This window comes from Candidatus Clostridium eludens, from assembly GCF_045310515.1.
Taxonomy (GTDB): domain Bacteria; phylum Bacillota; class Clostridia; order Clostridiales; family Clostridiaceae; genus Clostridium_B; species Clostridium_B eludens.
The window spans coordinates 1-57,671 of the sequence record NZ_JBJHZX010000006.1; the positions used below are offsets into that span (position 1 = coordinate 1).

Annotated in this window: 58 protein-coding genes (1 of these 58 running past the window's edge); 25 read left to right on the forward strand and 33 right to left on the reverse strand. The window is 30.6% G+C overall.

Annotated features, from left to right (window positions below):
- Nucleotides 1–27 precede the first annotated feature (27 nt).
- The 4 genes from ACJDU8_RS05275 to ACJDU8_RS05290 all read right to left on the reverse strand — a co-directional run bounded on the left by ACJDU8_RS05275 (nucleotide 28) and on the right by ACJDU8_RS05290 (nucleotide 4,249).
- A complete protein-coding gene (locus tag ACJDU8_RS05275) occupies nucleotides 28–711 on the reverse strand; it encodes a cell wall-binding repeat-containing protein (RefSeq protein ID WP_406791113.1) in 684 nt (227 codons plus the stop codon).
- A 1,032-nt stretch (nucleotides 712–1,743) separates the two neighbouring features.
- Entirely contained in the window at nucleotides 1,744–2,109 is a 366-nt protein-coding gene (locus ACJDU8_RS05280; RefSeq protein ID WP_406791114.1) for a DUF3307 domain-containing protein, read from the reverse strand.
- Between the two features lie 282 nt (nucleotides 2,110–2,391).
- Complete coding sequence (locus ACJDU8_RS05285; RefSeq protein WP_406791115.1) at nucleotides 2,392–2,976, reverse strand: transposase; 585 nt, start codon at nucleotides 2,974–2,976, stop codon at nucleotides 2,392–2,394.
- 385 nt (nucleotides 2,977–3,361) lie between these two features.
- On the reverse strand, nucleotides 3,362–4,249 hold the full coding sequence (locus tag ACJDU8_RS05290) for a LysR family transcriptional regulator (protein WP_406791116.1): 888 nt from the start codon (nucleotides 4,247–4,249) through the stop codon (nucleotides 3,362–3,364).
- A 127-nt stretch (nucleotides 4,250–4,376) separates the two neighbouring features.
- On the opposite strand from ACJDU8_RS05290, the gene ACJDU8_RS05295 reads away from it, so the two are divergent.
- The 4 genes from ACJDU8_RS05295 to ACJDU8_RS05310 all read left to right on the forward strand — a co-directional run bounded on the left by ACJDU8_RS05295 (nucleotide 4,377) and on the right by ACJDU8_RS05310 (nucleotide 7,862).
- Nucleotides 4,377–5,291 (forward strand): NAD(P)-dependent oxidoreductase, encoded by a 915-nt coding sequence (locus ACJDU8_RS05295; RefSeq protein WP_406791117.1) that lies wholly within the window; start codon nucleotides 4,377–4,379, stop codon nucleotides 5,289–5,291.
- Nucleotides 5,292–5,302: 11 nt separating this feature from the next.
- Nucleotides 5,303–6,244, forward strand: coding sequence for an AEC family transporter (locus tag ACJDU8_RS05300; RefSeq protein ID WP_406791118.1), 942 nt, complete (start codon nucleotides 5,303–5,305; stop codon nucleotides 6,242–6,244).
- A 94-nt stretch (nucleotides 6,245–6,338) separates the two neighbouring features.
- Nucleotides 6,339–6,983: a lactate utilization protein gene (locus ACJDU8_RS05305; RefSeq protein ID WP_406791119.1), complete on the forward strand. Its 645-nt coding sequence runs from the start codon at nucleotides 6,339–6,341 to the stop codon at nucleotides 6,981–6,983.
- A gap of 72 nt (nucleotides 6,984–7,055) precedes the next feature.
- On the forward strand, nucleotides 7,056–7,862 hold the full coding sequence (locus ACJDU8_RS05310) for a carbon-nitrogen hydrolase family protein (protein ID WP_406791120.1): 807 nt from the start codon (nucleotides 7,056–7,058) through the stop codon (nucleotides 7,860–7,862).
- Nucleotides 7,863–9,039: 1,177 nt separating this feature from the next.
- On the opposite strand, the gene ACJDU8_RS05315 is transcribed toward ACJDU8_RS05310, so the two are convergent.
- The 9 genes from ACJDU8_RS05315 to ACJDU8_RS05355 form a co-directional block, all read right to left on the reverse strand.
- A complete protein-coding gene (locus ACJDU8_RS05315) occupies nucleotides 9,040–10,293 on the reverse strand; it encodes an efflux RND transporter periplasmic adaptor subunit (RefSeq protein ID WP_406791121.1) in 1,254 nt (417 codons plus the stop codon).
- Between the two features lies 1 nt (nucleotide 10,294).
- Complete coding sequence (locus tag ACJDU8_RS05320; RefSeq protein WP_406791122.1) at nucleotides 10,295–13,408, reverse strand: efflux RND transporter permease subunit; 3,114 nt, start codon at nucleotides 13,406–13,408, stop codon at nucleotides 10,295–10,297.
- Nucleotides 13,409–13,428: 20 nt separating this feature from the next.
- Nucleotides 13,429–13,794, reverse strand: coding sequence for an adenine nucleotide alpha hydrolase family protein (locus ACJDU8_RS05325; RefSeq protein WP_406791123.1), 366 nt, complete (start codon nucleotides 13,792–13,794; stop codon nucleotides 13,429–13,431).
- 145 nt (nucleotides 13,795–13,939) lie between these two features.
- Nucleotides 13,940–15,709, reverse strand: a complete 1,770-nt coding sequence (locus ACJDU8_RS05330) for an ATP-binding protein (RefSeq protein WP_406791124.1) — start codon at nucleotides 15,707–15,709, stop codon at nucleotides 13,940–13,942.
- 57 nt (nucleotides 15,710–15,766) lie between these two features.
- Nucleotides 15,767–16,462, reverse strand: coding sequence for a response regulator transcription factor (locus ACJDU8_RS05335; RefSeq protein ID WP_406791281.1), 696 nt, complete (start codon nucleotides 16,460–16,462; stop codon nucleotides 15,767–15,769).
- 494 nt (nucleotides 16,463–16,956) lie between these two features.
- Entirely contained in the window at nucleotides 16,957–17,319 is a 363-nt protein-coding gene (locus ACJDU8_RS05340) for a FlxA-like family protein (RefSeq protein WP_406791125.1), read from the reverse strand.
- 562 nt (nucleotides 17,320–17,881) lie between these two features.
- On the reverse strand, nucleotides 17,882–18,340 hold the full coding sequence (locus tag ACJDU8_RS05345; RefSeq protein WP_406791126.1) for a tyrosine-type recombinase/integrase: 459 nt from the start codon (nucleotides 18,338–18,340) through the stop codon (nucleotides 17,882–17,884).
- Nucleotides 18,341–18,400: 60 nt separating this feature from the next.
- On the reverse strand, nucleotides 18,401–18,901 hold the full coding sequence (locus ACJDU8_RS05350; RefSeq protein ID WP_406791127.1) for a hypothetical protein: 501 nt from the start codon (nucleotides 18,899–18,901) through the stop codon (nucleotides 18,401–18,403).
- Between the two features lie 18 nt (nucleotides 18,902–18,919).
- Nucleotides 18,920–19,477, reverse strand: a complete 558-nt coding sequence (locus ACJDU8_RS05355) for a Uma2 family endonuclease (protein WP_406791128.1) — start codon at nucleotides 19,475–19,477, stop codon at nucleotides 18,920–18,922.
- A 729-nt stretch (nucleotides 19,478–20,206) separates the two neighbouring features.
- Between ACJDU8_RS05355 and ACJDU8_RS05360 the strand changes: the two genes are divergently transcribed.
- The 5 genes from ACJDU8_RS05360 to ACJDU8_RS05380 are packed head-to-tail and all read left to right on the forward strand — an operon-like array spanning nucleotide 20,207 to nucleotide 22,663.
- Nucleotides 20,207–20,530, forward strand: a complete 324-nt coding sequence (locus ACJDU8_RS05360; protein WP_406791129.1) for a PadR family transcriptional regulator — start codon at nucleotides 20,207–20,209, stop codon at nucleotides 20,528–20,530.
- Between the two features lie 2 nt (nucleotides 20,531–20,532).
- Entirely contained in the window at nucleotides 20,533–20,886 is a 354-nt protein-coding gene (locus ACJDU8_RS05365) for a DUF1048 domain-containing protein (RefSeq protein ID WP_406791130.1), read from the forward strand.
- Nucleotides 20,883–21,644, forward strand: a complete 762-nt coding sequence (locus ACJDU8_RS05370) for an ABC transporter ATP-binding protein (protein ID WP_406791131.1) — start codon at nucleotides 20,883–20,885, stop codon at nucleotides 21,642–21,644. The genes ACJDU8_RS05365 and ACJDU8_RS05370 overlap by 4 nt, the downstream gene beginning before the upstream one ends.
- Complete coding sequence (locus ACJDU8_RS05375; protein ID WP_406791132.1) at nucleotides 21,645–22,415, forward strand: ABC transporter permease; 771 nt, start codon at nucleotides 21,645–21,647, stop codon at nucleotides 22,413–22,415.
- A 20-nt stretch (nucleotides 22,416–22,435) separates the two neighbouring features.
- Nucleotides 22,436–22,663 (forward strand): cysteine-rich KTR domain-containing protein, encoded by a 228-nt coding sequence (locus ACJDU8_RS05380; RefSeq protein WP_406791282.1) that lies wholly within the window; start codon nucleotides 22,436–22,438, stop codon nucleotides 22,661–22,663.
- Nucleotides 22,664–23,031: 368 nt separating this feature from the next.
- Here the strand turns inward: ACJDU8_RS05380 and ACJDU8_RS05385 are convergent, their stop codons facing one another.
- Nucleotides 23,032–24,132, reverse strand: a complete 1,101-nt coding sequence (locus tag ACJDU8_RS05385) for a DUF5667 domain-containing protein (protein WP_406791133.1) — start codon at nucleotides 24,130–24,132, stop codon at nucleotides 23,032–23,034.
- 216 nt (nucleotides 24,133–24,348) lie between these two features.
- On the opposite strand from ACJDU8_RS05385, the gene ACJDU8_RS05390 reads away from it, so the two are divergent.
- Together ACJDU8_RS05390 and ACJDU8_RS05395 are read left to right on the forward strand one after the other, a co-directional pair.
- The gene (locus ACJDU8_RS05390) at nucleotides 24,349–25,026 is read left to right on the forward strand and encodes a manganese catalase family protein (RefSeq protein WP_406791134.1); all 678 of its coding nucleotides are present in this window, start codon (nucleotides 24,349–24,351) and stop codon (nucleotides 25,024–25,026) included.
- A gap of 198 nt (nucleotides 25,027–25,224) precedes the next feature.
- Nucleotides 25,225–25,686 (forward strand): DUF3189 family protein, encoded by a 462-nt coding sequence (locus tag ACJDU8_RS05395; RefSeq protein WP_406791135.1) that lies wholly within the window; start codon nucleotides 25,225–25,227, stop codon nucleotides 25,684–25,686.
- Nucleotides 25,687–25,763: 77 nt separating this feature from the next.
- On the opposite strand, the gene ACJDU8_RS05400 is transcribed toward ACJDU8_RS05395, so the two are convergent.
- Entirely contained in the window at nucleotides 25,764–26,303 is a 540-nt protein-coding gene (locus tag ACJDU8_RS05400) for a superoxide dismutase family protein (protein ID WP_406791136.1), read from the reverse strand.
- A 348-nt stretch (nucleotides 26,304–26,651) separates the two neighbouring features.
- Here ACJDU8_RS05400 and ACJDU8_RS05405 point away from each other — a divergent pair, with 348 nt between their 5' ends.
- Nucleotides 26,652–27,689, forward strand: a complete 1,038-nt coding sequence (locus tag ACJDU8_RS05405) for an alpha/beta hydrolase (RefSeq protein WP_406791137.1) — start codon at nucleotides 26,652–26,654, stop codon at nucleotides 27,687–27,689.
- Nucleotides 27,690–28,103: 414 nt separating this feature from the next.
- Here ACJDU8_RS05405 and ACJDU8_RS05410 read toward each other — a convergent pair whose 3' ends face one another.
- Nucleotides 28,104–28,550 (reverse strand): hypothetical protein, encoded by a 447-nt coding sequence (locus ACJDU8_RS05410; protein WP_406791138.1) that lies wholly within the window; start codon nucleotides 28,548–28,550, stop codon nucleotides 28,104–28,106.
- Between the two features lie 237 nt (nucleotides 28,551–28,787).
- Between ACJDU8_RS05410 and hcp the strand changes: the two genes are divergently transcribed.
- Nucleotides 28,788–30,491, forward strand: a complete 1,704-nt coding sequence (gene hcp, locus ACJDU8_RS05415; RefSeq protein WP_406791139.1) for a hydroxylamine reductase — start codon at nucleotides 28,788–28,790, stop codon at nucleotides 30,489–30,491.
- 173 nt (nucleotides 30,492–30,664) lie between these two features.
- On the opposite strand, the gene ACJDU8_RS05420 is transcribed toward hcp, so the two are convergent.
- Both ACJDU8_RS05420 and ACJDU8_RS05425 read right to left on the reverse strand, forming a co-directional pair.
- Nucleotides 30,665–32,071: a hypothetical protein gene (locus ACJDU8_RS05420; RefSeq protein ID WP_406791140.1), complete on the reverse strand. Its 1,407-nt coding sequence runs from the start codon at nucleotides 32,069–32,071 to the stop codon at nucleotides 30,665–30,667.
- Nucleotides 32,068–32,631, reverse strand: coding sequence for a sigma-70 family RNA polymerase sigma factor (locus tag ACJDU8_RS05425; RefSeq protein WP_406791141.1), 564 nt, complete (start codon nucleotides 32,629–32,631; stop codon nucleotides 32,068–32,070). The genes ACJDU8_RS05420 and ACJDU8_RS05425 overlap by 4 nt, the downstream gene beginning before the upstream one ends.
- A 289-nt stretch (nucleotides 32,632–32,920) precedes the next feature.
- Between ACJDU8_RS05425 and ACJDU8_RS05430 the strand changes: the two genes are divergently transcribed.
- The 6 genes from ACJDU8_RS05430 (at nucleotide 32,921) to def (ending at nucleotide 38,131) form a co-directional block, all read left to right on the forward strand.
- Complete coding sequence (locus tag ACJDU8_RS05430; protein WP_406791142.1) at nucleotides 32,921–34,261, forward strand: Na+/H+ antiporter NhaC family protein; 1,341 nt, start codon at nucleotides 32,921–32,923, stop codon at nucleotides 34,259–34,261.
- Between the two features lie 160 nt (nucleotides 34,262–34,421).
- Nucleotides 34,422–35,369 carry a LysR family transcriptional regulator gene (locus tag ACJDU8_RS05435; protein WP_406791143.1) on the forward strand — a complete coding sequence of 316 codons (948 nt, stop codon included), beginning with the start codon at nucleotides 34,422–34,424 and terminating at the stop codon, nucleotides 35,367–35,369.
- Nucleotides 35,370–35,634: 265 nt separating this feature from the next.
- Nucleotides 35,635–36,213, forward strand: coding sequence for a zinc dependent phospholipase C family protein (locus ACJDU8_RS05440; protein WP_406791144.1), 579 nt, complete (start codon nucleotides 35,635–35,637; stop codon nucleotides 36,211–36,213).
- 246 nt (nucleotides 36,214–36,459) lie between these two features.
- Nucleotides 36,460–37,176 (forward strand): phosphatase, encoded by a 717-nt coding sequence (locus tag ACJDU8_RS05445; RefSeq protein WP_406791145.1) that lies wholly within the window; start codon nucleotides 36,460–36,462, stop codon nucleotides 37,174–37,176.
- A 265-nt stretch (nucleotides 37,177–37,441) separates the two neighbouring features.
- On the forward strand, nucleotides 37,442–37,678 hold the full coding sequence (locus ACJDU8_RS05450; protein WP_406791283.1) for a helix-turn-helix transcriptional regulator: 237 nt from the start codon (nucleotides 37,442–37,444) through the stop codon (nucleotides 37,676–37,678).
- Complete coding sequence (def, locus tag ACJDU8_RS05455; protein WP_406791146.1) at nucleotides 37,679–38,131, forward strand: peptide deformylase; 453 nt, start codon at nucleotides 37,679–37,681, stop codon at nucleotides 38,129–38,131. It begins immediately after the preceding gene.
- Nucleotides 38,132–38,197: 66 nt separating this feature from the next.
- Here def and ACJDU8_RS05460 read toward each other — a convergent pair whose 3' ends face one another.
- Nucleotides 38,198–39,103 (reverse strand): LysR family transcriptional regulator, encoded by a 906-nt coding sequence (locus ACJDU8_RS05460; RefSeq protein WP_406791147.1) that lies wholly within the window; start codon nucleotides 39,101–39,103, stop codon nucleotides 38,198–38,200.
- A gap of 879 nt (nucleotides 39,104–39,982) precedes the next feature.
- Between ACJDU8_RS05460 and ACJDU8_RS05465 the strand changes: the two genes are divergently transcribed.
- Entirely contained in the window at nucleotides 39,983–40,366 is a 384-nt protein-coding gene (locus tag ACJDU8_RS05465) for a GtrA family protein (protein WP_406791148.1), read from the forward strand.
- Between the two features lie 38 nt (nucleotides 40,367–40,404).
- Nucleotides 40,405–41,286 (forward strand): FRG domain-containing protein, encoded by an 882-nt coding sequence (locus ACJDU8_RS05470; RefSeq protein ID WP_406791149.1) that lies wholly within the window; start codon nucleotides 40,405–40,407, stop codon nucleotides 41,284–41,286.
- Here the strand turns inward: ACJDU8_RS05470 and ACJDU8_RS05475 are convergent.
- The gene (locus tag ACJDU8_RS05475) at nucleotides 41,279–42,442 is read right to left on the reverse strand and encodes a metallophosphoesterase (protein ID WP_406791150.1); all 1,164 of its coding nucleotides are present in this window, start codon (nucleotides 42,440–42,442) and stop codon (nucleotides 41,279–41,281) included. The two genes, ACJDU8_RS05470 and ACJDU8_RS05475, sit on opposite strands and share 8 nt — an antisense overlap.
- 16 nt (nucleotides 42,443–42,458) lie before the next feature.
- A complete protein-coding gene (locus ACJDU8_RS05480; RefSeq protein WP_406791151.1) occupies nucleotides 42,459–43,172 on the reverse strand; it encodes an MBL fold metallo-hydrolase in 714 nt (237 codons plus the stop codon).
- A gap of 155 nt (nucleotides 43,173–43,327) precedes the next feature.
- On the opposite strand from ACJDU8_RS05480, the gene ACJDU8_RS05485 reads away from it, so the two are divergent.
- The gene (locus ACJDU8_RS05485) at nucleotides 43,328–43,942 is read left to right on the forward strand and encodes a helix-turn-helix domain-containing protein (protein ID WP_406791152.1); all 615 of its coding nucleotides are present in this window, start codon (nucleotides 43,328–43,330) and stop codon (nucleotides 43,940–43,942) included.
- 104 nt (nucleotides 43,943–44,046) lie between these two features.
- Here the strand turns inward: ACJDU8_RS05485 and ACJDU8_RS05490 are convergent, their stop codons facing one another.
- The 5 genes from ACJDU8_RS05490 to ACJDU8_RS05510 form a co-directional block, all read right to left on the reverse strand.
- A complete protein-coding gene (locus tag ACJDU8_RS05490; RefSeq protein ID WP_406791153.1) occupies nucleotides 44,047–44,736 on the reverse strand; it encodes a response regulator transcription factor in 690 nt (229 codons plus the stop codon).
- A 76-nt stretch (nucleotides 44,737–44,812) separates the two neighbouring features.
- Nucleotides 44,813–46,249, reverse strand: a complete 1,437-nt coding sequence (locus ACJDU8_RS05495) for a sensor histidine kinase (RefSeq protein ID WP_406791154.1) — start codon at nucleotides 46,247–46,249, stop codon at nucleotides 44,813–44,815.
- A 13-nt stretch (nucleotides 46,250–46,262) separates the two neighbouring features.
- Entirely contained in the window at nucleotides 46,263–47,015 is a 753-nt protein-coding gene (locus ACJDU8_RS05500) for an ABC transporter permease (RefSeq protein WP_406791155.1), read from the reverse strand.
- Entirely contained in the window at nucleotides 47,002–47,727 is a 726-nt protein-coding gene (locus ACJDU8_RS05505; RefSeq protein ID WP_406791156.1) for an ABC transporter ATP-binding protein, read from the reverse strand. The genes ACJDU8_RS05500 and ACJDU8_RS05505 overlap by 14 nt, the downstream gene beginning before the upstream one ends.
- 96 nt (nucleotides 47,728–47,823) lie before the next feature.
- A complete protein-coding gene (locus ACJDU8_RS05510; RefSeq protein WP_406791157.1) occupies nucleotides 47,824–49,080 on the reverse strand; it encodes a hypothetical protein in 1,257 nt (418 codons plus the stop codon).
- Between the two features lie 346 nt (nucleotides 49,081–49,426).
- Between ACJDU8_RS05510 and ACJDU8_RS05515 the strand changes: the two genes are divergently transcribed.
- Nucleotides 49,427–49,624 carry a cold-shock protein gene (locus tag ACJDU8_RS05515; protein WP_406791158.1) on the forward strand — a complete coding sequence of 66 codons (198 nt, stop codon included), beginning with the start codon at nucleotides 49,427–49,429 and terminating at the stop codon, nucleotides 49,622–49,624.
- 83 nt (nucleotides 49,625–49,707) lie between these two features.
- Nucleotides 49,708–49,869, forward strand: a complete 162-nt coding sequence (locus tag ACJDU8_RS05520) for a hypothetical protein (protein WP_406791159.1) — start codon at nucleotides 49,708–49,710, stop codon at nucleotides 49,867–49,869.
- A 1-nt stretch (nucleotide 49,870) separates the two neighbouring features.
- Here the strand turns inward: ACJDU8_RS05520 and ACJDU8_RS05525 are convergent, their stop codons facing one another.
- The 5 genes from ACJDU8_RS05525 to ACJDU8_RS05545 form a co-directional block, all read right to left on the reverse strand.
- The gene (locus tag ACJDU8_RS05525) at nucleotides 49,871–50,959 is read right to left on the reverse strand and encodes a GerAB/ArcD/ProY family transporter (RefSeq protein WP_406791160.1); all 1,089 of its coding nucleotides are present in this window, start codon (nucleotides 50,957–50,959) and stop codon (nucleotides 49,871–49,873) included.
- Nucleotides 50,960–50,980: 21 nt separating this feature from the next.
- A complete protein-coding gene (locus ACJDU8_RS05530; protein WP_406791284.1) occupies nucleotides 50,981–51,196 on the reverse strand; it encodes a hypothetical protein in 216 nt (71 codons plus the stop codon).
- A 53-nt stretch (nucleotides 51,197–51,249) separates the two neighbouring features.
- Nucleotides 51,250–52,434, reverse strand: coding sequence for a Ger(x)C family spore germination protein (locus tag ACJDU8_RS05535; RefSeq protein ID WP_406791161.1), 1,185 nt, complete (start codon nucleotides 52,432–52,434; stop codon nucleotides 51,250–51,252).
- Nucleotides 52,435–52,436: 2 nt separating this feature from the next.
- The gene (locus ACJDU8_RS05540) at nucleotides 52,437–54,035 is read right to left on the reverse strand and encodes a spore germination protein (protein ID WP_406791162.1); all 1,599 of its coding nucleotides are present in this window, start codon (nucleotides 54,033–54,035) and stop codon (nucleotides 52,437–52,439) included.
- 129 nt (nucleotides 54,036–54,164) lie between these two features.
- On the reverse strand, nucleotides 54,165–55,052 hold the full coding sequence (locus tag ACJDU8_RS05545) for a phosphatidylserine decarboxylase (RefSeq protein WP_406791163.1): 888 nt from the start codon (nucleotides 55,050–55,052) through the stop codon (nucleotides 54,165–54,167).
- A gap of 209 nt (nucleotides 55,053–55,261) precedes the next feature.
- Here ACJDU8_RS05545 and ACJDU8_RS05550 point away from each other — a divergent pair, with 209 nt between their 5' ends.
- Nucleotides 55,262–55,834, forward strand: a complete 573-nt coding sequence (locus ACJDU8_RS05550; protein ID WP_406791164.1) for a TetR/AcrR family transcriptional regulator — start codon at nucleotides 55,262–55,264, stop codon at nucleotides 55,832–55,834.
- Nucleotides 55,835–55,846: 12 nt separating this feature from the next.
- On the opposite strand, the gene ACJDU8_RS05555 is transcribed toward ACJDU8_RS05550, so the two are convergent.
- Nucleotides 55,847–57,448: an ABC1 kinase family protein gene (locus ACJDU8_RS05555; RefSeq protein WP_406791165.1), complete on the reverse strand. Its 1,602-nt coding sequence runs from the start codon at nucleotides 57,446–57,448 to the stop codon at nucleotides 55,847–55,849.
- Between the two features lie 30 nt (nucleotides 57,449–57,478).
- Nucleotides 57,479–57,671, reverse strand: partial view of a phasin family protein gene (locus ACJDU8_RS05560; protein WP_406791166.1) — the 3' portion only. 110 nt of this gene lie beyond the right edge of the window; only the last 193 of its 303 coding nucleotides appear in the window; its start codon lies beyond the right edge, outside the window — the gene reads right to left on this strand; its stop codon occupies nucleotides 57,479–57,481.

The following is a 57,671-nucleotide window of genomic DNA, read 5'->3' on the forward strand; positions in this document are numbered from 1 at the left end:
ATAGTTTACCTCCAATCACTTTCTACATTATAATAAATACAGATGTAATTGTCCAAACCTATTTAGGGGCTTAAGAGCTACAACGTCTACTTCTCCACCATTGTTTTTTATGTCATTTATGTACTCTTTAACTGTATTTGTCACACTATCTTGACTAATCAATATGATAGGATATTGTAATTTATCAGCAATTGGAGCTACTGATAATGCGTCCTGATAATGTTCACCTGAAACAACAAACACTCCCTTAGAAATACCTAATTCTTTTGCTACATCTACTGAAGTTTCATATCTGTCTTGTCCACATATTCTCTTTACTGAAATCCCCATACCTTGAAGAGTATTTTCGATATCTCCAGATATAACCCCTGTACCACCAATAATAAATACATTTTTAACACCTAAATTTTGTAATTTCTGCTTAGTGGAATCGGTTAAAGTATTAGAAGCAGTTAGCAATATAGGTGCATTATATTTTTTAGCTAAGGGACTTGATACTATAGCATCAGGAAAATTTTCACCATTTACTAAAACTGCATAATTAGATTGAGTCCATCCTTCAGTTACAATTGCTGATGAAGTACCATATCTATCTTGTCCAGCCAACCTATGAATATTAATAGAATTCTTAGCAAGTACATTAGACGTAGCTATTAAACTTGCCCCAAATATTAAGGTCAGAGCTAATAGATATTTTCTTGATTTTAACATAAAATTCCCCCTTATTATTTAAAACTTACTTTGTAGTGACACTTTTTATAGTAATATCAATATAATAATTATTCTGTAACAATTTGTTTAATCCTGCTAAAATATGATATTATATTAAAATTTTATATGAGTATTGAAAATAAAGTAACAAATACAAGGCCTAATAACAGCATCCGTGTTATGTACTGAAAAGCAAATGGGATATAATGTAATAACGGTAACTGCCTCCTGGATGAACAATCCCTTAGTTACAACATTTAGCACGATTATATAATTTTATTCCATCAAGTTACCGGTTTTTGCACGACTCATTGCTCCAAACTACACTTTATTTGTTATGTATAAAGGATTGTAAAAATTATATAAAAACCACTTATGCATTTAATTAATCAGTCGATATATAACTAAGTACACAAAATTTACTATCTAACATTTTATAAAAATAATGTATATCTCCATAAAACCATTATCAAATATCAAAATAAAAAGGCATAACCTTTCCATGCCTTTTTATTTATGTTCGGAAAAAATAAGTATTAAGAAAATAAAACTAGAGTGTTTTTTACTCTAGTTGCTGAACAGAATGAAGACAATATGTCTTGAAAAATTATAACTTGATAAAATAATAACTATGTAATAATTATATATTGTCACACTGTATGTACCACCCATTAGATGTAGAGATATCTACCATTATTTTCATGTTGGGTTTTAGGTATATATTATGAGTATCAACCTAAATAATTTGTTGCATTTTTAACCTAATCATTATGTTCTCCTGAAGGAAGTTTGATTTGCGCTTCCTGAGTGCTGAAATATATGTTTTTAGATTGCTTAAACGGCCTTAATGAATTGCTTTTTACAGATAATACAATACTTAAGCTTTTTCATACTTTATATAGAACTTTCCATCTAGCCTATTATGTGCTATAGGTTAGTTTACATAAGTTTTACATAAACAAGGCAGATAAAAGACATAACTATCCTTAAAATATATAGTAGCATGATCTGGTCTTTGACTTCGGGGTTTATCTATAAACTTACAATTATAAATAAAATACCTACATGCAACGATTGGTCAGTAAAATTAACTATATAATATTTCATAGAATAATCTTGGTAGACAATCTTATAACACTTTATATAATCTATAAGGAAATGGCTTGCGAAAATTATTAAAAGCCTATATACACTGAATAGCTTCAAATACAAAAATGCTACTGTAATTGATAGAGTGTATAATATCACATGTAAAACTATAAATTTTTTATTTTGCCTTTTTAGCTTTCCTAAATCATTGCATTTAAAAATCTTTTCTATAAGAAAATTTCTTTGCAGAATTATATCACCAACTAGGTGAAAAAATAGCAGTATCACGTATATTTCTATTTTGAACATTTCGAAACCCAACCCACACTTAATTAATTTTTATAATATATAATAGCAATCTAATATTAAAATAAACCTAATCAGAAGAGCTCCTGTATTCACGATTTTTTGAAGACACGAACTTTAAATTATAATATAATAAAAGTGTTTTATGCGGCGGTTTCACACCTTCTTTCTTGATGGTTGTAGGAGACTCCAAGAATATCAAAGAAGGTATTTTTGTCCTTACGGTGCGATTTCCGTCCATTTTTACATATACAGTTATATATTCTTGCTAAAACTTTGAGATTACTAAGGTGTCATAAAGCTGAAATACAGCTCTTGAACATATTCATGCACTATTTGTGCTGTTTTAATTTCACTTGTTTCAAACTTCTTCTTTTTTAAGAGTTCAGATCTCATTTTAAACATCACTATGGAGCTTAAAACTAGTAAAATAAGTTTACCATATAATTGGCATTTGAAACGTTCAATTTTTACTGGTTTTACACTAGATATGTGAAATATTGGCTTCCATATCTTGAATATTAGTTCAACCTGCCATCTTAATGAATAAATATCATGTATTTGTTTTGCAATCAATATGTCATTTGATATGTTGGTTGGGACTTGAAATGCCGTAGAATCAACTATTCTTATTCTGCTAAAATGTTCATCCCATATGGTAGGTATATTTGAATTTGTGAGTGTTACACTATTTAAAAGCCTTGTAAATATTTCTTTTAAGAACTTTACTGCCTTTTCATTTAAATGCTGGTCTAATGCTTGGCTGCTTACTGTTGTTTTTGTCTTTGAGCTTAGATTAGCACCATTGTTACAAGTGTATCTTTTGATACGTCCAATTGTGAAAATGCACATAAATAAAGGAATTCCCATGCTTTTAATTTACCTTCTCTTTGTACAAATCCAACCTTTCTTGCTATCTTTTCAACTTCTTCTTTTGAAAAGTATTTTAGTATATGGTTTGATAATTCCTTGATTCCATTCTGTGTTATTAATTTTTCTTTTGCTATTTTTTAGCCCTCTTTATAAAAAACAGATTTCTATTATTTATTGTACCATTTTTTATAAATAGGGACTATTTTTCCCTTAGCTTGATGGCCATGTGACTACACCCCATATAGTATAATTGCATTAATAACCTAAAAAGTGTATATATTAATATAAATGAAGTTTATGTAAATTAGTATAGGTATACTTGTCCTTTAATTTATCATATAATTATGCTTGCTTTGATAAATGTCTTTAGGTATTGCCATAGTTATAGGTAAGAAACAACACCCTCTATATTTTTTACTTCTTCATTAAGCAATTGCAATAAAAACTTTATTGATTTTTTTAATTGTTTTCTCAAAATATAATATATAATTCTATCTGGTGGTCCATCTTCTATTTTGTAAACCTCAATATCAGCTGATTTAGCAATTTTTATTGCTACTGATACAGGTACTATTGCCCAGTTTTCCTGACTGTCTAAAAAATATTCCATCATAAACATCTGATCAAGTATTACTCTTGGTTTTGCAAAAGCATTAAACCAATAATCATGCCACACATCGAATTGGGGGCTCCAAGGTATCTTAATTTCGTTGGCTACATCCAGTCTGGAGGGATGTATTTTAGTTGGAATTAGCACATTCTTGCCCGCAACGAAAACCATAGGTTCACGAAATGCAGGGATTGTCTCAACATTCTTAGAATACATGGCGTCTGAAATAAAAGCAACGTCTGTCAGCCCGCTCTCAATGAAGCTATATGCTTCATAAGAATGTTGACTTTGAATGGATAAACTTAAATCTTGATTACTATTTAAAAATTTCTGAAATACACCAGGAAAAATGTAAGTAAGTAGACTTCCTATGGCAGATATGTTCAGATTTAGGTTACCATCTAGCTTTGAAATTCTGTTTGTTTCACTCCATAACATTTTCCATTTATGTGCAATGACAACGAAAGCTTTTCCTTTCTCAGTAAGTTTTATTGTTCGGATTCCCCTGCCACGTTCTATAAGACTGTATCCAAGTTCCTTTTCAAGTGCTGCAATTCGTCTGCTTAATGCAGGCTGTGTCACATATAACTGTTTAGCTGCAGCAATAATACTACCAGTTTTTACAACCATAAGAAAAGCATCTATTTCTAAAGCTGTCATATCTTTATCCTCCATAAATATGCATTATAGTTTATATTTTAGATGGATTAAAAGCATTTTACAAGTATTTTTACTTAAGATAAAATAACATTGTATTAAAAATATAATTTAATAGGGGAAGATTTTAATGAAAATATACTTAAGTGAAAATATTGCAAGGTCAGCCTATAGCAGATTAGTTGCGAGGGCAGAAATTGTTAAGAATTTTGATCATCCTGAAGAATTGGATGCGATAATGGTAAGACGTGTCTACGTCACAAAAGAAATCATTGAGAAGGCAGTGAGACTAAAGGTGATTTCTATGCATGGTATTGGTCGCGATACCATCGACGTTGAAGCTGCAAAAAAACATGGAATTCCAGTTCCAAATGTACCAAATCAAAGCATGGAATCTGTTGCAGAACTAGCTATCGCACAGATAATGATTTTAAGCCGTAACATAAAAAAAGCAAATATAGGAATATGCAAAAATCGTTATAATTCTCATGCTCCAATGGAACTCATTGGGAATGATGTGTATGGTAAGACACTGGGGATGATTGGTATCGGGAAAATATCCTTGCGTATCGCTGAGATAATGAGCAAAGCATTCCATATAAAATTGATGGGCTATGATCCATTTGTATCAAAAGAGAAAGCACTTTCTCTTGGTATTAAAAAAATTAATACTATTCAAGAATTATTTGCAAATGTAGATTATGTAAATATCAGCGTCCCACTTACAGATTCCACTAAAAATTTAATCAGTAAAAGTGCTTTTGATACAGCAAACCCGAACCTTATCTTGGTTAATACTTCAAGAGGTGGCATCGTTGATGAAGAAGCTTTATACCATGCTTTAATTAAAGGTAAAATCAAGGCTGCAGCTTCAGATGTGTTCTTATCTGAACCACCAAGAAAAGACAACCCTCTCGTATCACTTGAAAATTTCGTTGCTACACCACATATCGGAGGTAATACTAAAGAGTGCCTAGAACGAGTTGGCAATGCCGCTGTAGATAATCTTTTTGCTGAAATTGATGCACAGCAAAACAAATCATAAGGAGCTTTATAATGAAATTATTTCTGAAGATGTTGAATCTACAATTTGCCATGTTGATTTTAATTCTTATTGGTATTATTTCGAGAAGGTGTAAAATTGTAAATATAAATGCACAAAAAGGATTATCTGATTTATTAATTTATTTCATACTGCCATGCAATATTGTTGCATCATTTCAGGGGAAAATTGCACCTAATCTAATCAAAAATTCATTTACAGCGTTTTGTATTTCCCTTGTCATTCAGGTTCTTTCTATCTTTTTAGGTAAATTATTATTTGGATATTTTTCAGATAAGATGAAACCTATTATGAATTATGGACTTATATGTTCAAATTCCAGCTTCATCGGATTACCCGTTGTTAATAATATTTATAATTCTATTGGTGTACTTTATGCTTCAATTTTCCAAATACCCATCCGAATTACAATGTGGACTTCTGGATTAGCTCAATTTACTGGTAAAAAGATAGATGAAAACGGAGAAAGTCAACCCGTCTTTACAAAGGAAACAATTAAAAGCCTAATTCTTCACCCATGTATTATTGCCGTATTCTTGGGACTTTTTATTATGGCTTTTTATGTTCCACTACCTGACTGTGTAAACCGAAGTATTACTTTCATGAGCCAGTGTACAATTCCAATATCTATGATAGTAATAGGGTGTATCCTGTCGGAGTGTAAAGTAAGTCAGCTTTTTGATAAAGCAGTCTTTTACTTTACTTTTATCCGTCTATTGGTTTTTCCTTTGTTTATTTTTACTTTATTAAGGTTGTTGAAAGTGGATCCCCTTATCACAGGAGTATCCACGCTATTAACTGGAATGCCCGCAGGAACTACAACTGCAATACTTGCTGATAAATATGAATGTGATGCTGCTTTTGCTTCAGCAGTTATATTTATATCAACCATATTTTCCATTGTCACTGTACCAATTTTATGTACATTATTTTAACCATTAAACTACTTCAAAAAATTAATATATAGTATTATAAATCCAATACACTTATATTTTTTATAATAAATTATTATAGAAAGAGGTATATAATATGACAAACAAAAAAGAATATTATAATAGACTTGCAAATACAATCATTAATAATCTTTCAAATAGAGGAATAGAAAGTTTTTGGACTAGTACAAAAGAAGAAGCTTTAGAAAAAGCTATGTCATTTTTATCTCACGAAGATAAAATATCTTGGGGAGATTCTCAAACTTTAAAAGAAATTGGTTTTTTTGATGCAGTAAAGTCAGGTAAATATTCCTATACTGATGTAGAAGATTTATTTGATGAGAATTTATTAGATAAACGGAATGAAACCTACAGCAAAATAGTAACAAGTGATTACTATTTTTTAAGTACCAATGCCATTACACTAAACGGTGAGCTTGTGAATATTGATGGCAGTGGCAATCGGTTAGCCGCAATGATGTACGGCCCAAAACATGTTGTTATAGTTGCAGGAATGAACAAAGTATGTTCTGATATAGAGAGTGCTTATAAGAGAATTAAGTTAATAGCATGTCCACAAAATACTATCAGATTTAATTACAAGACTCCGTGCGCTATTACTGGAAAATGTAATAATTGTGTAGGAACTAACTCTATATGTACCTATACAGTTATTACACGTATTGGAAGGTTTCCAGGTAGAATTAAGGTAATTCTTGTTGGAGAAGAATTGGGATATTAAAATTTTAAATAAAAGTCATTTTTGGAACAACATTAAAAATCTCAATTAATTGCTAGAAAAAGGAGAATTGGAATGATTAAAGTTGCAGCAGCACAAATTGAAATCAGCGAAAACATTGAAGAAAACTATCATAAGTCACTCCACTATATTAGAGAAGCTGCAAAACATGAGGCAGAGTTTATTTGTTTCCCGGAAGGACAGTTATCTAAGTACATTCCCCAATACAAGGGATTAAAAGTAGAAAACTATGCAATCGTTCTGGATCATCCATACATAAAAGGATTCTGCGAAGTATGCAGACAGACACATATTATAGCTAGTATTGCATTATGTCTGAAAATTGACGAAAAAGTATTTGCTTCAAATATGATTATCTCCGAAAATGGAAATATTTTAGGAATTGGAAAAAAGAATCATATTGTGCAAGCAGAACATTTTTATGAACAGGACTACTTTACACCTGGAAACGAAGGATTTAAGGTAGTTGATACAAGTATAGGTAAAATTGGAATTGTTATGTGCTTTGACCGGCACTATCCCGAGAGTTACCGAACTTGTGTATTAAAAGGAGCAGATTTCATTGTTGTTCCAGTAGCTAACGAAAAAATTGAGCCATCAGATATTTTTCAATGGGAAATTCGCATTGCAGCATTTCAAAATAGTGTCAATTTGATCATGTGTAATCGTGTGGGACTTGAGGGAAATATGGACTTCAGTGGAGAAAGCTTATTTGTGAATTCAAATGGAAGTATCGCTAGTCTGGCCGGAGATCAGGAACAGCTTCTTTTTGCTGAACTTGATATTGAAAATACCACTAAATTTCGCAAAAAAAAGCAATACCTTTCGCTGCGACGTTCAGAAATATTCGAGCTTGACTGAACTATGGTAGCCAATATGTTCTTTTATTCCAACTGCTTCACAGGCTCTTTTTATTATTTTTATATCCACATAATGCGTAATTGGGGTAGTGGGAGCATCCTTGTTACTTACTGCAACTTGTTATGTTATATATATTAATAATATAGTTTATTTGTTATATATTTCTGCTGCAACTTTGGAATAAAGGTTGAACAAAATATATAAGTAGTAATCCCAACCTTCTTGCTAAAAACCACTAATACTAGCAGCAGAACCAGAAACTCACAGCAACGCTGATAAGCGAGGGTAGTAATATTACATAACAAATAGGGTGCCAGGACAAATGTATGAAGAAAATAAATTCCACTTTAGGCATTGTTCTGGAACACTATTGAATGACTTTACAGGGAGCTCATTTATAAATGAGCAAATTAAACATAAGATCCCTGGTATTTACTGTACATATTTTGAATTGAAGATATATAATTGAAAAATCTTCATTAATTTTAAAGTTAAATTTTTATCATTCGTTTGTTCTGATAGGATGTGAGACGGTGTATACTACTCTGTCTTTAGTTTCGGTTATTTATTTATGTATTTTCCAATGAGGTACGTTTATAAGTTCAACAGATACATTGTAAAATTGCTCTTCCCCCGAGGTCCTAGGATACAATTGGAAATTGACCCCTTGTTACTAACATAATATAAACATTGAAGTGATAAATACAAGGATAAATAACCCGTGAAAAATTATTATTGTCCTTTCGATTACTATGATGATTATGGTGACTATTTTAGAAAATCAAACGTTAATCCTGAAGCAGTACAAGCGCATACTGGCCAAGCTGTACTTATCAGCATTAAATGGCATCGTACAATCACAGCTTGTATAGATAGTCACGACAGACATTCAGACATAGTACCTTAACTGTATACACACACTTTGGTCATGCACAACTTCGCATTCACTACAATGTAATATTACGCATTACTCCAATTCACGTAAGCCCTCATCATGGATTTTAAACTTTTCTTCATTAACATAATTTCTTGAAATTTCTTTAGAAATATTCCATATGAAAAAGCACCCCTTCTTGCAAATGATTGTAAATTCATCGTCTAAAATTATTGCCTAGAAAGAGTGTTTTTTATTCAGTCTATACAAAAATTTTTGCAGGCTCCACTAATTTATAAAAGTCTAATTAATTACATTGACCTTGTCACCATCACTTAAAAGACTTTGTCCTTCTGTAATAATTTCAGTTCCGGCTTTCACGCTTTCTGTTGTTATCTCAGTAATCTTATCATTAGCTATGCCTGTTTCTACAGCAATTCTTTTAATCCTCTTATCTTTTACAGTATATATATATTTAACTCCATTTTCTACTTTTAATGCCTCATTTGGAACAGTTACAGCATTATCTTTCTTTTGCTCTGTTATTGATACTTTTGCAAACATACCAGGTTTTAACTTTCCATTAGAATTATCTATTTTTACCTTCACTATATATGAGTTGTTCTTAGAGTCTACATCAGGACTTATGTTATATATATCTCCTGTTATAGCTTTATCGCTTAATGCGTCAACTACCACCGGTACGATCTGACCAACTTGCAATTCTCCTATAATCTTATCAGGAACAGTTATTTCTGCAATTAGGGAAGAGGTATCTATTACAGTAACAGTTCCTGATGTTCCTGAAGCAATTGATCCTAAATCAACATTTTTAGCTGAAACCACTCCTGATATAGGTGATGTAACTGTTGAGTTATTTATTTGAGTTTTTACATAATCAACGGCTGCTTTGGATTGATCAACCTGAGCAGTTGCTACCTGAACAGACTTAGGTCCAGTTTGTTGTTTTTGTAGATTTAAGTTATCTTGATCATCTTTTAATGTAACCGATGCAGTATCAAGTGTTGATTTAGCAGTATCTAAATCTTGCTGTGCTATGGCGCCAGCTTCATATAGTTTCTGATCTTTATTATAAGTATCTAATGCATTATTATAAGTAATTTGATCTTTTGAAAGTTGCTGTTCAGCACTTTTTACCGACTGAACTGAAGTGGATTCACTAGCCAGTGATAAACTAGCATTAGATGCCTCAAGAGCTGCTTCCTGCTGTTTAAGTTGAGAATTAAGCTCACTTGTATCAAGTGTAAATAGTGTCTGACCAGCAGCTACTTTATCTCCAACATTAACATTTACTGATGCAACTTTTCCTGAATTCTTAGAACTTACAGTAACGGATTGCATACCTTCTAATTTACTTGCATATAGAACTTCTGAAGATATATTCTGCGTTGTTATCTTCTGTACCTTAACATTTTGGATTTCCTTAGTTACTTGAGCAACCGACTTTTTACCAAGTTTAATAGCTACAGTGACCCCTACAATGACAACAATAATAATTAAAGGAATCCACTTCTTATTTATCATTTTAACCTTCATATTAATTTCCCTCCGTAACATATGATTTCCTATTACGATTTCTAAAAATCCAATGTTTAAAATCATCCATCAATGTATACACTACAGGAAGAATAATAGGTGAAAGTATGGTAGATGCTATCATACCTCCTATTATAACCCATGCCATACCAGCTCTTGTTTCACTTCCTTCACCTATAGCTAATGCAGATGGCAACATTCCAACAACCATTGTTAAAGAAGTCATAATTATTGGTCTTAATCTAGTAGTCCCCGCAACAATAAGGGCTTCTTTTAAACCCATACCTTGTTTTTTAAGCGTATTGGTATAGTCAATTAGTAATGTACCATTTTTAGATGCTAATCCATCTAGCATTATAAATCCTATCAAAGACATCATATTTATGGTGTTACGAGTTAAAGCTAAAATAACTAAAGCTCCTATTATAGCACAAGGTAATGCTAACATTCTTACAAGTGGAGTTAGGAATGATTCATATAGCACTACAAGTATCATATAAACAAGAACTATAGATGCAATGATAGCTTTTATTAAAGTACTAAAGGTATCCCCCATTTGTTTTTGACTTCCCCCATAAGATACTGAATATCCTACTGGGATAGACATTGCTGATATTCTATTTTTAATATCTATGTTAACACTTCCCAAATCTCTTCCCTCAATATTTGCGGATACTGTAACTACATCTTGCCTATCCTCTCTGCTTATAGATTTAGCACTATCAGCTTCTACTATAGATGCAACTTGATCTAATGAAATTTGTTGGGAAGAAGAGTTCTGTATTTTTATAGATCCTATATCTGCAGCACTTTTAACCTGTCCATCTGCAAACTTTAACGTTATATCATATTCACTATCAGGATCACCTCTATATGTACCTGCAGAAGATCCTTGTAAACATGTTCTGAGAGTAGATTCAATATCTGAAGTAGAAACTCCATATTGTGCTGCTGCAAGCTTATCAATCTTTACTCTTATTTCACTATCATCAGCATCTAATGAACTACTTATATCTGTGGTGCCAGAAACAAGCTTTATTTCTTCTTGGACCTTCTTAGACAGATCTTTTAGGGTATCTTCATTATCTCCAGATATCTTAACACTTATGGCAGAACTACTATTTAATCCTTCCCCTCCTCCCATTTGGGATTCAGATACGGAGAAATCTACACCAGTAAGTTTGGTCTTTCCCCAATTACGTACTTGTGATGCTAGCTGAGTTTGAGTTTTTTTACGTTGGCTTTTAGGAACTAATGTAACATCAACTTTTATTGAAGCATCACTTACTTGTGTATAATAGTACTTAACCTCTTTAATAGTTTTTAAATAATTTTCAAGCTGTACTGCTTTATCATCTGTTTCCTTTAAACTTGAGCCTGGAGTAAGTGAGGCCGAAATCGAAAAACTACTTTGGTCAGAATTGGACATAAATTCAGTTCCTACAAATCCTAATGGAATTAATGCCACACTTGCTATAATACATGCAACTAAACCAACTAACACTTTACCTCTGTTATCCAAGGACCAAAGAAGTATCTTTTTATAGGATTCAGTAACTTTCTCCATAAATTTGTTAAATTTACCAGATAGTTTCTGAATTACACCATTTTTATACTTTTTCAAAGATCCTTCTGCACCTTCAGCTTTCGGCTTAAAAAAACGAGATGCAAGCATAGGGGTAGCAGTAAAGGATATAAATAACGAGAATAAAGTTGCACAAACTATAGTTAAGCCAAACTGTCTAAAGTATTCTCCTACTATACCAGACATAAATGCAATTGGAGCAAATACAACTACATCACAAAGAGTAATTGCCACTGCTGCCATTCCAATTTCTTTTCTTCCCTCAATAGCCGCCCGTATAGGATTCTTTCCTTGAGCCAAGTGTCTTTGTATATTTTCTAATACAACTATAGAATCATCTACCAAAATACCTATGCATAAAGACAAGGCCATTAAACTCATCATATTTAAGGTAAATTTTAATTTATACATCATAAAGAATGTGGCAATAAGCGACGTAGGTATTGCAACTAAAACTACTAATGAAGAACGCCAACTTTTTAGAAAGAACAAAAGAACTATGGCAGTTGTTATAATTCCTTCTATAAGGCTATGTTTTATTTCACTTAAAGAGTCTTTTATAAATACAGTAGTATCACTAGCAGTGATTATACTCATATTTTTTGGCATAGTCTTTTGCAGTGTATTTATTTCCTCTTTTATGTTATTTACCACCTCAACCACATTTGCATCACTTTGTTTTTTGACGTCAAGAGATATGGTCTTTTTTCCATTTAATTTAGTTTCCGATGTTACATCTGGGGTTTCTAGTTTAACATCAGCAATGTCTCCTAAACGTACTGTACCCCCATTGTTAGTTGATACAAGCAGGTTCTTTACCTCATCTATACTTTGAAATTCCCCAATAGCTCTAACTGATTTGTCCACTTTATCTTGTTTAATTTGTCCAGCAGGCGTGCTGGCATTTTCACTTTTTAATTTACTTAATATAGAACTAACATTTACTCCATAGTATTCAACTGCAGGTTTATCAAGTTTTATCATTACTTGTTTTTTATCTGCTCCACCAAGGGATACTTGTCCTACTCCTGTAACTTTTTCTAACTGTGTTTTTATCTTATCTGCTTCATTATATAGTTCATCGGGGGAAGCAGTTCCTGAAATAGCAAGAGTCATTACAGGCATATCATCAGAATTCATTTTGCTAATCACCGGCGTAGATGCCTCACTGGGCAGTTTTCCTTGAGCATTTGATACTGCCTTTTGAACATCTAAAAATGCGCTATTTATATCGGTACCATCTTTAAACTCAATCATAACATTTCCGGTACCTTCTTGAGATGTGGAGTCAATGGTATTAACACCACTTATTCCTGAAACAGCATCTTCTATAGGTTTTATAATATCTTCTTTTATATCCTCTGCACTTGCACCACCGTATGTATCGGATATAGTTATAACAGGAATACTCATAGATGGGAACAATGAAGCTCCTAGGTTTGTGTATCCTAGTACCCCAAAACCAATCAATAATAAAACTACCATAGTTATAGCTGCTGGTCTTTTTACTGATATTTCGGTTATACTCATTTTGTGCCTCCTAAATTTAATTATTCTATAATAAACACCAAGATATCAGGGAAGGCCTCTTGCACTTCTGAAATAAGGTTAGTCTGTTCTGATTTTGTAATTTTCCCCAAAACCAGCTGGTTTATTTTATTTCTTTGAATATAATTAATTAATATATCACTAAAATTGTTTCCCCAGTAGACCTGCATGTCTATTTTGAGAAATTTACATATGTTAAACAAATATTCTAAACTTGTTCCTTTGAGATTTTTTGATTGGTTATTATTTTGTATGTTTAGAACCTTTATCTTGAAATTTTCCTTCTCTGCTATTCGCCATCCTTCTTTTATAAGTTTCTCGCCATCTACTTGATCACTTACACAGACTAAAACTATGTTCTCTTGCAATGTTATTCTCCCTCCCTTACTATTTATTAATGAATAATACAATATAATTGTGGCTGAAATATGGCATAAAAAAGAAAGTTTATGTCAAAAAAACTGGCTATATCCCTTAATAGGTTATAGCCAGTCCATAAGCCATAATTCATATTTATTTATTACTTGCTATTGAGAGTGTAAATGTAAATATGCTTCCTTTTCCAGGTGTACTATCTACAAAAATTTTTTCATTTAACTGTTGAATAATTTCATAAGCTATTGCAAGACCTAGTCCTGTTCCCCGGGATGTTCGTGCTTTATCTGATTTATAAAATCTTTCAAATATGTGTGGCAAATCTTCAGGATATATTCCCATGCCTGTATCAGCTACAGATACTTTTACTGAATTACCTTCTAAATGAGCATAAAGTGAAACATTACCTTTTTCTTGAGTATATTTTATTGCATTATCAAGAAGTATAATAAGCACCTGCTCAATTAAATCTATATTACTCATTACAACTAAATTTTCAGGAGGAAGTACAAAAGAAAACTTTATTTTTTTCTCTTCAGCAAGTACAGAATATCGTTCTGCTACATTTTCCATAATTTCACCTATAGCAAACTCTTCATTATCCATAAAAATTGAATCTGTTTGCAACCTTGATAGAGTAAGCAGATCATCTATTAGTCTTGAAAGTCTCATAGTCTCATGAAACATGTAAGTATAATATCTCTTTTTTACTTCTTCATCTGTAATCATGCCATCAATGATAGTTTCAAGGAATGCTCTTAAAGCAGCCACTGGTGTTCTCAATTCATGAGAAACATTTGCGACATATTCTCTTCTAGTCTGCTCCAATCTTTCCGATGCCGTTATATCCTGAAATAGACCCACTGCACCAACAATTTCATTTGTTTCGTTCTCCAGTGGACATATAGTAATTCTAAGAACAACTTGATTCCATGGGATATTTCGTGCTATTGCATATCCTTTTGAAAAAACAATATCAAAATCTTCCCAGAACTCCTTAATAGGCACAACTTCAATACAATCTTTCTTCTCAGATGTGTTGAAAATGCTGTGAATTGCAGGATTTATGTGAGTTATATTATGTTTAGAATCAATTGCAATGATACCTTCGGATAATCCATCAATGATTTGTTTCAGTCTATTTCTTTCAATTTTCAAGTCTGCTATTGTCTCAGATAGTTTGCTAGACAAATAATTTAACGATTGACCAAGTTCTCCAATCTCCCCTTTATAAGATTCACTTGCTTTTAATGTAAGATTTCCATGGGCCATCTTTATAGCAATATTCTGCATATCCTTAAGTGGATTAATTATACGTTTGGCTACTTTATATACAGGAAATATCATAAGTAAAAATACTACAAATGCACTCAATGATATCGATCTGCTAAATCCTAAGAATGCAGTTTGTAGTTCTTCTGGGGGCTTGGATAAAAAAGCCTCACCAATAACAGTTTCTTTATTCATTATAGGTTCCCCGACAAAATGAATTTGTTCTTCATTCCCTACAATATGCTTTCCCCTCAAAATCAAAGGTATATATTTTTTAAAGGTTTCATTAAGCTTATTAATTAATTGTAATCTTTCATTCTTGTTTAGCTTTGATATCATATCCCCTTGAGCTTCTACCATTATTTTACCATCTCTATCATAAATGTATAAAACATCGCTCCATGAAGAATACAAATCATTCAGTTTTTTAATATCTCTATTTAAAATAGCTTCCTTCTGATATGTGGACAACATTTCTGACATAGCTGCTGCACGAGGCTTCAAATCCTGTATCTCAAGATCCTTAAACATACTATGAGTTATAAACAAGAATATTGGTGTACCTAGTATCCCATATAAAATTATTGTTCCTACTACCAAAGCAAAAATCTGATTAAAAAGTACGCTTTTTCTCAAGATATCTCTCCCTTACCAAACATATAGTCATTATTTCACCTTAAATAAAACTAACTATTATTTAACCTGTACTTCAAACTTGTACCCTACTCCATAAATGCTCTTTATAGCCCATTTCATGTCTTTGCAATGTAATTTCTGACGTATACGCTTTATTTGAGTATCAACACTTCTTATATCTCTGAAAAAATTTGTATTCCATACGTTTTGAATAATTTGCTCTCTCTTAAATACTTGCCCAGGATGCGATGCAAGCATATATATTACTTCTACTTCTTTAGGTGTTAAGTGAATCAGATTACCGTTAATATGTACTTCATATGTAGAAATATTTACTTTCAATCCATAGTAACGCAATATCGCATTATTATCCGTGCTTATGGATGTTCTGCGCCTTAATACTGCTTTCACACGAGCAACTACTTCCCTAGGACTAAAGGGTTTTACGATGTAATCATCAGCACCAAGCTCAAGTCCTAAAATTTTATCTATTTCCTCTCCCTTTGCAGTGAGCATTATAATCGGTACATCAGAGTTCTTTCTCAATGTTCGACATACCTCAATCCCATTAATTTTAGACATCATAATATCAAGTATTATTAAATCAGGTTTTATATCAAATGCCTTTTTAAGTGTTTCCTCTCCATCATATGCAGATTCAAATTCAAATCCTTCAGCCTTTAAATATGTACTAATTGTTTCATGAACAACGAACTGATCATCACAGATGAGGATACATTTTAATCCATCCATCATAATTCTTACCCCCTATAATTATAAAGAATGATCCCGAAAACTCAAAGAGCTTAATTTTTAATATATTACAAGGTTCAGCATTTCTGCTTCATCCCTAATATTTAAAATGAATTATTATAATTTTTTCCACGAAATTTACCTTTACCCTTCTCCTTTAAAATTGCATTATAATTTAAAAATACTACTTTCTTAAGGAGGTGCATCAGGTGTAACCAATGTACAAGCTATAGCTACTAAAGCCCAAATGTGATTAAAATAAAAAATTTCTCAGCTTGAAGAAGTAGTTAGAAAAATTAAAGTAATAAATAAAATCCCTTATACTACCATACGGGAAATGATATAAGGAATCTGTATATATTTAATTCATATAAAGAGTGTTTGACGATTCAACTATAAAATATTTTTTTAAGATAGCAATATTAAAGGTATGTTAAAGTCCCTCGTATCACAGAAAAATGATGCAAGGGACAAATAATAATTCTATTATTAAATCAGGCAAATACATCAATTATGTTATTATTAGAATTGTTTTTATTGGTATCAGTTCCATTGGATTTATTATCATTGTTAGAATTATTAGCTTGAATTTTTTTAGCTTCTGTTTTTCCTACAGGAGAAGTTCCTCCTGTGTTTCGTGATTGCTTTTGCTGAATCTGTGCTTGAATTCGTTCTAATTGCGCTTGCAATTGCTTAATTTTAGCCTGTTTCGTTTTTTCATCATCCTTACTTGACTGTTCTTGTTGTATTTGCTTTTCAATACTAGCAGCTTGGCTTTGCAACTGACTTATATCACTACTATTGGATACTGCGGTTGCAGTACTGCTTGATGTAGAAGAAATTGATGAAATACTCATATTAAAACCCCCCTAAAAATTTCATGTTAATACATTAGCTTTAAGTAAATTTACCACATAAATATTAATATTTCCTTAAAGACCATCAATTTCATCAAAAATATTTGCATTATCAACAAAAATGTGCATCATTAAACTACACAAATGCTATAAGACACTTTTTCGACCTATTTATGCTGGTTTATCTTTATTTTTCTCTTTCTTTTTACATGTATTATTTAACTTAAGTCTATCAATACATTTTTACAAATGAGGGACTTTACTTTTTTAGGATTCTATTAGCTTGATGGCTATGCGGGAATACCACCTTTGTTTAATAAAACAATATTATATTATTTTTACCATTTATGTATTTTGTTCGCATGCCATTGGTTAGATATATTTTAAAACAATTGTTATTTAACCCATATACAAATCATACCATAGCATTTAAATATATTCACTAATTTGCAGAAAGTACAGGTATTTTTAACACTGCATTATTCAATTCTCAAAGAATATTGTCCGTATCTTAATATTCAATAGTTACGTCGTTTAAATTTCATATGCTGAACAGCCCCTTTTACAAATCTGCAAATAAATCATTTAATGTATCAACTGCTTTTATTTTTATATCAGGTAATACATAGGTATAAATGTCACTTGTAATTTTAATGCTGCTATGTCCCAGAAGTTTTTGGACTGCAGGTAGCTCTACTTTCCTTTCAAATAATCTAGTAGCGAAGGTGTGTCTCATGGCGTGAAAATTTTTATAAGATATGTTGGCTTTCTTTAATGCCCTGGCATAACTCCTGGTTAAATTTCTTGTATCTGTAGGCTCACCTATTTCATTAGGGAATACTAAGTTGTTATCTATATAGGTTTCACCAGCTTTTAATTTTTCTTCAAGCTGCCTTGTTTTATGCCTTTTCAATTCTTCTATAATATTTGAAGGTATATTTACAGTTCTGATACTATTTATAGTTTTAGGTTGCTGTTCTATTATTGCAGTCTTATGAGAAGATGATTCATTGTTTATCAAATGAACTCTCTTAAATGTTCTCTGAACCTTAAGTTCACAATTCTTAAAATTTATATCGGATCATTTAAGGGCAACTACTTCATCAATCCTCAACCCAGTTCCAAGAACCAATATAAATAATGCCCTATTCCTGTGGTTAAGTAAAGATTTTATAAAGGCTATTTCCTCTTCAACGGTAAATATCTGGATTTCTTTCTTAGGTGGGAGCTTCGGGAGAGTAACATTGTCACATGGGTTAAATATTATATAGTGTTCTTTTACAGCCTGATTTAATCCTGTTTTTAGTAATTTATTTATAGTTTTAATTATATTAGGATTTTTATTTTCATCATCAGTAAGAAATACATCAAAAGGTGAGGTATATACCTTGCAGTTACCGTTGTTGGATTTAATATAATTATAAAACCTAGCGGATAATTTCATGATAAGTTCTTGATGTATTCTTGATGGAGCTGGAGATATAGCATACATTTTACCTTCTATAAGCTCAATACGTTCATTTTCAGGGTAATTCATGTAGTCAGCATAAGTGTAGGTTTTGTTTTTAGCTGTATTGTCCATTGAAATATTACCCCCTTTTTACTGGAATATATTTTTTAATTCAATAGATAATTCAGTAAAGAGGTTAGATTTAACTGTATCCTCTTTTGAATATATCATTGGTTCTGTGTATGCTTTAATTTCAGTATCATATGAATATATCATTATAGTTTTATTTTTAGGAGATACTATCCAATATTCCTTTACCTCAAACTTCATGTATAAATTAAGTTTTTTTATATAATCATCAGAAGCATTGGAGGGGGATACAACTTCTATAATTAGCGTAGGAACTCCGTTAAATTCATTTTTGGTCATATCATGATTATCACATAAAACAAATAAATCAGGTTGAACTCTTTTTATATCTTCATTCTTTTTTTGCAATACAATATCAAAGGGGGCAATAAAAGGTTTGCATCTTTTTCCTTTAAGATATTGTTTAAATTCAAACAATAAATTTCCAGTTATATTTTGATGCTGAAGTGTAGGAGTGGCTTGCAATATTATTTCTCCATCTATAAATTCGGCTCTTTCTATATCTTTCGTGATCTCTAAAAACTCATTATAAGTATACTTTTTAGATTCAGGTAACATAAGTTCCATTCCTCCTTCCAAAATATTTATAATAATCGCTTATTTTTTATTAGAATTTTTGGATTTATTTTGACTTAATTCACTTTTATACAATTCGTATAACTGGTATTCAAAATAGTTAGATTGATTTGTTATTAAATATTGGATAGTTTTATCATAAAATTCTGATCCCATAATATCTTGGAATTTTTAACCGATGATGCTTTATCTTCATCGGTTAAATAAAGTAAATCAGCAATTAAAATTTCCAGAGAATCAGCTAATTTCGTTATCTTTTCTCAAGGTATTTACTATTTTACCTAATTTACTCATTTTATCAGCTTTCATATTCATATTATAATACACAATCCGGTAAAAAGTATGTGGTATTGTGAAAAAAATAGATACACTTAGATTTTCTAAGATATATTTGAATAAATTTAAAATTATAGATAAATAAATATTTGATATGGATACACAGGAAAATAAGGAAATGGAGCGATAGTGGGTGGGATGACATAACAAAGCAGAGAAGTGGCAGGCCCCAACAAGCAATTTTTTGTAGATCACCCTATAAAAAATGTGCAGCTGTGGTCAAAGGTACTCTGCTTGCCGGTTAGTATTTTGCGTTTTAGTTGAAATTCATTATCAGAATAACTGCTATTGACAGACTAACTATTATGTGCTACTATATAGCAGTAATAAGTAATACTTAATATTGGTCATACAGAATAGCAAGGGGGAATTACGTTGGAAAACCTTACGGAAATGCTGAAAGGTGTGCTGGAGGGCTGTGTCCTTGAAATTATCAGCCGCGAGGAAATCTACGGTTACGAGATCACGCGGCGGCTGAATGCTCTCGGATTTTCGGATGTTGTGGATGGGACAGTCTATACCATCTTGATACGGCTTGAAAAAAATAAACTCGTGGACATAGAAAAAAAGCCGTCCGATATGGGGCCGCCGCGAAAGTTTTTCACGCTCAACGACGCGGGGCGTAAGGAGCTGCGGAGGTTCTGGGAAAAATGGGAATTTGTTGCGTCGAAGATCAACCAATTAAAGGAGGGGCAGTAACTATGTTGGGATTTTTCAAAAAAATGGCCGGGGATAAAAAAGAGTATAAGCAACAGATGGCAAGAGTAAAAGCATTACCTGAAGACTATCAGTTCGTATTTGAAAAAATTCAAAAATACATGTGGAATTTTGCTGCAGGAGAGGGCTATGACATGTTGAAGATTCAATATGAATTGATAGATTTGTTCGAAGCCGGCGCGGTGGAAGGCAAAAAAGTTTTGGAAATTACGGGCGAGGACGTGGCGGCGTTCTGCGACGAACTTTTGCGCAACGCCAAAACCTATACGGAAAACTGGCGGGAGAAGCTTAACTACGACATAATAAAAAAATTCGGAAAGGAGAATGATTCCAAATGACTGATTTTGCCATAACCACAAAGGGATTGAAAAAGTCCTATAAAAAAACAGAAGTCTTGAAAGGAGTCGACTTCAATGTGCGGCGTGGTGAGATTTTTGCATTGCTTGGCTCCAACGGCGCAGGGAAAACGACGATTGTCAAAATACTATCTACAATCCTCAAAGCAGATAGCGGCAGCGCCAGCATATGCGGCTTTGATGTTTTTCGGCAACCGGAAAAAGTCCGCGAGAGCATTAGTCTTACCGGGCAGTTTACCGCAGTTGACGAGGTCCTGACTGGGCGTGAAAATCTTAAAATGATCGCCAAACTCAGAGGTATTGCCAATGCAAATCAAACCGCTGACAATTTACTCAAACGGTTTGGCCTCCGCGACGCGGAAAATCGCAGGGTTGGGACATATTCTGGCGGTATGAAGCGTAGGCTTGACATAACCATGAGCCTTGTGGGAACGCCTGCCGTCATCTTTCTCGACGAGCCGACGACGGGACTTGACCCCGAAGCGCGGATCGAAGTATGGAAAATCGTTAAGGAACTTGCTGACGGTGGTACGACGATCCTTCTAACCACGCAGTATTTGGAAGAAGCTGAACAGCTGGCTGATAGAATTGCCATTCTGCATGAAGGGAAAATTATCGTGAATGGCACACTGGCGGATCTGAAAAGGCTGTTCCCGCCCGCCAAGGTGGAATATGTGGAAAAACAGCCCACATTGGAGGAGATATTCCTCGCAATTGTCGGCAAAAAGGAGGAGAAGTAAATGGAAACGATAAAAAAACACTTTTTCCGTGACATGGGCGTCATGCTTGGGCGTTCCATGCGCCATATTACTCGCAGCATGGACACCATTATCACAGTCACCATCATGCCCATTGCATTTATGCTGCTGTTCGTCTATGTGTTTGGCGGTGCGATTCAAACTGGCACAGACAACTATGTGAATTACCTGCTGCCCGGCATCCTGCTGATTGCTATTGCAAGCGGTATTGCCTATACGGCTTACCGTCTGTTTATGGATATGCAAAGAGGCATCTTCGAGCGATTCCACTCCATGCCGATTGCGCGTTCGGCCGCGCTGTGGGGGCATGTGCTGACCTCACTAGTATCCAATGCGATTTCGGTTGTCGTAATCATTCTCGTAGCGCTCATTATGGGTTTCCGCTCGTCGGCAGGAGTATTATCATGGCTTGCCGTGGCCGGTATACTCACGCTGTTTACGCTGGCCTTGACATGGATCGCGGTGATTGCTGGACTGTCGGCAAAATCAGTGGACGGTGCAAGCGCCTTTTCCTATCCATTACTCTTCCTGCCGTTTATCAGCTCGGCGTTTGTACCCACCGAGTCGATGCCGTCGGGCGTTCGCACCTTTGCCGAAAACCAGCCGGTGACCTCTATCGTCGATGCCATCCGCTCCCTACTGGCGGGACAGCCCGTTGGAAATGATATTTGGGTTGCGCTTGCATGGTGCTTGGGCATCCTCATTGTTGCATATCTATTAGCAATAAGGATTTATAAACGCAAAGCTGCTTAATGTTTGCAGCTATTAAGATGATGGTGGTCAACAAAAACATCAAGCAAGAGGATGGTAGAGTGTATAAATACGAGTGGATATTATGCCCGGTCTGTAGCAACAAAACACGGGTCAGGATACGCGGTGATACGGTGCTTGAAAACTTCCCGCTATTTTGTACCAGGTGTAAACAGCAAACGCTGATCAATGTAAAACAACTGAATCTGTCGGTTATCAAAGAGCCAGACGCCAAGCTGCAGAGCCGATAACATGTGAGATTGCTCGCAGTTACCGGCTCTTTCTTTTATGGTGCGCCGGATAATGTCGAAGCTAATAAAAAATGGAATGGGGTGTTAGGATGTTTTTATCAGTATCAAGCCTTACGAAAAGCTATAACACAGAGATTATTATCCATGTGCTCATATGAATAATTACATGCATAAATTTTTACCCCTTATAGAATAAATCGGATTTTGAACTTATAAAAGCTAACACCATAAAATATACACTTAAATGATGTTAGCTGCTAAAGTTGCTCAATTTCCTAAACAAATTATAGAACGAATACCGCGGGGCAGTTATTAAAGGCATTGGTATTTTTTTATCTATTTTGGGTTAAGACATCTTACTATATTTTCTAGTGATTAGACCTATTTTTATTTGTGGAATTATTTTCTTTATCAGATTTCGTGTTTTGATCTCCATTGCCTTTTACATTAACTTCCTTAGGGTTTTTAATTCCTTTACCTTCTTTTATTGTTATATCAGTTTTGGTATTATTTGTAATAGTGGCATTGTTATCAACAGTACCCTGGGTAGTGCTAGTGGTGTCAGTAGTGTTAGTGTCTGCGTTAGTAGTTGTAGTGGTAGAAGTTTCATTATTTTGTGCTGGAGCAGTTACAGTTGTATTTGTATCTTCTGCATCAGTATTATTAGTAGAACTTGTTGAGTCTTTAGTTTGTTCTTTCTTGGCTTCTTTTTTTAGCTGTCCTACTCCACCTTTCATAGCTTCTTTCTTTGCCTCAATTACCTGAGTGAATTTTTTATTTTGAGTGGTTAGAGTTAGTTGAGCTTTAGTTAAAGTATCTTCGGCAGCTTTTATTGCTTGCTCATCACCAGTTTTTTTAGCTTGTTTTAAGTTCTTTTCAGCTTCCTTCACTGCTTTTTTGTTTTGAAGTAATGTTTGTCTTTCTTTAATAACTGCAGCTATTGCTTCTTTCTTTTTTGTTTGCATTTCTATAACTTGGGCTATAGTTTCTTTTGCATTTCCAGAGACTTTGCTTTCTATATTTTTTAAAACCTCTATAGATTTCATTTGCCTATCAGTTATTGTTGTTTCTAATTTTTTTAGTTCATCTAATTTTGTAGTATTATCAGTGGTACTATTAGATGCTTTATCAATATCATCCTCTACATTATTTTGAGCTTCAGTAATTTTATCGTTATATTCGTTCATTGTTTGATTTGCAAGATCTATTTTACCTTTATCATTCATTACTTCGCTCTCGCCAAGTCTTTCTTCTGCCACATCTGCAAGAGCTTGAGCTTTTTTATCATCATCAGAAGCCATACTAATCTTTAGGTCATCTATGGACTTATCTATAGGATATAATATAGTGTTATCAGGTGTTATGCCTGCCTTATCCGCAAGTGTCGCGGTGTCAGTATCTGCTAGTACTCTTCCTCCTATACTTAATGATACAGCTAAAGCTGTTACAAACAATGCTATCTTCTTCATGATTATTCCTCCTAAAAATTGTTTATTAAATTCTTTTCATAGATATTTACGGTGTATACTTTGTCTTTTTAGGGGGTACTTTGAGGCAAATGCATATGAAGAATAAGTTCCACTTTAGGTATTTATCTGGAATATTATTAAATTGTTTCAAATGAGTATAAATAAAAAAATTAAGTAGAGAATAGAATTATATTTAAGATTATGGAGGTGTGAAGCTTGTTTAAACACGAAAAACAGCTATTGAATAATTTACAAGTTAAAGTTGAAAGACCTAACCCACAGTATGCAGTTCTTATGCAGGAGCAACTAGGTGGTGGCAATGGTGAATTAAAGGCGGCATTACAATATTTGTCTCAGAGTTTTAGAGTAAAAGATCAAACAATAAAAGATTTGTTCCTTGATATTGGAACAGAAGAGCTCAGTCATATGGAAATAGTTGCAGAAACTATAAACTTGTTAAATGGCCATACTGTGAATCATGAATCTGTAGGAAGCGGAGAAATTCAAAGTCACGTACTTGGTGGATTAGCACCAGTTTTAATAAATTCTTCAGGAGCGCCTTGGACTGGTGATTATGTCACAGTTACGGGTGATCTTGTAGCAGATCTTCTTTCTAATATAGCTTCGGAGCAAAGAGCAAAAGTTGTTTATGAATATTTATATCGTCAGATTAATGATAAAGAAGTAAGAAATACTATAGATTTTCTTTTAAATCGTGAAGAGGCACATAATGCATTATTTAGGGAAGCATTAAATAAAGTAAAAGATACAGGATCTAATAAAGATTTTGGTGTAACCGAAGATTCAAAATTATATTTTGATTTGTCAACTCCAGGTAAGTATTTTGACAAGCCAAATCCTAAGGAACCAAGCTTTGCTAGTCCAAGAAGGTAGATAACCGTAAGGTTTAATATAAGAGCTCATGATAGAACTCTTTTTCATCCCCCAAACAAAATTTTTATTATAAAATATATAGATACCACCAATTGCTAACAAATTGGTGGTATCTATATTAAGTGATTGTAGTATGAATATATTTATTTTTTTGTAAAATAATAATTTTATAATATCACAAAAGTAGGTGAGATAACTATGATAGTTATATATCATGATGTGGGAGGTGCCCATTCCACTGCAGCAGCAGCTAATATACATATTGGAAACTTACCAATGGATAGAGTACCAAGTAAAGAGGAACTGCTTAATTTACCAACTTTCGATAAAATTGAAAAGAAAGATCTTGGCCGATTGATTTATATTGGCACAGATGAGTTTAATGCAGATGTATATACTTTAGCTAGAAAATATGCTCCTGAAATAGTAATACCTGCTATTATCGATATGCACTCTGTTCTTAATAAAAATACTGATGAACTTATTATTGTAGACACCAAGCCAACTGTTAATTTACTTATGAATATAGGTGGATATACTTCAAGAAAGCTTCATTGGGTAAGTTTTGGAAGACCCATTGTAACAAAGGGTACACAGCAAGCTTATATAAATATAGTTAACTTAGTTAAGGGGGTTAAAAACAACTTGAAAAATGGATAAGGAATAAAGAATAAGGAATAGTTTCATATGCAAGTTTTTTACATAAAGAAAATATTCCTCTTAAACATTCTTTATAATTACATTACTGCCTTAATAACACCACAGGCTAACATTTTACCGGACCCTCCAGAAGGCTGAGTTTTGTAATCGTCTGGACTCTCATGTATGATTACAGATTTTCCAATAATCTGAGCAACATTAAATTTATTTGTAAAAAAAGTCATTCTAGAATAACCATTATTAGAAAAGAGAACAGGAAAGTCTCCTGAATGATTGCCATGTGGCTGATTAGTTGGATTCCAATGTTCTCCAGCGGCTTTGAATGGTTCCGCAGGATTACCTACAGTACATGTACCATTTTGGTGTATGTGAAATCCATGAGGTCCAATTTGAGGTTTTCCAGCCATGGCAGGTCTATAAGGAGGTAAACCATTGACTTCCACAGAAACCTCAGTTCCTCCACGTACTTGAGTAAAGGTAACGGTACCTCTTATGTCAGGAGCTAAAGGTCCTCCCATTATATGAGCTACAGCTCTTCTTACACCTATATTCATGTCACCTCTATATTCACAACAATTGTAGTTTACAAAGGGGCATTTATATTCATCAAAATACATTATATCCTCCCGATTGAATACTTCAATTTATGTTATGTAAAACTTCCAAAACAGTTACAAAAATAGTAAATGCATCTTTTGAAAATTCTCTTAAATCAGGATTGCTAGCTTCCATAGCAGACCATGCATATTGATTTAGTATAGTTATGTAGACTTTTAATTAAAGCTGGTACGTTTAATTTTTGTAATTTTCTATAAAGGACTTTAAATATATATGCATTCTCCTTTAGTTTAAAGGAGAACAATGTTTTGATAGTTTTAGGTATATTAAAATATCATCAGTGAAAAATACATACATAAGTTTAACTTTTTTATTACAGGGTTTTATAATGTGTGGAGGTAAATGATATGAAACGGAAGATTAGAATAGTATTAGGTGTTGTATTTATACTTATTGTAGTGGTTTCTTTTATTATTAAAAATTTAACGGAAACTAATGATGGTAAGCTTAATGTGTATATTGCTACAAATTTAAAGTTGGATAGAATTCTTAATACTGAATTAATTAAGGGTAAATCAATAAACAAAATTAGGGGATATTTAAATAGGCAGTCAACTAAATGGTCTAATAAACCTATACCATTTTCAAATATTAAAAACGTTACTATAAAGATAAATTCTGAAAAAATACCAGTGCGTATATATACACCTGAAAGTGGCAGTAATCTTCCTATAATTATTTATTCACATGGTGGTTTCTGGATGGGAGGAAACCTTGATATTTATGATAGTATTTGTAGAAAACTTTCACAAAATACAAAAGCAATCGTAATGTCTGTAGACTATCGACTTGCTCCAGAAAATCCTTTTCCGGCTGGGCTTAATGATGTATATAGTATACTCCAGTGGACTTATAAAAATGCTGAAAGTATAAATGGAAATGGAAAACATATAGCCATGGTAGGAGACAGTGCAGGTGGAAATCTTTCTGCTGCAGTTTCCTTAATGTCACGAGATAAGAATGGTCCTCACATAGTCTGCCAGATATTAATATATCCTTCTACTAACATATATGAACTGAATAGTAAATCTTGGTCTTACTTTGCTAATGATTTTAGTGTTTCAATGGAAGACATGAAAAAATATACTTCGTTATATGTACCAAGAAAAGAAGATAGAAAAAATCCTTATGTATCTCCACTTTTAGCTAAAAACTTTAAGAAGCTGCCTGATACACTTATAATAACAGCAGAAATTGATCCTCTTCGAGATGAGGGAGAGGCTTATGGCAAGAAATTAAAAGAAGCAGGAACTCAAGTAAATGTCACTCGATATGAGGGTGTTCCCCATGGATTCATTACAATGGGTAAAATTACAAATAAAGCAGATGAAGCCTTAAATGAAACTTCATTATATCTCCAAAAAGAGTTCCAAAAATATAAATAACAATGTACTAAAGAAATAATAACATTAGTTTGGTTAAACACTAAAGCTAATGTTATTATGCTTACATCTGCTGCTTTTTTTGCGGGTTACATTTTGAAGGATATATCTAAACATACTATATATGCTAAAATATTATTAGGTATAGAATTATTATATTTAAGGAGCTTAAAATGAAAAAATTGAGATTATTAAATTTTATCCCAATAATAATGACAGTTAACTTGGTATACAAAATGTAAAATTAATCAATAAATTTTATTATAAAATATTAAAACAATGTTATGGAGGTTAGGGCAAGGTAAATGGAATATAACGCTAATGTAAAGAATCCCATCAAATTATTTTATTGTAATAAGTAAATAAAACAATTAGTATGGGATTCTTATTTTATATTTATTAGAGGTTGTGCCATTTTTATTGATTTATTGGAGGGTGTACTATTTTTTCTAGTTTATCAGAACTATGATTATTATATCTTGGTACACTAGGTGACGCTGAAATTTCTAAATTAGAGTCTGGATTAATAAATAGATTTAATATAGATATTTCTTGGCTTGGGGTTATAGTACCTGCTGTTACTAGGGCATCTAGTTCATTTTTCATATCTCGTTTTGTGGTTATTTCGTCATTATAATACATATCCAATATTGTTGTTGCTTGAGCTTTAGATATAGTTCCTGATGATACTAAAGTATCTAGTCTGGTTTCAAGACTTTCAGAATAGTAATTATATGTGTAAGTTGTATTGTAGCTATTATTACTGGAGGAAGATGCACTAACTGTTGTAGAAATTCCTATGTTTAATAATAAAGGCAGTGCAATTACTAAAGATGCAAGTACTTTATTTTTCATTTTTAACATTTATAAAACCTCCTAAATCATTATACAATATGTTCTTTAACTTTCCTTTGAAATAAATTCTAACTAATAATTGTGGGTATAATATTGAACAATTATGTGAAGTTTATGTTATTTATAAGTTTATGTAATTGTGATTTTTGTATCCTGAGATACCGAGTATTTATAATAAAAATAATATAATAAAAACATGAAAATAACAAGCAATGAATAATTAAGGGATAGTTTAGGAGGTTTGTCATGTCGAATATGTTTTGTTTTCAATGTCAAGAAGCTGCAGGTGGAAAGGGCTGTACTGCAAATGGCGTGTGTGGTAAAACTGCAGATGTAGCTAAAGCTCAAGACTTATTGGTTTACGTAACTAAGGGATTGGCAATAGTAAGTAATGAAGGAAGAAAAGTTGGGGTACTTGATGCTAATGTGGACAAGTGTATAACTGAAAATTTATTCTGTACAATTACAAATGCCAACTTTCATAGAGAAATGCTTTTAGACAGAGTGAAAGAAACTTTAAAATTAAGAGAAGAATTAAAAGCTAAAGTTTTAAGGGCTGGTGGACAGATTGGAGAATCTAAAAGCAGCAGTAGTTTTCTTAAGAAATTATTTGGAATGGCATCGAGTAAAATAGCTATTCCAGAAGCTGCAGCTTGGTCAGCTGATAATATGAATGAATTTAATGCAAAGGCTGATAAAGTGGGAGTATTGGCCACTGAAAATGAAGATATAAGAAGCTTAAGAGAACTTGTAATCTATGGTTTAAAAGGTTTATCGGCATATATGAAGCATGCTATGAACTTAGGATATAATGATGTAGAGGTTCATAAATTTATGTCCAAAGCGTTAGCTGCTACATTAAATGATTCATTATCAGCAGATGATTTAGTGGCACTTTCATTAGAAGCAGGAAAATACGGTGTGACTGCTATGGCTTTACTTGATAAAGCTAATACAGAAACTTATGGAAATCCTGAAATTACAAAGGTTAACATTGGAGTTAGAAATAATCCAGGAATACTAATATCCGGTCACGACTTAAAGGATCTTCAGATGTTATTAGAGCAGACAGAAGGAACGGGAGTAGATGTTTATACTCATAGTGAAATGCTTGCAGGACAGTATTACCCAGCTTTCAAGAAGTATGCTCACTTTGCGGGAAACTATGGAAACGCATGGTGGAAGCAGGGAGAAGAGTTTGAAAAATTCAATGGAGTAATTTTAATGACTACAAACTGTGTAATTCCTCCAAAAGGTTCATATAAGAATAGATTATTCACAACAGGGGCAACTGGTGTACCAGGCTGTAGACACATTGAAGCAGATGAATTTGGAAACAAGGATTTCTCAGAATTAATTGCTATTGCTAAAAAGTGCAAGGCTCCAACTGAAATAGAAAAGGGAGAAATTGTGGGCGGATTTGCTCATAATCAAGTATTGGCTCTTGCTGATAAGGTTGTAGATGCAGTTAAGACAGGTGCTATAAAGAGATTTTTTGTAATGGCTGGCTGTGATGGTAGAGCAAAATCCAGAAATTACTATACTGAATTTGCTGAAAAGCTGCCAAAGGATACAGTTATATTAACTGCAGGATGTGCAAAATACAAATATAACAAGTTGAACCTTGGAGATATTGGTGGAATACCAAGAGTACTTGATGCAGGACAATGTAATGATTCATATTCCCTAGTTGTCATTGCATTAAAACTTCAAGAAGTATTTGGATTGGATGATGTAAACAAGCTTCCAATATCCTATAATATAGCTTGGTATGAGCAAAAAGCTGTAATAGTGTTATTATCCTTATTATATCTTGGAGTTAAGAACATTCACTTAGGACCAACTCTTCCAGCATTCTTATCACCAAATGTAGCTAAGGTATTAGTGGATAATTTTGGAATAGCGGGAATAGGAACTGTAGATGAAGATATAAAGATGTTCTTAGGATAAGATGGAGAAATCTATGTTATTAAATTACCAAACCCTAAGGATTATGTAAAATAAGAAACTTCAAACTTTGAAAAGTAATCTTATATAGAATAGGATAATCAAAAATAGAAGCATTGACTGATTGTTAAAGTTAATGCTTCTATAGTTTTTAATAAAGATAAAAAAGCGAAAGGTTATTTAATTGTTGATGGATTCAGATCTATTTCAAAAGGACCAATTGAAGAAAAAGACACATCAATTTCGTTTAATTGTAATTTGTCACCTATTCCTTTTTCCTTTTGAAGAATATGTTTAATAATATTATTATATGATCTATGGTGATTGTTCCCATTTTCTCCTATAGTAATGCTTGTAAAGTAAATGTCCCAAGTTTGCAATTTTGAATTGCTGTCATTTATATAACTGTAAATTAGTTTTACGCTGTCATCTGATAGACGCTCAATACTAATAATTTTATATTTAATTCCCTTATACTCACCAGTTTTGTTTAAAATGCTTTTTCCTGATTTAGGAACATCTAAGTCTATCTTGAAATCATTATTTTTACCCAAGTAATCATTTTGACCATGATAAACTAATTTTGGAACAGTTAACTTTAATTGTTTACCGGTAAGTTTGCTTAAATCAAATAAAGATTCATTTCCTTGATCTAAATAATTAGTATTGGTATGTCCATATACTGCGTTATTATATTCATCAGAAATTATAATGTAGGAAGCTTGTATAGAATTGTTATTTATTAATTCTGTACTAATTGGTTCCTTAAATCCCCATTGTTTCCCTTCTTCAAAGGTTCCACAATTAACTTTATCTATTCTTTCTAATTTAAAATCTGGTAAGGTATCTGTAAAATAGTAATCTACTCTTAAAATATTTCCCTCTCTTTTTAATGAAGTTACGTTTAACGTAGTTATTCCATTAGTTGCAGTATATAATATTTTTGATTCAGGGGCTTCTTTAAAATCACAATTTTTCAGTTTAAAAGTTGCTTTAGTAAATTTTTTATCATTATCTATAATATTTAAAGTATAACTATTAGCTTTTTCTACTTTACCATAGTATTCTGCTCTGTATGAACCTATATGGTTATCTGGCATCAGAGCAAGGTTATCACTCCTATGAAGTTCATAGGAATTACCATGATCGTCTTTAATAGTGTAATAAGACCGTTTAGGTTCTTCAGGTGCAATAGTTAAAGTAACTATAATTTTACTTTTGTCCACATACATGTTAGCTAAAGTTATATTGCCTTGTTTAAGACCACCATTTTTGAGAATTTTCGGTTTATCCGAAGAAACCGTTACTTCTCCAATACCAGATATGACAGTGAGCTTTTCTATCATATTAGCTAAAACGTCTTTTTGGGATATAATTATAGGAATAGTTATCAAGAGGATAATGGCTGCTGCAATAAAATTTCTTTTAATTTTAGACTTTTTAGACTTCAATTTGCTAATAATATTTTTACAGATTTTTTTCTTTTCGATTTCATTGAGTTCCACATTGGCAAATTCATTTTCGTTTATATTAACATCATTTAAAAGCACTAAAATATCATCTTCATTTAAATTTAATTTCATTTTGATACCTCCACTTCACCTGAAATACCTAATTTTTTTATAAGTGAGTTTTTAGTACGCCATAATCTATTGTAAACAGCCCCCTTAGATAAATTAAATTTTTTGCACAGGCTGTCCATTTCTTCGTCTAAAATGTATTTTCGTATAAAAAGTTCTCTATCAAGCTCAGGCTCATATTGTAAAAGCCTTAGTAATTCCTCTTTCTTTTCCTTCAATATATACTCATTTTCAACATTAATTTTAGAGATTAACATTTGTTCTTCTATTTGCAGATTATGCTGTTTAGTTAAGTTTCTTTTATAATCTATAGCTTTATATTTACTTACAGCTAAAAGCCAATTTTTAAATGAAGATTTTTTAGGATTATATAAGTGGCTTTTATTCCATACTAAAAGATATACATCATTAATACATTCTTTTGCATTTTCATAATTATGGTTTCCGAGCACATTTATTACAATTTTAAAAACTAAATTGCAGTAGGTATTAATTATGTATTCTAAGGCCTCAGGATTTTTTTTCTTAAGTTCTAATAAAAAGTTTTCATGATTAATTTCCATTTTTAACTCCTTTCGTCTTATTCTATCACTAATTAATACGGATAATATGGTTACTATTTCACAAAATTTATGTTCACATTTTTAAGTTGTTTATTATAAAAATACATTATGGGATTGTTCTGCTAAGAAAATAAAATGAGCGGCATAGGATTACAAGTAAATGCTTGTTGAATTTACAAGTATTTACGTGTTTGGATTATTATTAAGGTACTATTATACTTAAGACATAGTATAGTGAAATTCATTTTATATAAAGTGAAACTTTAATTAATAATGGAAGGTGTTACAAATGCTAATGTATATAGGTCTTATAATTTCTTTTGTACTTCTTATATTTAGTGTTTTCAAAAGTATATTTATTGGATATACACTAACTGTTTGCTGGATTTTATTTGTGGTAATTTCATTTAAAAAAGGATACAAGCTAAATAAGATAATGAAAATGTCATATAACGGAGGAAAAAAATCTTTTATAGTCTTAAAGGTTTTTATTTTAATTGGTGCAGTAGTTGGTATATGGATGGCTTCAGGTACAATACCAGCTATAGTTTATTATTGCCTAAAGTATATAACTCCGTCTATCTTTGTACTGGGTACTTTTATAATATGTTGTATGACTTCATTTTTAATAGGTACATCTTTAGGGACGGTGAGTGTTATAGGCATACCTCTAATGATATTAGCTAGAAGTGGGAATATGAATTTGAATATAGTAACAGGTGCGATTATGGCTGGAGCTTATTTTGGAGATAGATGTTCTCCCATGTCTTCTAGCGCTGCTTTAATTGCAAACTTAACAAAAACTAATATATTTGTTAATATAAAGAATATGTTTTATTCATCCATAATTCCGTTGTTACTATCTTTAATTTTTTACTATATACTATCTGTGTCTTATCCCTTAAAAATTATAAATAATAACCTGTCAAGTGAACTTTTTAGCATATTTAATATAAAGTTAATTATGCTATTTCCTGCTGTGATAATACTAGTATTATCATTATGTAAGGTTAAAATAGAGATATCTATTTTGGTAAGTATATTATGTGCTTCTGTACTAAGCATATTTATTCAAAACCACCAACTGAAAGATATAGTATATTATATAATTTTTGGATTTAGAATTAATTATACAAGCCCGCTGCAAAACATTATAAAAGGCGGAGGAATTCTTTCCATGTTGAAAGCTTCTTTTGTAATATTTGTATCATGTTCTATAGCTGGCATATTTGAAGAAATAAAGATATTTGATAAGTTAAAAAAATTGCTTTTAAATATGAACTTGACAAGATATAAATTATTTGGGATGACAACAATAGTAAGCATAATAACAGCAGCATTTGGATGTAATCAATCAATAGCTACTGTTATGACAAATGAGATTATGAAGGATTGTTATAATAAAAATGATAAATATGAATTTGCTTTACATCTTGAGAATTCAGGAATTTTAATTGCTGCACTTATTCCCTGGAATATCGCTGCGTTAGTTCCTACAACTACTATGAATGTAAACGCCACTGGATATGTTATTTATGCATTTTATTTATATATGTTTCCTTTTATATATTTTATATATTTAAGGTATTTTAATAAAGTTACTAAATTGAAGTTGTTTACAAGAATATAACAGATATAGAACTAAAATACTTCTTTAATTGTATAAGATTAAATAAGATAGATTATTAGAATAATATTTTACTTAATCTTATATAAGTTTTTTATGCTAGAATATTGTTATAGCAACTTATTATAGTGGTGTAGATTATTTTTAATGAGAGGGGCTAAAAATGGAAACTCTTAGCTATAAATATTTTTTAGTCGCTGCTGAAGAATTGAATATTACCAGAGCAGCGCGAAGGCTTTTTATATCTCAGCAATCGTTGAGTCAGCATATTGCAAAACTTGAAAATAAGTATGGAGTGGAGTTGTTTCAACGCAGGCATCCAATGTCTTTGACTTATGCAGGAGAGCAGTTTGTTAAGAAATTGACTCATATAGTGGATTTGGAACGTCAGATAACTAGCGAAATGCAAGACATACGCGCAGATAATTGCGGGCGACTTGTCATTGGCATCTCCTATACTCGAGGACGAGCGATTCTTCCAGATATACTTCCTTTATATAATGATTGCTATCCAAGAATAGAAATTCGCTGTGCGGAGGGAACCTCAGAGGTTTTGGAGCAAAAGTTGCTCCAAGGTCAGATAGATATTATGGTTGATTCAGCACCTGTGAATACATTGGAGATTCAAACTATAGACATTATGGTGGATAAACTAGTTATTATTGTAAGTGATAAAATTTTACGTAAGTATTGCCATGATAGCTATAAATATATAATTTCTCACAGTGGCGATGATATGGATATAACACTGTTTAAGAACTGTCCTCTTCTTCTTCTTTCTAGTGAAAATCACATACGCACAATTATCGATAGCCATTTAAGGCGAAAAGGTGTGAATCCTAACGTTATTATGATGTCAGAAAATGTGGAAACCTTAATTGCTCTTGCAATGAAGGGAATTGGTTTAACATTTTGTCCTCAGATGCTTTTACCTGAACAATTAGTACCTGGCACTGAAACCCAAAGGGAGAGGTCATATATCATTACTCTTAACGACCGTTCAACTGACAGTACCATGATACTAGGTTATAAAAAGGATCGATACCTGTCAACCGCAGCAAAGAATTTTATTTCACTGATGCAGCAAAAGTTTTCAAAAGAAATGGAATGATTAAAGAAGAGAATTATTTAATAAAAGTTATGTCACATGAGATCATTATAGAGAAAAGAGTGCAGCCATAAAAATGCACATTAATGGATTTAGCTGCGGGCTGCTTAGAAAATATGATTTATGGATTATATAGTATCTCTTATTCCCCAAAATTTAGGATTAGAAGATTTAATATTTTTTAATTTAGATTTAATGTGATTTTAATCTAGTAGAGCCAAAATAAAAAGAGATGAAATATTATAACTATAAAAAGGTGGATTTTATAATGATAATAAATACTCATATACTAATTTCTAATATTATATATAATTATTGTTCAGAAAAATTGAATATTAAATTAAATAAATGGGCTTTTACATATGGCAATATAAAACCAGACTTCATAAAAGATAAATCTAAGTACTGTCATTGTATAAATGAAAGTATAAATGTGGTATCGGAATATTCTCAGCAATTGATTCATAATAAGATGTCAATTAAAAACTATTCTATTACCTTGGGTATATTATGTCATTTTATTTGTGACTATTTTTGTTTATATCATACGGAAAAGTACAAAAATAAAAATCTTTTTCAGCACTTGATATACGAAATAGCCCTTCATTTTGCTTTTATAAAGCATTTAATATGTGGGAAATTGAGAATCATTATAAATGATAATATTCCTAAAAAAGATATAGTATCTATAATAAATGATGTTTACAAAAAGTATGATAAAGAAAATAAATTCTTTACAAATGATATAAATTATGCAATTTCCGCAGGAATAATGGCTGTAGAATTAATAGTAAGTTGTGATAGCTTTAAGTATAATTCCGAGAAAAACAGTAGGAAGATATCTTGATTATGTTAGATAAGTGACGAAACTCACACTTTTTAAAGCTGTAATATCATATTAATATAAGATATAATTAACGTGAATTCGAGAATTTAATAGAATTCACGTTATTATGGTTTTAAAGGGGACGCTGGGGACTAGAGAACAAAGCTAGTCTGTTCTTAGAAATCAATTAACTGACACAAATATAAATTATAATATATAATAAATAGTATTAATTTTAAATTACAACCTGAAAGGAGTTAATGATATATGAAATGTCTTCTTGATATGCACACTCATACTATAATCAGTGGACATGCCTATTCAACCTTAGCAGAAAATGCAAAATATGCCAGTGAAAAAGGAATTCAACTTTTAGGTACCACAGATCATGGCTCTTCCATGCCAGGTGCTCCTCATGAATGGTATTTTGGAAATCTAAAGGTACTTCCCAAAGAACTTTTTGGTGTTACTATGCTTTATGGCTGTGAGGCTAATATCATAGATTATGAGGGAAACTTAGATTTACCAACGTTTCTTCAGAAAAAAATGGATATATTAATAGCAAGTATTCATGAACCAGTGATGGAAGCAAATGAAGACGCTGATCTAAATACTTCTGTTTTTTCAAGGGTTATGGATAATCCTAATGTACACATTATAGGTCATTTGGGTAACCCTAGATTTCCAATTCACGAAGAGGAATTAGTAAAAAAGGCAAAGGAAAAAAATATACTTATTGAAATAAATAATAGTTCTTTTGTAAGTTCAAGAATTGGAAGTGAAAAAAACTGTACTAAAATAGCCCGTTTATGCAAAAAATATGGAGTAAAGATAATATTAAATAGTGATGCACATTTTTACCCAGATATAGGTAATTTTGATGCTGCCTTGAGTATGCTTAAGCAGATAGATATGCCTGAAGAACTAATTATAAATAGAAGTACGGAAGAGTTTCTTCAGTTTCTGAGCCATAGGCATGACTAGTTAATCTAGAATATATGAAATTTTGTCAGTTACCGCTTTAAATAAAATGAATTATTAGGGAACATCATAAAGATGTTCCTTTTATATGTGCAGAGGAAAAGCATGGTAAGAATAATGGCTTGCAGGAATTGGGAGTTGATAAAATTATGAAAGGTAAATTAAGATAAATAGATAACCTAATATTACTGTATAAGGTTAACTTGACATAAAAATCAAATAATGTTACATTTGTGATGTAAGGTTAACATTACAGGAGTGATTATTGATGAAAAATCGATTAAAAGAATTGCGTGAGTCTTTTAATTTAACTCAAGAACAACTAGGAAGACTTATAGGAGTATCTAGACAAGCAATTAATGCTATTGAAACAGAAAAGTTTGAACCATCTATATGGCTGGCTTATGATATTAGCAAGGTATTTCGTTGTTCTATAGAAGAAGTCTTTCTTTTTGAAGAAAGTGAAAGAAAATCAAGATCTAAACAAAGTAGAGGTGTTGTTTAAATGGCATTAAGACAAATTAGACTTTTTGATGATGAAATACTTAGAAAGAAAAGCAGGATGGTTAAAGTAGTAGATAATAAAATAAGACAAATCTTAGATGATATGGCTGATACTATGTATAATTCAAAAAATGGTGCAGGATTAGCAGCTCCACAAGTCGGCATATTAAAGAGATTAGTTGTAATAGATATGGGTCAGGGACTTATAAAATTAGTTAATCCTGAGATAATTAAACAAGAGGGAAAGCAGGAAGTTATAGAAGGGTGTTTAAGTATTCCAAGGGTATTTGGAAAATTGAATAGGCCTGCAAGAGTAACAGTAAAAGCTTTAAATGAAAATGGAAAGGAAATTATATTAAAAGGTACAGGAGATTTAGCAAAATGTTTCTGTCACGAAATAGATCATTTGGAAGGCATTCTTTTCACTGATTTAGTTACAGAGTATGTGAAATAGTTACGTAAAAAATAAGTACCGGTTATTTTAGGTACTTATTTTTTTAAGATACTTCAATGGATTAATTTACACTGTTTGACGCTCTGGGGTTATCTTTTTTTGTAGTATCATATTTTTTAGGGCAGCTAGGGGAGGGGATGTCCATTTTTGTTTATGGCATATCATTTTAGCACATATAGAAATCTCACAATCTTCTATGGATAAAGTGTCAAGTTCACCAGTATTAATTTCTTCTTCAACTGCAATTTTTGGTAATAGTGAAATTCCAAGTCCGCTTTTTACGCATTGTTTTATAGCTTCCAAACTGCTGAATTCCATAATGGTATCTATTTTTACGTTGCATTTTTTTAATAATTCTTCAAGTTCTACACGGTAGCAGCATTCTGCTTCTGGAAGTATAAAAGAATGATTTTCAAGTTCGTGTATTGTTATTGTTTTTAAATCAGCTAAAGGATGATCGGGAGCTACGATAAAAACTGTAGAATCTTCAAAAATATTAATTTGAGAAATATAATCATGTTGTGATTGATCATGAAGACTAAAAGCAACGTCAATCATGTTATGTGATAACATTTTGGGAAATTCGCAGCAGTCGGCCATTCTAAGTGTTACTTTAACGTCGGGATATGTGATACGATATTCTTTAAGTATTGGAGGAAGCCAAAAAACAGAAAGAGTTTCAGCGGCACCTATTCTAAGCAGCCCAGAAATTTTTTCATCTTTATTAAATAGTTGATGAATTTCTTTTTCATATTGAATCATTTTTTCAGCTGGAGAAATTAATTTTTTTCCATTTTCATTTAAGAAAACTTTTCGTCCAAGACGTTCAAAAAGTTTTACTCCTAATTCTTGTTCTAAATTACGTATATGATCAGAAACAGAGGATTGTGAATAGTTAAGTTCTTCCCCAGCTTCTCTAAAATTCAATAATTTAGAAACAATAATAAATGTTTGAAGTTGTTTAATGTCCATTATATCACATCCAATCGTAAAAGCCGATTAAATTAATTAATATAATCGACTTATCAGTATATATATTTTATGCTACATTAGAAATAGGAGGATTTCAAGTGCTATAATTTTTTATATTTTATATATATGAACTATTTAGGAAATATTTTATGATTGTGACTGTAACTTTATACTAGACAGTAATTATTTTATATTTTTAGGTATAGTTATAAATTATAGATATTATTTCATTATAACTTAAAATATAGATATTACATATTTTTTATACTATAAATAAAATAATAGATTAAATTTTTATTGCGTATTTTAGGGGGTAGTACTTTTGTTTTGTGTATGACATTAGTTTTGTACCTGTAGTTATTAAGGGATTAAATGTAAATGTTTTATTAAAGTATAATAAAATATATTCAAGGGGGGAAATTCCATGAAAAAAATTATAGGAACCATATGTATTATACTAGTTATGCTTGCAGCTTTATATCTAATGTATATTATTCAATAATTCTTATTATAAATATATTTAATATTTACCGTATTAATAACATTTCATATTTTTAAAGATAAAAAATTATATAGTGGAACATAAGATATAAAAAAGAATAGTTATATTACCACAACAGTATAATAAGTCTACCTCCTAATAAAAATATTAAGACAGAGACATAAAAGTGTTGAAATATTTAAACTAATAGGAATATTTTTGAAAGTATAGGAAAGCCTAAAGTAGTAAAAGTTTATTTTAGGCTTTATTATTTTTTGTAATTAAATTATAATTAGTTGTAATATTATAAATATATAAAATATTTAATTTTAAGCAATTATTAAGGTTTATAAGATATTTTTAGAGTAAATATTGTATAAACCATGGAGATAAAGATAGTGTTCATTTTATTATTAGAAAAGGAAGAATTTATAAAATATGCTATTTCAGGAACAATAAATACACTTATAACATTAACTATTTATAATGTTCTTATACGAATTGGTGTTAATTATATGGTATCAAATGTTATAGGATATTTTATTGGAATTGTAAGCGGATTCATACTAGACAAGGTATGGGTATTTAAATCAGATAAAAAAGTATTTAATTTATTTGCTAAATTTATTATTGTAAACATAACTTCTATTGTCTTTAGTTCTATAATATTGTTTACCTTAGTAAATTATATATGTATAGATAATATATTGGCTCAATTAATAGCAACTATTTCTACGGGCATATTTAATTATACAATGAATAAATTATGGACATTTTCTTAAAATAATTATGTATTAATAAAACAACAGGATGTGTATATATGTCTATAAATCAATGTAAAAGATACTTTTTAAAAGAATGCAATAGTATTGATGAATTTTGGAAAGAGTTATGTCCTGAAAAACCTTTAGGTAATAAAAGAGGTAAATTTATTTATAGAGGACAAAGGGATGAGACATGGCCACTAGTCCCTAGTATATTAAGAATTAATAAAAAAACTAATGTAAAAACTCATATAAAGTGCGAGGAGCAGGTACGTAATGAACTTCTCATATTAAATTATTTTGTGGACCAGTGTGATTTAATTGGTATTAGTATTATAAATGATTCCTTAGAGTTTCGAAAAAAATACCTAGATTTTACAGTATGTGATGGAGAAGATAAATATTTTATAGATCCATCAAATTGGCCTAGTGAGGAATTACTGGAATTAATGGCATTAGCCCAACACTGTGGGGTGCCTACTAGCTTGTTAGATTGGTCAAAGCGCTCATATGTTGCCGCTTATTTTGCTGCTTCATCAGCTTTAAAACACTATGAAAAAGATAGTGATGATAAACTATCGGTATGGGCGTTAGATATAGAAAAAGTTAAATTATATGAAAATGTTAAGTTAATTAAAGTCCCAGGTTCAACTAGTAACAATCTTGCTGCTCAATCTGGTCTGTTTACTTTTTTAAAACAGCCAGGTAAAAAAGGGGATATATTTTCTCCTAGATTTTTAGAAAATGAATTTGAAAATACAATAGATACCCCCTTGTGGAAAATAACATTACCTGTTAAATACTCTGCAGAGATACTTAAGTTATGTAAATTATATGGAGTTTCAGGTGCAACTTTATTTCCTAACTATAATGGAGTATCAAGATCTGTTCTGGATTTTATAAATACTATTTTAATAAATAATAAAATAATTAATTGAACATAGATTTTTTAAACTCTACAATGACGTTCACTACCTCAGAGGTTGAGCCTATACGTATAGGGGGACCCCAGGTACTAGCACCACATGATACTATGACTTGTAATTTCCCAGTCTTAAGATATCCATAATGAACTTTGAACATTTTATTTGTAATGAAATTGAAGGGAAAAAACTGTCCCTTATGAGTATGGCCGGATAATTGCAAGTCCACTCCCATATTTTCCGCCTCATCAATGTTTATAGGCTGATGATCTAACATGATTACAGGTAATTTATGATTTATTCCTTCTGTAAGTTTTGATAATTCCATTCGTTTTTTTCTGCTCATCATTTCATAGGACTTATCTTCACGGCCAATAATATAAAAGCTATCTGCTATTTTTATACAACTGTCTCTAAGTACATTAATTCCTGATTTATTAAGAATATCTAGTACATATGATAAATCTCCGCTTTGATAATCATGATTGCCCAAACAAGCATAAACACCATATTTGCTGTTGATTTTGTGAAAATCATTTACTATTCCTTCTTTTATAAAGGGTACTATATCGTCTATTATGTCTCCTGTAATTAAAACAATGTCTGGTTTCAACTGATTTATAGTATGAATTATTTTGTTTTGTCTATGGTCATTTATATTACTAATATGTATATCGGATATCATTACAATACGAAGTTTTTTAAAAATTTTTTGCTCCTTGTTAATATTTATATTGTAGGTGGTAACCTTTAATTTTTTTGCATTGAAAGTTCCGTATATTAGTAAGATTATTATTAATGTAATAACAGATAGTTCAGATGATAAGGTGAGAATAGAATTATTATTAGTCACTTTTGATGACAAATAGTTCCATATGTTAAAAAAAGCAATAATCTTAACAATCACAATGGAAAGTATAAAATAAGACAAAGCAGCAATCCAATAGGAACCTATAATATAAAAGATTCCTCGAAGAAAGTAAGGTAAGAATCTATTGGCTATAATTCCAACAATAACACAAATGACAATAAGAGAAAAGACTATCCAATAAATCTTTGGATTAAGTAAAGGTATAGTCATACCTAGTAACTGCCAAGCCCAGAGGCCTGCGTAGTAGTTTAACAATCCAAACAATATTATAAATATACTTATTAATGTATAATAAGCCAACTTAATGTACCCCATTTCAATGTAAAATATTTTTATTTATTTCAACGACCTTAAAACCTTCTATTTGAGCTTTAGCAATTAATTCATCACAATCTATATGCATACAATAAACTTTATTTCTTTTATCTTTTGGTATAGATTTGCATAAGAGTTTCAATGATGTATGTACATTTCCACTATAATCGGCTAGACAGGTATCATGGTATATTTCATCAATATTATATTTATATATTACGTGGGATACCTTATTGCAATCACCACTATACCATATTAGTCTACCACTCTTTAAATATAATAAATATCCAAAACATTTTAAAGTATCAATATGGCTAACAGATATAGGTTTTATGCTTGTGATAGCAGCAAACCTATGAAAGTTATTTGTATTAACATTTAAATAATGAAAATTATAGTCATGTCTATCTCTATGACCATGTAAATGTAATAAATGGTATAAACTTTTGTGAGGAAAGTATATATTAACTACTATATGTTTTATATAATAGCAATAGTATATTAGACTACTTAAACTACCTACATGATCTGAATCCAGATGTGTAATTAATACATGAACATTTTTAATGTCATGAAGCAAATGTTTATTAAGTATTCTTTCAAATATATTTTCACCACAATCTATTAATAATAATTCAGTATTTTCTTTTATAAATGCTGAATTATTACCTTCTCTTATATTGAATGCTGAGCCTCTACCTAAAAAATTTAACATTTATATTCCCTCTTAACTAAATATGTATTATTCTTATTTTATCCTATTTTTCATATAATTTGTGCATTCAGTGAAATTTAGTTAATATAATTTCATAATATTTACATTGATTACATTTTAAGTTAATTGTATAATATTGTAAAGAGGTGATCTGTATGGAAAATAAAGAAATAAACATAAGAGATTTTAATAAGGACAATTATAAAACAAAAGATGTAGCAAAAATGCTAAATACCAGTACTCAAACAATTAGAAATTATTGTTCTACTTTTAAAAATGTCTTAGATACTAATCACAAAAATGGTCAGCATAGGATTTTCACCATGAAAGACATTAATAAGCTTAAATTAATTAGATATCTTCTAAAAGAAAAACAAATGACAGCTAATCAGGTAATTCAATATTTTAAAAACCCTAAGGGTAATAACTATGATCTTAGTAATGTTAGTTTCAAATTATTAGTACAAGCTTTATCTGATGCTATGCTTCCTAAAATTGAAGACATTGTTGTAAAAAATCTTCAATCTCAAACTGGTGATATTAAGGATACCATTTACCATAACTCTACTGATATAAATGATAATATAACTAAATTATTGTCCGGGGAAGAAGAACTCCAAAATACTATAAATCAAATTAAAGAAGAACAAACTCAATATATTAGCAGAGTTGAGAGAAGAAGAGATAGAAAGAAAAAACGGGGTATACTCTTTAGTTTACGAAAATTTCGATTTTGGACTTTCTTATTGCCAGGGTATCCTCGGTTATAAAAAGGATGGAACTATAAGGTTCCATTCCTTAGACTATACTAATATCCAGGAGTATTACATCACTTTGAAAAAGCTGAGAATGTTAACAATGTTAGCGTCTTGTATCAAACTCTAAGTCTGTATCCAGCTCCCCAGACTGTTTCTATATATTGAGGTTTAGAAGGATAGGGTTCTACTTTTTCACGTATTCTTCTTACATGCACTGTAACAGTGGCGTTATCACCCATGGAACCAAGTCCCCATATCTTTTCAAATAGTTCTTCTCTGTTGAATACCCTATTAGGATTCTCTGCCATATACAGTAAAATATCAAATTCCTTTTGTGCTAAAGTTATCTCTTTACCATTTACAAATACCTGTCTGGAATCCTTTAGTATCTCAAGTCCTCTTATTATTAATTTGTTATGTTTTAAATTAAATTTATTTTTTATTCTTTCGTAGTTTTGAATATGAGATTTGACCCTTGCCACCAGTTCACCAGGACTAAAGGGTTTTGTAATATAATCGTCAGCACCTAAAGTAAAACCTTTAATTTTATCAATTTCTTCTTTTTTAGCAGAAACTAAAAGTACAGGAATATCCTTTTTATCATAAATACTGCGTAGAATGCTGTAGCCGTCAATTTTAGGAAGCATTATATCTAAAATCAATAAATCAAATTCACCGTTATTTAAGGTATTTAAACCTTTTACGCCTTCTGTACATATAGTAACTTCAAATCCTTCTAATTCTAGATAATCTTTTTGAAGCTCCGCTATACTTAAATCATCTTCAATTATTAAAATCTTTTTCATAATGACCTCTCTTATGTATTTTTATCATTTATTCAACATGTCTTTATAGGCATTAAAGTTTATTCAGTATGAGATATCAGTCAATCTTCTCCAGTGATATTAATATACTTGTTCCTTTATTTTCAGTAGATACAGCCCATATTTTTCCGTTATGGCCTTCTACAATCTGCTTTGATATAGCAAGTCCTAATCCGCTTCCACAGGCATTGCTTCTTGAAGAATCTTCTCTGTAAAACTTATTAAATATTTTACTTACATTATTTTTGCTAATTCCGCATCCATTATCTTTTATTTCAATTATAATACTTAAAGTTGTTTCTCTCAGAAATATACTAACTTCCCCTTTTTTCTTATCCATATATTTTTTCGAGTTATCAATTATATTTAATATAACTCTCATGAATCTCTCTTTATCTATCATAACATATTTTGAATTTTTTAAGTGATTTTGTAAACTGATTTTCATATTAAGTTTTTTAAGTTCAGGTTCACTTTCTAGAATACAGTAATTAAAATAATCTATAATATCTGTTTTTTCATAGTTAAAAGGAATTTGTTTCAAGTCCAGTTTGGAATATAGAAGCAAATCGTCTATCATGGCATTAATTTGTCTTGTTTTTCTATGTATAGTTTTTAGATAATGTTCTAATTTTTCAGGGGTATTTGCCACACCATCTAAAATTCCCTGAACATAGCCTTCTATGGAAGTTATAGGTGTCTTTAAATCGTGAGATATACTGGAGAGAAGCATTTTTCTGTTATCATCATACTTCATTTTTATATTAATTGAATCTTTCAACTTTATTCTCATTTGTTCAAAGTCAGTGCAAAGTTCTTTTATTTCTTTGTCTCCAGTTTCTGCAATTTCAAAGTTTAAATCTCCATGTCGTATTTCTGACATAGCTTTTTTTAAAGATGTTATAGGATTTAATATTTTTTTTGAAAACATATAGGATACAAGAATACTCGTAAGTGCAGATGAAATCAAAAATATAGATAAAATAGCTATTATGAAGTTTTTTAAAATATTTGTTTCTTTTCTTATAGGAGTTAAAAATATTACTTTTCCTTGTAGGTTATTATTAAACTCCAGTGGAAAAGATTCTACAGAGTAGAAAGTGGATTCTATACTTACCATATTTGGTGAAGTTTTATTGTTTGCTTCATCTAGGGAGTTCTGTATGTCAATTTTATTCATATCTTGAGAAGAGAATACAATAGAATCGTTTTTTATTATTATAATTTTACCGTCTATAAGTGAAAGTTTCTGATTTAAAAATTTTTGAAATTGTGTATCGTGTATGTCTTTAATATTGGATTTTGATATTTCTCTTACTGTATTTAATATTTCAGATTTTATGTAGGCAGATTTTTTAAATTTATCGTAATTTATACTGGTATCAAAAAGTTTTGAAGATATAGATATAAATATGATTGCAGCTAAACTTGCAATCATAAAGGGAATTATTACAGTTAGAGTATTAGAAATAATCATACGTTTTTTTATATCCATTTATATGCACACCTTAAAGATCTTTTTTATCAAATATATAGTATCCTGCTGTAAATAATATTATAGCATAACTTAACATCATCATAAAATTTCTGAATATTTTTAGATATGGTATGTTGTCCATAATCCATAGAGCATGCCAACCAATCATTGATGTAAATAAAATTCCTGAATAGGTGGGAAAGAAAATAGCAAGTACTTTAGATATAATAAATACTAGTATAGATAGAAAAAACACAGCTATCCCATTTTTTAATATGTTGGCAAATAAAACAATTATGAGACATAGAATTGTCATAGGCATTAAAGTTACTACATAGGAAATTACTATTTTAATAAGGTTTTCTACAGTAAAAGAATTTGTATTAAATATTATGCCTGATATTATAGAAAATAACATTATAGTCATTAAAGTCATAAATATAAATATGATTATTGCCACTATTTTCACCGTAAAAAGTTTTAATCTGGTAACAGGTTTTGTTAAAGATATTTTCATAGTATTTTGGGAAAATTCTCCGGAAAAACTATCTATGGTAATAAGTGCTATAAATAGAGGGAGCAGTGTATTTATAAGGGTAGAAAGAACTAGTAAAGGAAATTCTGTGCTGGAAGCACCTTTAAGACCAAAATTATTTCTAAGTAATAAAATAAAAATTTGTCCCAGTATAATAAATACAATGGATAATATAATAGCTGCCAAAACTTTTTTGTTTTTATGTAGTTTTTCTAATTCATTTACTAATGTTGCTTTAAATCTTATCATTTCTATCCACCTCGCTGATAAAGTAATTTTCTAAAGAAGCATAATTATTTAATATATTTTTAGTAGTGTCTACATTAATAAGTTTGCCACTATATAGTACACCAATATGTGTACAGGTAAGTTCAATATCATGAATTAGGTGACTAGAAATAAAAAAAGTAGTATTTTTATTTTCTGCCAGATTTTTTATGATTTTTCTTACATCAATCATTCCCTCCACATCCAAGCCATTTAAAGGTTCATCTAAAATTATGATTTCAGGATAACATAAAATTGAAGAAGCAATTCCAAGTCTTTGTTTCATTCCTAGAGAAAATTTTTCGGGTTTTTCATCCTTATATTTTAAAAGTCCTACCATATCTAGGACTTCTTCAATTCTATTTGTATCTACATTGTGGTGGTACCTTGAAATTTGTTTTAAATTTTGAAAAGCTGTTAAATAAGAATAAGCTTCTGCATTTTCTATAATACATCCTACATTATAAATAGCTTTTTCAAATTCTTCTAAGATACTGTGGCCTAATATCTTAACATCTCCTCTATCTGGTTTTACAAGTCCTGTCATTATTTTCATAGCAGTGGTTTTTCCTGCACCGTTTGGTCCTAAAAAACCAAAAATTTGGCCTCTATATATATCTAAATTAATATTTTGTATACCTCTTCCATTTTTATATGTTTTAGATAAATTAATAAGTTCAATAACTTTTTCCATTTAAATCCCCCCAAATTTAGTTTTGATTATTTGAAAACAATTTGCCGGTAATATTCCGACAAATTGTTATTCTTAATATATATTTTATCCTAGGATTTAGTCTAGTACCTTTCTATAATTACTGTCTAATATTATATTTGAGTTTGTATCGTCATTGATAGTAAAACTTATATTTGGACCATTAGGTTGAATGTAAATAAATCCGGATACTTTTTTATTAGATCCTGTTGTACCATTGAATTTAGCGCTAAAGTTATCTTGATTTTCACCTAAGGTTCCAGTGAATTTTATATTTCCATTATCGTCTGTGTAGTTCTCATAGCCTTTTAAATATTCTTTAGAATAACTTCCGGTTATAGTTTTGTTATCTATATTCTCAATGTTTACAATAGCTTCTCCTATTTTTGTGAATTTTTTATCATCTTCTATTACAATATCTGATGTGTATTTTCCTATATGTTTTTGAGGGTTGGATAACTTGGTATAATCTTTTTGTATATTTTTTATTACTTTTTCTTTAGATAAATCAGGCTTTGTTACAGTAGTTGAATTTATATTTTCTATTTTTACTAAAACTTCTAAAGTGATCTGATGATCAGTACCATTTTTATCAGTACCATTTAAAGTTCCAGAAGCTAAAACAGTTTTAATTAATCCATTTTTATCTGTAGACATATTACCTTTTAAATCATTTACGGAAATATTTTTTGTGAGTTTGGGTATAACATCTTCATCACTGTTATTTGTATTACCATATGAGTTTTTAAATTGGAAAGATACAAGGGCATTTATAAGAGTGGGAATCTGGGTATTATTTAAAGATCCCGATATTTCTTTAGTTCCGTCTTGTTTTTCAGTAACTGTTGCAGAATCCTTTAAATTCCCTACAATGGAATCAGCTATTTTCTCTATATCTCCTGCTTTATCTTCTTTAAAAGGATTTTGTAAAACAGGATTATTTTTATCCTTGTCACTTAAGAATTCAGTTACGTAATATACATTTTCATTGGGGTTTTTGCTTATATAACCATTTTTATCTCTATAATAATAGTCTTCTGTCTTAGTAGAGCCTTTAGTACTGGTATTTGTCCTTTCCTCTGAATTTTTAGATATATCATATTTACTTATGGAGTTTTCAGATGCTACTGTTTTTCCATTATCTTTTATGGCAAATGATAAATCTACAGTGAAGTTTGAAAGAGTGCTAGTACAATTTTCAGCAGTGTATTTTAAGGAATCTTTTAATTGATCGTAACCACTTTTAGATGTAACTTCAGCCATAGCCGTGGTAGCAAACATCATAATCCCCACTGTAAAACTTATAATCATAGCTGTTTTTTTCCTGAATTTCATTTTTACATCTCCTTTTTACATTTTATAGGGAAGTACTTCCTAATTATATTGTAAAATAGGTATCTCTATTTTATCTAAACTAATTATAAACAAAATCTAAACTTTTCAAAGATTGCAGGTCAAAGTTTTCAAGGAAATATTGGAAGTTTATTGATGAATTTAAAAAAACTTGATTTATATAATGGAGTGTGTTATATTTAACGAGAACTTAAATGAATGGTAAATAATTTAAACACGAATATATTTCAATTATCACTTTATACTTATAATAATGTTAATGTCGAAATTTTATTTGGTGAATTATTACAAAGAGTTTAAGAAAAATAAAATTTCGGAGGTGTACGTTATGAAAGGTACAGTTAAATGGTTTAATGAGAGTAAAGGATTTGGATTTATTACAGGAGAAGATGGAAATGATATTTTTGCACACTTTTCCCAGATAAATGGAGATGGTTATAAATCACTTGAAGAAGGCCAAAAAGTTTCTTACGATGAAGGTAAGGGACGAAAAGGACCTCAAGCGGAAAATATCACTGTTCTTTAAATTAGAAAATGCTACCCCTTATATAATATATAAGGGGTTTTATATATTGTATATAATGTAAGGACATAAAGGAGAGTATGGATATGGAAAATATAGGTGTTAACAATTTTATTGCTATTGTTATAGGAATATTTTTAATTTTATTATGTTGTGTAATTTCCTATTTTTTTCAAAAACACCTATTTGGTAGATATAAGAATAAGGTAAAAAATGTAGTAGATAAAGATGACAAACCGATATCTTAAATTATCCTCTTTTCTTTAAAATTAGTGCTGTAAAAAAAAGAAACATTTCTAGTACAGTTTCAACAAATATGGCCATAAAAGGATATGAATAAAAATCAAAAGTTACTAAGTCCAGGCTATTTTTAAATGAGGTCATACTAATAACAAAAGAAAGAAGTACAGCAGGAAATACAAGAGGTTTATATGTATTTAATCCTATAATTTGAGATATTCCTAAACTAAAACCCCATATCATATTTGATGAGGCTATAATTCCAGCTCCAATGGAAATCATAAGCCAGATAGCTTCCACCCGTTCAAAAAATTCACCAACGTGAACAAATCTTGTAAGTTCAAGACTAGCATTGAGCATATTTTTTGCTTGAGGATAACTAAAGATTCCTATAGTGCTAATAATAAATATAATAATAATGAAAGCACCCATACTCACAGCAGCAAATTTTCCAATAAATCCATCCTCGGGATGATTACAAATGGGAATGTACATGCCCATTATAATACATATTCCTATAAAAGATAAAATAAGAGGAACACCTGTTAAAGTTGGGTATAAACCAAGCTCAAGCTGTGGTTTAAGTCTATCCATTTTTATATCAGGTATGACAAATAAAAATAATACAATGGAGCTAAATAAATATACTGGTCCCAAAATTTCACACACTCTTCCTATTACTTCTATACCTTTTAGAACAGCATAACCAATTACAATATAAGAAGTAATAAGAAGTGTCAACTCTGAAGTTTTAGGAAAAAATACTGTACTTAGTATTATACTTAAACTCCTTTGCAATATAGCAGAAACTAATAAAAAGAAAATAGGAAATAATATTCCTATAATTCTACCTAACTTTTTTCCAAGAATAGTTATGCTGTACTGTACCATATTCTGTCCTGGAAATCGTATACCCATGTAAGTATAAACTACAGCTAAGAGGACATCCAAAAACCAGGCTAAAATTACAGCTAGCCAGGCATCTCTTCTTGCCTGAAAGATTAATAATCTTAATACTTGCAAGCCGGTAAAAGAGGTAATAATACAAAAAAGCAGCCATATAAATTGATTGGTACTAATAACTTCTTTTTTTTGCATATTTTATTCATCTCCAAACGTTTACAATTTATTAAAAAATATTTTTCCTAAGGGTTTAAATAATTTTTCTATAAAATTTATTGGAGTTATTATACCTAACTTTTTACTAATTTCAAGAGATAGAGATATTAATAATATTAAGCTCATAGATAATAATTCTTTCCACATTCTTTTTTTTATCAGTGGAATTCCTTCCAGTACACATATTGACAATACTGCAATAATTATAATTGTCATCACTTAGCTTTTCCCTCCTAAGGCATTTTCGAATAAATAACTAGTCAGTATACTTAATTATTTGATACAGCGGAATCTTTAATTATACCTATATTGATTATCTTAATCTTAAAACTGATTTTATACTTTATATTTGGAAATGTTTTATCCCAATTCTTTTTCATAATCATCCACTTTTTAGGATGATTATTATATATTTTTGTTGAAAAACCAACAAAATCTGCATTGAGATGCTTCTGTGATTTATCTATCAATTCATCTAATTGATTTGTCAGTACCGTTTCAATATCATGTTCTACCTTTTCTAACATTTCAGGACTTACGGCAATATTTTGTATCTCTCTAATAAAAGCATCTCCTGTACATTGAATTTCTATATTAGTTCCATCTTTAGTTATATGAGGGATTATTTTGTTAGATATTTTTAAAACATCTGCAGTTATATTTTCATTATTTTTTACTGATTTAACCAGAGATACAGCCATATGTCCTTTTGAATAATCAATTAACCACAATAAATTTTTAGATTCTTCATTTGTCAATATTCCAATTAAACGGTCATTTTTAAAAATAGCCGTTTTTCCAATTGTAATTTTTCCAGAAGCATCATTTTCTGACTTTTCAAGTTCAACTACAGGGGCAAAGCTTGTTCTTGATTCCTTTTTTGATTCTATAATAAAATTATTTAAGTTGACAGGTAAGATAGATGGATCCTTTCTAAACCGATTCATCATATTGGTTATACCCCTTGAAGTAATATCTTCCCCGGGCAGCCTACTCTCTAAAATTTCCCTGGCTGTTTTATTTGCAACAAGTATCCAGCTGCTACTGCGAATTTGATGATTTCTATTTAAATAATCCATTACTTCAGAAACTCTCAATTCACATAAATTTTTTGAAAAAATGATTGCTTTGGTATGTGAAAAATCCAGAATTGCAGAATTATTTTTTGAGAAGTTTTGGATTGCATCAAAAATAGAATTCCCTGTACTGACTTTTACAATAGATTTATTTTCTTTCCCAGATGTATTATTGTCACCTTTGGCAGATTTTGGGTTAATAATTTCTAATGTTACAAGAAATGGTTTATCACCAGGTATTTTATCAATACCTATACCCATTACAATAGAAATTTCATTTAGTTCAATTTTATCGCGGCTGCAGCCATAAAGTAAAATAGAAAACATAAAAATGAAAATATTAAACAATATTAATTTATATTTGATATCAGAATTCATATTTATTGTCCTTTCTCATTTTTGTTATTTTCAGCAGGTGGAGCAGGCTTTAAATAAGGTTTTTGCCGTCGTGAGTTATTGGCATAATAGGGTCTATTGCTCATGCGCCACCAAGGAAATCTTATTACAACATCTTTAAGTTCCTTGAAATTTAAAGGTGCCATAGGAGAAAGATAATTTACACCAAATGATCTCAGTGATGATAAATGAATCAAAAGCAGAATAATGCCAATCATAATTCCATATAAGCCTAAAAATGCTCCTAAAAACAACATAAAAAAGCGTAAAATACGAATAGCATAACCCATATCATAAGATGGTATGCTAAAAGAAGCTATTGCGGTAATAGCTATAATAATGACAGTAATAGGTGAAACTATACCAGCTCTAACAGCTGCCTCACCAATAACAATTGCACCAACCATACCTACGGTTTGATTGGCAGGTGAAGGAAGACGGATGCCTGCTTCTCTAAATGCTTCAAAGGTGATTTCCATCATCAGTGCTTCAATAAGAATAGGAAAAGGAACTCCGCGTGCAGCTCCGAGAATACCAATAAGCAGAGGAGTTGGGATCATTTCTTTATGATATAAAGTAACTGCTACAAAACATCCGGGCAGCAAAAGTGAAATTCCAAAAAAAATCAATCGTATTAATCGAATGAATAAAGCAGTTGGATATCTTTCATAATAATCTTCACTGGATTGTAAAAATTGAATCATAGTGGCAGGAAGTATCAAAATACAAGGTGTACCATCTATTAAAACGGCTAATCTACCTTCTAAAATGCCAGCTGCTACCCTATCTGGTCTTTCACTATGCTGAATTTGCGGAAATAATGTATAGGAAGTATCTTCTATTAATTCTTCTATATATCCACTCTCTAAAATGGAGTCTACGTCTATTTTTTGAATTCTTTTTCTTACTTCTTTAACAATACTGTCGTCCACTATTCCCTGCAAATAAGTAATATTTATTTTTGTTTGGGTCTGCCTACCTACTATGAATTCTTCAATTTTTAATTGATAGGATTTGATTCTTCTTCTAAGCTGCGAGATATTTGTGGAAATATTTTCTGTAAATCCTTCGTTTGATCCTCTTAGTACCTTTTCAACGCTTGTTTCTGATATATTTTTTTCCTTCCAACCTGGGGTTGCGATTTTTAAAGCTTTAATGTCTCCATCTAATAAAAATACAGTATTTCCATTTAATAAAGCATATACTACTTCTCCAATAGTTGATATTTCACTTGTGTTAGCAATCCGAAGAAAATGTTTCTTAGTTATTTCTATAACATGATTTGATGCTAAATCTTCTAGTGGTATTTCCTTAATATCCATAATTGATGTTATTATATTTTCATTAATTAATTTAACATCTGCCAGGCCATTTATGAAAATAAGCGCAGAGGAGCATTTGATTGTATCTATAACAAAGTCATGATAAACTATGTCAGTGCAATTAGAAAATAAGTTATATAAAATATTTAAGTTATCTGAAAGAGATTTATTTAAAGGCAAATTTTCTTCATTATAAGGTAATTTTTGTGTATAAATAGGTGCTGAAGCTGAAATATTGTTAGAATTAAAAAATTTCCTCACAATTAAAATCACTCCAATAAAAATTATAATTTATAATTATTCTTTGCATTATAGAAGAAAATATGCAACTTGATATTGTGTGGACTGCACTTTTTAAATTTTGTAATAAGTATCTGAAAATAAATATTTTTAATATCTGCTGCCTATACCTTCTCCCATAAGTACTTTAGTCTCATATCCAATACTAGATTGTTCTAACAAGTCTTTATGGATTTTTACTTTATTTTGTTGAAAAAATAATATAACTGTAGAACCGCCAAATTTAAAATATCCTTTTTCATCTCCCTTTGATATATTTTTTCCCGGGAAATATGTTTGTACTATAGTTCCTACACATGTAGCACCTACCTCTATATAAAGAAGATCTCCAAAATTTTTTGAATGAAAAATGCTCCATTCTCTTTTATTTTTGCAAAAAATATGGGGAATGTTCTTTAAGGCAATTGGATTTACGGAGTAATAGTCTCCTTTAATTTTGGAAGTAACATCACATACTCCATGATCTATAAAATGAAATCTATGATAATCAGTTGGACAAAGTCTTAGTATTAAACAGGTACCCTTATCAAATTTTTTGGCAATTTCCATGTTACATATCAGATTATACAGACTATATGTATATCCTTTGATTTGAACAAGTTCATCTAAATCTATATTCTCATATACCTGAAGCCTGCCATCCCCAGGGGATACTAAAATTTTTTCATCCATGTCAATAGATCTGGCATTGTCTTTAAGAGTTCTTGAAAAAAAATCATTAAAACATTTAAATTTGTTATAATTCTTTTCATAATCATTCATATTTATGTTAAAATTTTGTATAAAAGGATAAATTTTTCTTTTACTGAATTTACTATTACAAAAGTATCCATATAATTTAGAGAATATCTTTTTTTTTATTATAAGTTCTAAAAATTTCATTCCAACAGGAGAGGAATAAGTCCATTTTAGATAATTTCCGGCTGCTATTTGTTCTATTTCATATTGTTTAGTTTTTCTATTAAAATACTTAATCATTTTTACCTACCTTATTACAATTATTTTGAATCTATACTTGAAATCTGTTTATAATTTATTTTAGCATTATAGTGATTATATAGAAATAGTTTACATGTCCATATCTTTAAAAAGTTATTGAGTTGTTTTCATAACACAAGTATAATAAAATTAGATATAATTATACTGACCAGTCGATAATTATATAATAAAAATCTGGGGTGGTCTTTATGAATAATACAAAAAGGACAATTTTTCAATCCGCCATAAAAGTTTTTTCAAAGAATGGATATAATGGAGCAACCATGGATGCCATAGCTTCAGATGCGGGTGTAGCAAAAGGAACTTTATATTATCATTTCAAAAGTAAAGAGGAAATATTTAAATATATAATAGAAGAGGGAATGAATGCACTTATAGAAAAAATAGAAATTGATTCCAAGGAAGAAAACAATGCTCTAAATAAGATAAAAATTTTATGTAAAGCCCAATGGGGATTGGTTTATGAAAATAGAGATTTTATTAAGGTAGTAATGAGTCAACTCTGGGGTGAGGAAATAAGACAGATAGAACTTAGGGAATATATAAGGTCATATATAATTTATACACAGAACTACTTAGAGCAGTCTATGGCAGAAGGCAGTATAAAAAGGTGTGATTCCTCCTTTTTAGCGTATACTTTATTTGGCACTATTTGTTCTGTTGCTGTTTATGAATTAATGAATGAAGATAAGAGGGATCTGGATGACATGATAGAAAATCTCATGAATTATATTTTAAATGGAATAAAAAAAGGAGAGTGATTTAATCCCCTTTTAAAGTCTTCCAGATTTCAGTATTGAAATTATTAATGCAAGGCTAATAAATATAAACAGTATAAAGTCTATAATACCTATTAAAGGTATGCCATAAATTTTAGGACCTATATTAAGATTTAGAATTAAAGAAGAGCTTATAAGCATAGAACACACTATTAAGGAAATTGATAATCTATTTACCATCTTGTTTAATTGGTTTATAGAAGTATCAATTTTATTAAATTTTAATTGAATTTTAGCTCTTCCGCTGAGTATACTGTCTATTAATTCTATAGTTTTCATTGGAAGTTTTGAGAAATTCTTTGTAAAATTATAAGAGTTTATTATCATATCTTCTAAATTTATACCTTGAAGGTAATAAAACTTGTTGTTATCTTTTACAAAAGGTATAGCTATGTCTAAGATATTAATTTCAGGTGCAATCTCAGTTATTAGTCCTTCTACTATAATTAAGCTTTTTACTAGCAATATTAAATTTTTAGGTAGAGTAATGTTGTTGTTTTTTGCGCATTTAAAAATTTCTGTCATCAGTACTGAAATTTTTATATTCTTAAGTGAAGTGGATAGATAGTTTACTAAAAACAGTTCTATATCTTCATATAGTTTATTTCTATTTATGAGTTGTTTTTTTACACCTATGGATATAATTGAAGACACAAGTTTATCTATATCTTTGTATACTATAGCTATGATGATTTCATTTAAAAGTGATTTAAGTCCAGGAGAAATTATACCCATTATACCAAAGTCTATAAAACATATTTTTCCATTAAGTATCATTAAGTTGCCGGGATGTGGATCAGCATGAAAAAAACCATCAGTGAATACTTGCTTAAAGAAAGATAGTGCTAGTTTTTCACCTATATCTTGTAGATCACATTTTTCTTCTTTTGATTTTGTTATATCATTTATTTTAAATCCATGAATTTTTTCCATTGTTAATACTTTGATCCCAGACAATTCTTTTAATACATAAGGCACATAACAAAAATCTGTGTTTTTATTCAACTCTTTGAATTTTATCATATTTTCGCACTCTAATTTAAAATTCAGTTCTTGCTCAGTAGAAAATAGCAATTCATCTAAGGCCTCTTCAGGGTCTATTAGTACATTTCTAAACTTATTTTTAGTAAGCTTTATAATTTTATACAGTAATGTTATATCAGTTTCTATTTTTTCTTTTATTCCAGGCCTTTGTATTTTTACAATGACCTGTCTTCCATCTCCTAAAATGGCATTATGTACCTGAGCGATAGAGCCAGATGCTAAAGGAGTCTTTTCAAAATATAAGAAACAATCTTTTATGTTTTTATTAAATTCATTGAAGAATACTCTATCTATATTTTCATATTTTTCAGGAAGTACTTCGTCTTGAAGCTTTGAAAGTTCTTCAATGTACTTTGGAGGTAGTATATCTGGCCGTGAACTTAGTATTTGGCCTATCTTTATAAATGTAGGGCCTAAGGTTTCAAAAGCTTTTCTAAGATTTTCAGGAGATTTTTCTTTGTTAGAATTTTTAGTATCTATTAAGAATTTAAAACCATATTTAGTTAGTACTTTTAGTATTTCTTTAAATCTTTTTGAGGATTTTTTGTTCATAAATATATTTGATAACTAAAGCCAGGGGCTTTAGTCATCATTATTTAGTTTATTTTCAATTTTATTTAATCTTTCATTTATTGCTGATATATCATCTTTAGTGGCAAAATTCATACTAGCTAATATGGATGTAAGTTCATTTTTAGTTATAGGCTTTATTTGTTCTCTTTTAGCTAGGGCAGTTTTCTTTAATTCTTCAGATAACTGTTTTCCCTCATCAACT

Excerpts from the sequence above, each read along its gene's own strand:
- ACJDU8_RS05420 (WP_406791140.1), bottom strand. The coding sequence starts at position 32,071 with ATGAAATTAAATTTAAATGAAGATGATATTTTAGTGCTTTTAAATGAT.
- ACJDU8_RS05460 (WP_406791147.1), bottom strand. The coding sequence starts at position 39,103 with ATGGACATTAAACAACTTCAAACATTTATTATTGTTTCTAAATTATTG.
- ACJDU8_RS05505 (WP_406791156.1), bottom strand. The coding sequence starts at position 47,727 with ATGGAAAAAGTTATTGAACTTATTAATTTATCTAAAACATATAAAAAT.
- hcp (WP_406791139.1), top strand. The coding sequence starts at position 28,788 with ATGTCGAATATGTTTTGTTTTCAATGTCAAGAAGCTGCAGGTGGAAAG.
- ACJDU8_RS05320 (WP_406791122.1), bottom strand. The coding sequence starts at position 13,408 with ATGAGTATAACCGAAATATCAGTAAAAAGACCAGCAGCTATAACTATG.
- ACJDU8_RS05470 (WP_406791149.1), top strand. The coding sequence starts at position 40,405 with ATGTCTATAAATCAATGTAAAAGATACTTTTTAAAAGAATGCAATAGT.
- ACJDU8_RS05385 (WP_406791133.1), bottom strand. The coding sequence starts at position 24,132 with ATGAAGAAGATAGCATTGTTTGTAACAGCTTTAGCTGTATCATTAAGT.
- ACJDU8_RS05430 (WP_406791142.1), top strand. The coding sequence starts at position 32,921 with ATGCTAATGTATATAGGTCTTATAATTTCTTTTGTACTTCTTATATTT.
- ACJDU8_RS05355 (WP_406791128.1), bottom strand. The coding sequence starts at position 19,477 with ATGTTACCTGAATCTAAAAAGTATACTTATAATGAGTTTTTAGAGATC.
- ACJDU8_RS05550 (WP_406791164.1), top strand. The coding sequence starts at position 55,262 with ATGAATAATACAAAAAGGACAATTTTTCAATCCGCCATAAAAGTTTTT.
- ACJDU8_RS05280 (WP_406791114.1), bottom strand. The coding sequence starts at position 2,109 with ATGTTCAAAATAGAAATATACGTGATACTGCTATTTTTTCACCTAGTT.
- ACJDU8_RS05340 (WP_406791125.1), bottom strand. The coding sequence starts at position 17,319 with ATGAGTATTTCATCAATTTCTTCTACATCAAGCAGTACTGCAACCGCA.
- ACJDU8_RS05530 (WP_406791284.1), bottom strand. The coding sequence starts at position 51,196 with ATGACAATTATAATTATTGCAGTATTGTCAATATGTGTACTGGAAGGA.
- ACJDU8_RS05480 (WP_406791151.1), bottom strand. The coding sequence starts at position 43,172 with ATGTTAAATTTTTTAGGTAGAGGCTCAGCATTCAATATAAGAGAAGGT.
- ACJDU8_RS05285 (WP_406791115.1), bottom strand. The coding sequence starts at position 2,976 with ATGGGAATTCCTTTATTTATGTGCATTTTCACAATTGGACGTATCAAA.
- ACJDU8_RS05365 (WP_406791130.1), top strand. The coding sequence starts at position 20,533 with ATGTTGGGATTTTTCAAAAAAATGGCCGGGGATAAAAAAGAGTATAAG.
- ACJDU8_RS05290 (WP_406791116.1), bottom strand. The coding sequence starts at position 4,249 with ATGACAGCTTTAGAAATAGATGCTTTTCTTATGGTTGTAAAAACTGGT.
- ACJDU8_RS05515 (WP_406791158.1), top strand. The coding sequence starts at position 49,427 with ATGAAAGGTACAGTTAAATGGTTTAATGAGAGTAAAGGATTTGGATTT.
- ACJDU8_RS05310 (WP_406791120.1), top strand. The coding sequence starts at position 7,056 with ATGATTAAAGTTGCAGCAGCACAAATTGAAATCAGCGAAAACATTGAA.
- ACJDU8_RS05440 (WP_406791144.1), top strand. The coding sequence starts at position 35,635 with ATGATAATAAATACTCATATACTAATTTCTAATATTATATATAATTAT.
- ACJDU8_RS05405 (WP_406791137.1), top strand. The coding sequence starts at position 26,652 with ATGAAACGGAAGATTAGAATAGTATTAGGTGTTGTATTTATACTTATT.
- ACJDU8_RS05535 (WP_406791161.1), bottom strand. The coding sequence starts at position 52,434 with ATGAATTCTGATATCAAATATAAATTAATATTGTTTAATATTTTCATT.
- ACJDU8_RS05495 (WP_406791154.1), bottom strand. The coding sequence starts at position 46,249 with ATGGATATAAAAAAACGTATGATTATTTCTAATACTCTAACTGTAATA.
- ACJDU8_RS05425 (WP_406791141.1), bottom strand. The coding sequence starts at position 32,631 with ATGGAAATTAATCATGAAAACTTTTTATTAGAACTTAAGAAAAAAAAT.
- ACJDU8_RS05315 (WP_406791121.1), bottom strand. The coding sequence starts at position 10,293 with ATGAAGGTTAAAATGATAAATAAGAAGTGGATTCCTTTAATTATTATT.
- ACJDU8_RS05485 (WP_406791152.1), top strand. The coding sequence starts at position 43,328 with ATGGAAAATAAAGAAATAAACATAAGAGATTTTAATAAGGACAATTAT.
- ACJDU8_RS05305 (WP_406791119.1), top strand. The coding sequence starts at position 6,339 with ATGACAAACAAAAAAGAATATTATAATAGACTTGCAAATACAATCATT.
- ACJDU8_RS05445 (WP_406791145.1), top strand. The coding sequence starts at position 36,460 with ATGAAATGTCTTCTTGATATGCACACTCATACTATAATCAGTGGACAT.
- def (WP_406791146.1), top strand. The coding sequence starts at position 37,679 with ATGGCATTAAGACAAATTAGACTTTTTGATGATGAAATACTTAGAAAG.
- ACJDU8_RS05490 (WP_406791153.1), bottom strand. The coding sequence starts at position 44,736 with ATGAAAAAGATTTTAATAATTGAAGATGATTTAAGTATAGCGGAGCTT.
- ACJDU8_RS05525 (WP_406791160.1), bottom strand. The coding sequence starts at position 50,959 with ATGCAAAAAAAAGAAGTTATTAGTACCAATCAATTTATATGGCTGCTT.
- ACJDU8_RS05300 (WP_406791118.1), top strand. The coding sequence starts at position 5,303 with ATGAAATTATTTCTGAAGATGTTGAATCTACAATTTGCCATGTTGATT.
- ACJDU8_RS05295 (WP_406791117.1), top strand. The coding sequence starts at position 4,377 with ATGAAAATATACTTAAGTGAAAATATTGCAAGGTCAGCCTATAGCAGA.
- ACJDU8_RS05500 (WP_406791155.1), bottom strand. The coding sequence starts at position 47,015 with ATGATAAGATTTAAAGCAACATTAGTAAATGAATTAGAAAAACTACAT.
- ACJDU8_RS05555 (WP_406791165.1), bottom strand. The coding sequence starts at position 57,448 with ATGAACAAAAAATCCTCAAAAAGATTTAAAGAAATACTAAAAGTACTA.
- ACJDU8_RS05370 (WP_406791131.1), top strand. The coding sequence starts at position 20,883 with ATGACTGATTTTGCCATAACCACAAAGGGATTGAAAAAGTCCTATAAA.
- ACJDU8_RS05400 (WP_406791136.1), bottom strand. The coding sequence starts at position 26,303 with ATGTATTTTGATGAATATAAATGCCCCTTTGTAAACTACAATTGTTGT.
- ACJDU8_RS05335 (WP_406791281.1), bottom strand. The coding sequence starts at position 16,462 with ATGGATGGATTAAAATGTATCCTCATCTGTGATGATCAGTTCGTTGTT.
- ACJDU8_RS05350 (WP_406791127.1), bottom strand. The coding sequence starts at position 18,901 with ATGGACAATACAGCTAAAAACAAAACCTACACTTATGCTGACTACATG.
- ACJDU8_RS05520 (WP_406791159.1), top strand. The coding sequence starts at position 49,708 with ATGGAAAATATAGGTGTTAACAATTTTATTGCTATTGTTATAGGAATA.
- ACJDU8_RS05510 (WP_406791157.1), bottom strand. The coding sequence starts at position 49,080 with ATGAAATTCAGGAAAAAAACAGCTATGATTATAAGTTTTACAGTGGGG.
- ACJDU8_RS05375 (WP_406791132.1), top strand. The coding sequence starts at position 21,645 with ATGGAAACGATAAAAAAACACTTTTTCCGTGACATGGGCGTCATGCTT.
- ACJDU8_RS05435 (WP_406791143.1), top strand. The coding sequence starts at position 34,422 with ATGGAAACTCTTAGCTATAAATATTTTTTAGTCGCTGCTGAAGAATTG.
- ACJDU8_RS05450 (WP_406791283.1), top strand. The coding sequence starts at position 37,442 with ATGAAAAATCGATTAAAAGAATTGCGTGAGTCTTTTAATTTAACTCAA.
- ACJDU8_RS05380 (WP_406791282.1), top strand. The coding sequence starts at position 22,436 with ATGGTGGTCAACAAAAACATCAAGCAAGAGGATGGTAGAGTGTATAAA.
- ACJDU8_RS05410 (WP_406791138.1), bottom strand. The coding sequence starts at position 28,550 with ATGTTAAAAATGAAAAATAAAGTACTTGCATCTTTAGTAATTGCACTG.
- ACJDU8_RS05545 (WP_406791163.1), bottom strand. The coding sequence starts at position 55,052 with ATGATTAAGTATTTTAATAGAAAAACTAAACAATATGAAATAGAACAA.
- ACJDU8_RS05275 (WP_406791113.1), bottom strand. The coding sequence starts at position 711 with ATGTTAAAATCAAGAAAATATCTATTAGCTCTGACCTTAATATTTGGG.
- ACJDU8_RS05395 (WP_406791135.1), top strand. The coding sequence starts at position 25,225 with ATGATAGTTATATATCATGATGTGGGAGGTGCCCATTCCACTGCAGCA.